At 70.7% G+C, this 57,341-nt stretch carries 52 protein-coding genes and 1 other RNA gene (1 of these 53 running past the window's edge); 34 read left to right on the forward strand and 19 right to left on the reverse strand.

The genetic code is table 11. The features are described from left to right. The 3 genes from ABD844_RS07430 to ABD844_RS07440 form a co-directional block, all read left to right on the forward strand. The coding region (locus tag ABD844_RS07430) for a ComF family protein (protein ID WP_344874314.1) at positions 1-398 on the forward strand (398 nt) is incomplete at its 5' end. A gap of 627 nt (positions 399-1,025) precedes the next feature. Beyond that, positions 1,026-1,694 (forward strand): ribosome hibernation-promoting factor, HPF/YfiA family, encoded by a 669-nt coding sequence (hpf, locus tag ABD844_RS07435; protein ID WP_344874316.1) that lies wholly within the window; start codon positions 1,026-1,028, stop codon positions 1,692-1,694. A 171-nt stretch (positions 1,695-1,865) separates the two neighbouring features. Next, positions 1,866-2,564, forward strand: a complete 699-nt coding sequence (locus ABD844_RS07440; RefSeq protein ID WP_425568516.1) for a response regulator — start codon at positions 1,866-1,868, stop codon at positions 2,562-2,564. A gap of 271 nt (positions 2,565-2,835) precedes the next feature. Here the strand turns inward: ABD844_RS07440 and ABD844_RS07445 are convergent, their stop codons facing one another. Beyond that, positions 2,836-4,041 carry a winged helix-turn-helix domain-containing protein gene (locus tag ABD844_RS07445; protein WP_344874318.1) on the reverse strand — a complete coding sequence of 402 codons (1,206 nt, stop codon included), beginning with the start codon at positions 4,039-4,041 and terminating at the stop codon, positions 2,836-2,838. Between the two features lie 381 nt (positions 4,042-4,422). Then, positions 4,423-4,683 carry an HGxxPAAW family protein gene (locus tag ABD844_RS07450; RefSeq protein ID WP_344874320.1) on the reverse strand — a complete coding sequence of 87 codons (261 nt, stop codon included), beginning with the start codon at positions 4,681-4,683 and terminating at the stop codon, positions 4,423-4,425. A 222-nt stretch (positions 4,684-4,905) separates the two neighbouring features. On the opposite strand from ABD844_RS07450, the gene secA reads away from it, so the two are divergent. After that, positions 4,906-7,695 carry a preprotein translocase subunit SecA gene (secA, locus tag ABD844_RS07455; protein ID WP_344874322.1) on the forward strand — a complete coding sequence of 930 codons (2,790 nt, stop codon included), beginning with the start codon at positions 4,906-4,908 and terminating at the stop codon, positions 7,693-7,695. Between the two features lie 86 nt (positions 7,696-7,781). On the opposite strand, the gene ABD844_RS07460 is transcribed toward secA, so the two are convergent. The 3 genes from ABD844_RS07460 to ABD844_RS07470 all read right to left on the reverse strand — a co-directional run bounded on the left by ABD844_RS07460 (position 7,782) and on the right by ABD844_RS07470 (position 10,693). Beyond that, positions 7,782-8,228 carry an Rv3235 family protein gene (locus tag ABD844_RS07460; RefSeq protein WP_344874324.1) on the reverse strand — a complete coding sequence of 149 codons (447 nt, stop codon included), beginning with the start codon at positions 8,226-8,228 and terminating at the stop codon, positions 7,782-7,784. Positions 8,229-8,500: 272 nt separating this feature from the next. Beyond that, positions 8,501-9,814, reverse strand: a complete 1,314-nt coding sequence (locus tag ABD844_RS07465; RefSeq protein ID WP_344874326.1) for a PTS transporter subunit EIIC — start codon at positions 9,812-9,814, stop codon at positions 8,501-8,503. A gap of 138 nt (positions 9,815-9,952) precedes the next feature. Beyond that, entirely contained in the window at positions 9,953-10,693 is a 741-nt protein-coding gene (locus ABD844_RS07470) for a GntR family transcriptional regulator (RefSeq protein WP_344874328.1), read from the reverse strand. Positions 10,694-10,818: 125 nt separating this feature from the next. On the opposite strand from ABD844_RS07470, the gene ABD844_RS07475 reads away from it, so the two are divergent. From ABD844_RS07475 to nagZ, 6 genes are all read left to right on the forward strand, one after another. Further along, positions 10,819-11,853: an SIS domain-containing protein gene (locus ABD844_RS07475; RefSeq protein WP_344874330.1), complete on the forward strand. Its 1,035-nt coding sequence runs from the start codon at positions 10,819-10,821 to the stop codon at positions 11,851-11,853. A gap of 38 nt (positions 11,854-11,891) precedes the next feature. Next, complete coding sequence (locus tag ABD844_RS07480) at positions 11,892-12,128, forward strand: PTS sugar transporter subunit IIB (protein WP_344874332.1); 237 nt, start codon at positions 11,892-11,894, stop codon at positions 12,126-12,128. A gap of 10 nt (positions 12,129-12,138) precedes the next feature. After that, positions 12,139-12,585, forward strand: a complete 447-nt coding sequence (locus ABD844_RS07485; RefSeq protein ID WP_344874334.1) for a PTS sugar transporter subunit IIA — start codon at positions 12,139-12,141, stop codon at positions 12,583-12,585. Between the two features lie 158 nt (positions 12,586-12,743). Then, positions 12,744-13,004, forward strand: a complete 261-nt coding sequence (locus tag ABD844_RS07490) for an HPr family phosphocarrier protein (RefSeq protein ID WP_344874336.1) — start codon at positions 12,744-12,746, stop codon at positions 13,002-13,004. After that, the gene (gene ptsP / locus ABD844_RS07495; protein WP_344874338.1) at positions 13,001-14,668 is read left to right on the forward strand and encodes a phosphoenolpyruvate--protein phosphotransferase; all 1,668 of its coding nucleotides are present in this window, start codon (positions 13,001-13,003) and stop codon (positions 14,666-14,668) included. The genes ABD844_RS07490 and ptsP overlap by 4 nt, the downstream gene beginning before the upstream one ends. A gap of 62 nt (positions 14,669-14,730) precedes the next feature. After that, on the forward strand, positions 14,731-16,098 hold the full coding sequence (gene nagZ, locus ABD844_RS07500; RefSeq protein WP_344874339.1) for a beta-N-acetylhexosaminidase: 1,368 nt from the start codon (positions 14,731-14,733) through the stop codon (positions 16,096-16,098). Positions 16,099-16,115: 17 nt separating this feature from the next. On the opposite strand, the gene ABD844_RS07505 is transcribed toward nagZ, so the two are convergent. Continuing rightward, on the reverse strand, positions 16,116-16,910 hold the full coding sequence (locus tag ABD844_RS07505) for a F0F1 ATP synthase subunit A (RefSeq protein WP_344874341.1): 795 nt from the start codon (positions 16,908-16,910) through the stop codon (positions 16,116-16,118). 141 nt (positions 16,911-17,051) lie between these two features. Here ABD844_RS07505 and ABD844_RS07510 point away from each other — a divergent pair, with 141 nt between their 5' ends. The 5 genes from ABD844_RS07510 to ABD844_RS07530 all read left to right on the forward strand — a co-directional run bounded on the left by ABD844_RS07510 (position 17,052) and on the right by ABD844_RS07530 (position 20,413). After that, complete coding sequence (locus ABD844_RS07510) at positions 17,052-17,705, forward strand: HAD family hydrolase (RefSeq protein ID WP_344874343.1); 654 nt, start codon at positions 17,052-17,054, stop codon at positions 17,703-17,705. 106 nt (positions 17,706-17,811) lie between these two features. Further along, positions 17,812-18,321: a DUF6912 family protein gene (locus ABD844_RS07515; protein ID WP_344874345.1), complete on the forward strand. Its 510-nt coding sequence runs from the start codon at positions 17,812-17,814 to the stop codon at positions 18,319-18,321. Positions 18,322-18,469: 148 nt separating this feature from the next. Next, a complete protein-coding gene (locus tag ABD844_RS07520) occupies positions 18,470-18,880 on the forward strand; it encodes a DUF2690 domain-containing protein (RefSeq protein ID WP_344874347.1) in 411 nt (136 codons plus the stop codon). A gap of 79 nt (positions 18,881-18,959) precedes the next feature. Continuing rightward, a complete protein-coding gene (locus tag ABD844_RS07525) occupies positions 18,960-19,586 on the forward strand; it encodes an HAD family hydrolase (protein WP_344874349.1) in 627 nt (208 codons plus the stop codon). Between the two features lie 119 nt (positions 19,587-19,705). Continuing rightward, entirely contained in the window at positions 19,706-20,413 is a 708-nt protein-coding gene (locus ABD844_RS07530) for an HAD family hydrolase (RefSeq protein ID WP_344874351.1), read from the forward strand. Positions 20,414-20,513: 100 nt separating this feature from the next. Here ABD844_RS07530 and ABD844_RS07535 read toward each other — a convergent pair whose 3' ends face one another. Beyond that, complete coding sequence (locus ABD844_RS07535) at positions 20,514-22,100, reverse strand: penicillin-binding transpeptidase domain-containing protein (RefSeq protein WP_344874353.1); 1,587 nt, start codon at positions 22,098-22,100, stop codon at positions 20,514-20,516. A gap of 87 nt (positions 22,101-22,187) precedes the next feature. Here ABD844_RS07535 and ABD844_RS07540 point away from each other — a divergent pair, with 87 nt between their 5' ends. The 3 genes from ABD844_RS07540 to ABD844_RS07550 are packed head-to-tail and all read left to right on the forward strand — an operon-like array spanning position 22,188 to position 25,960. Continuing rightward, the gene (locus ABD844_RS07540; protein WP_344874355.1) at positions 22,188-23,105 is read left to right on the forward strand and encodes a LysR family transcriptional regulator; all 918 of its coding nucleotides are present in this window, start codon (positions 22,188-22,190) and stop codon (positions 23,103-23,105) included. Beyond that, a complete protein-coding gene (locus tag ABD844_RS07545; RefSeq protein WP_344874357.1) occupies positions 23,102-23,959 on the forward strand; it encodes a serine hydrolase in 858 nt (285 codons plus the stop codon). The genes ABD844_RS07540 and ABD844_RS07545 overlap by 4 nt, the downstream gene beginning before the upstream one ends. Before the next feature lie 57 nt (positions 23,960-24,016). After that, a complete protein-coding gene (locus tag ABD844_RS07550) occupies positions 24,017-25,960 on the forward strand; it encodes an acetoacetate--CoA ligase (RefSeq protein ID WP_344874358.1) in 1,944 nt (647 codons plus the stop codon). On the opposite strand, the gene ABD844_RS07555 is transcribed toward ABD844_RS07550, so the two are convergent. Beyond that, on the reverse strand, positions 25,950-27,608 hold the full coding sequence (locus tag ABD844_RS07555) for an alcohol dehydrogenase catalytic domain-containing protein (RefSeq protein ID WP_344874360.1): 1,659 nt from the start codon (positions 27,606-27,608) through the stop codon (positions 25,950-25,952). The two genes, ABD844_RS07550 and ABD844_RS07555, sit on opposite strands and share 11 nt — an antisense overlap. Before the next feature lie 107 nt (positions 27,609-27,715). Between ABD844_RS07555 and ABD844_RS07560 the strand changes: the two genes are divergently transcribed. After that, entirely contained in the window at positions 27,716-28,675 is a 960-nt protein-coding gene (locus ABD844_RS07560; RefSeq protein WP_344874362.1) for an AraC family transcriptional regulator, read from the forward strand. Positions 28,676-28,684: 9 nt separating this feature from the next. On the opposite strand, the gene ABD844_RS07565 is transcribed toward ABD844_RS07560, so the two are convergent. Further along, positions 28,685-29,344: a response regulator transcription factor gene (locus ABD844_RS07565; RefSeq protein ID WP_344874364.1), complete on the reverse strand. Its 660-nt coding sequence runs from the start codon at positions 29,342-29,344 to the stop codon at positions 28,685-28,687. Further along, positions 29,341-30,615: a sensor histidine kinase gene (locus ABD844_RS07570; RefSeq protein WP_344874366.1), complete on the reverse strand. Its 1,275-nt coding sequence runs from the start codon at positions 30,613-30,615 to the stop codon at positions 29,341-29,343. Before ABD844_RS07570 ends, ABD844_RS07565 begins: the two co-directional genes overlap by 4 nt. A 137-nt stretch (positions 30,616-30,752) precedes the next feature. Between ABD844_RS07570 and ABD844_RS07575 the strand changes: the two genes are divergently transcribed. Genes ABD844_RS07575 through ABD844_RS07585 form a run of 3 tightly spaced genes read left to right on the forward strand, consistent with a single transcriptional unit; the run spans position 30,753 to position 33,981 of the window. After that, positions 30,753-31,670 (forward strand): ABC transporter ATP-binding protein, encoded by a 918-nt coding sequence (locus ABD844_RS07575; protein WP_344874368.1) that lies wholly within the window; start codon positions 30,753-30,755, stop codon positions 31,668-31,670. Beyond that, on the forward strand, positions 31,667-33,208 hold the full coding sequence (locus ABD844_RS07580; RefSeq protein ID WP_344874370.1) for a DUF1349 domain-containing protein: 1,542 nt from the start codon (positions 31,667-31,669) through the stop codon (positions 33,206-33,208). The genes ABD844_RS07575 and ABD844_RS07580 overlap by 4 nt, the downstream gene beginning before the upstream one ends. Next, the gene (locus ABD844_RS07585) at positions 33,205-33,981 is read left to right on the forward strand and encodes an ABC transporter permease (protein ID WP_344874372.1); all 777 of its coding nucleotides are present in this window, start codon (positions 33,205-33,207) and stop codon (positions 33,979-33,981) included. The genes ABD844_RS07580 and ABD844_RS07585 overlap by 4 nt, the downstream gene beginning before the upstream one ends. A 108-nt stretch (positions 33,982-34,089) precedes the next feature. Here the strand turns inward: ABD844_RS07585 and ABD844_RS07590 are convergent, their stop codons facing one another. Beyond that, positions 34,090-34,734 (reverse strand): GNAT family N-acetyltransferase, encoded by a 645-nt coding sequence (locus ABD844_RS07590; protein WP_344874374.1) that lies wholly within the window; start codon positions 34,732-34,734, stop codon positions 34,090-34,092. A 154-nt stretch (positions 34,735-34,888) separates the two neighbouring features. On the opposite strand from ABD844_RS07590, the gene ABD844_RS07595 reads away from it, so the two are divergent. Further along, a complete protein-coding gene (locus ABD844_RS07595) occupies positions 34,889-35,689 on the forward strand; it encodes a L,D-transpeptidase family protein (protein ID WP_344874376.1) in 801 nt (266 codons plus the stop codon). Position 35,690: 1 nt separating this feature from the next. On the opposite strand, the gene ABD844_RS07600 is transcribed toward ABD844_RS07595, so the two are convergent. From ABD844_RS07600 to ABD844_RS07620, 5 genes are all read right to left on the reverse strand, one after another. Further along, entirely contained in the window at positions 35,691-37,004 is a 1,314-nt protein-coding gene (locus ABD844_RS07600; protein ID WP_344874378.1) for an FAD-binding oxidoreductase, read from the reverse strand. A 118-nt stretch (positions 37,005-37,122) separates the two neighbouring features. After that, positions 37,123-38,748, reverse strand: a complete 1,626-nt coding sequence (locus ABD844_RS07605; RefSeq protein ID WP_425568517.1) for an NADH-ubiquinone oxidoreductase-F iron-sulfur binding region domain-containing protein — start codon at positions 38,746-38,748, stop codon at positions 37,123-37,125. A 46-nt stretch (positions 38,749-38,794) separates the two neighbouring features. Beyond that, entirely contained in the window at positions 38,795-39,646 is an 852-nt protein-coding gene (locus tag ABD844_RS07610; protein WP_344874380.1) for a ferric reductase-like transmembrane domain-containing protein, read from the reverse strand. 80 nt (positions 39,647-39,726) lie between these two features. Beyond that, positions 39,727-41,232: a DUF1996 domain-containing protein gene (locus ABD844_RS07615; protein WP_344874382.1), complete on the reverse strand. Its 1,506-nt coding sequence runs from the start codon at positions 41,230-41,232 to the stop codon at positions 39,727-39,729. Beyond that, a complete protein-coding gene (locus tag ABD844_RS07620) occupies positions 41,229-41,873 on the reverse strand; it encodes a DUF4142 domain-containing protein (RefSeq protein WP_344874384.1) in 645 nt (214 codons plus the stop codon). Before ABD844_RS07620 ends, ABD844_RS07615 begins: the two co-directional genes overlap by 4 nt. Before the next feature lie 108 nt (positions 41,874-41,981). Between ABD844_RS07620 and ABD844_RS07625 the strand changes: the two genes are divergently transcribed. From ABD844_RS07625 to ABD844_RS07640, 4 genes are all read left to right on the forward strand, one after another. Further along, positions 41,982-42,536, forward strand: a complete 555-nt coding sequence (locus tag ABD844_RS07625; RefSeq protein WP_344874386.1) for a sigma-70 family RNA polymerase sigma factor — start codon at positions 41,982-41,984, stop codon at positions 42,534-42,536. Next, a complete protein-coding gene (locus tag ABD844_RS07630) occupies positions 42,536-42,736 on the forward strand; it encodes a zf-HC2 domain-containing protein (RefSeq protein WP_344874388.1) in 201 nt (66 codons plus the stop codon). The genes ABD844_RS07625 and ABD844_RS07630 overlap by 1 nt, the downstream gene beginning before the upstream one ends. Positions 42,737-42,822: 86 nt before the next feature. After that, a complete protein-coding gene (locus ABD844_RS07635) occupies positions 42,823-43,626 on the forward strand; it encodes a tryptophan 2,3-dioxygenase (RefSeq protein ID WP_344874390.1) in 804 nt (267 codons plus the stop codon). 38 nt (positions 43,627-43,664) lie between these two features. After that, positions 43,665-48,542 (forward strand): NAD-glutamate dehydrogenase, encoded by a 4,878-nt coding sequence (locus tag ABD844_RS07640; RefSeq protein WP_344874391.1) that lies wholly within the window; start codon positions 43,665-43,667, stop codon positions 48,540-48,542. A gap of 205 nt (positions 48,543-48,747) precedes the next feature. Here the strand turns inward: ABD844_RS07640 and ABD844_RS07645 are convergent, their stop codons facing one another. From ABD844_RS07645 to ABD844_RS07655, 3 genes are read right to left on the reverse strand one after another with little or no spacing between them, the layout of a single operon-like run. Beyond that, on the reverse strand, positions 48,748-49,230 hold the full coding sequence (locus ABD844_RS07645) for a Clp protease N-terminal domain-containing protein (protein ID WP_344874393.1): 483 nt from the start codon (positions 49,228-49,230) through the stop codon (positions 48,748-48,750). Further along, positions 49,227-49,460, reverse strand: coding sequence for a hypothetical protein (locus ABD844_RS07650; RefSeq protein WP_344874395.1), 234 nt, complete (start codon positions 49,458-49,460; stop codon positions 49,227-49,229). The genes ABD844_RS07645 and ABD844_RS07650 overlap by 4 nt, the downstream gene beginning before the upstream one ends. A 48-nt stretch (positions 49,461-49,508) precedes the next feature. Further along, entirely contained in the window at positions 49,509-50,543 is a 1,035-nt protein-coding gene (locus tag ABD844_RS07655) for a DUF8094 domain-containing protein (protein ID WP_344874397.1), read from the reverse strand. Between the two features lie 47 nt (positions 50,544-50,590). Between ABD844_RS07655 and prfB the strand changes: the two genes are divergently transcribed. From prfB to ABD844_RS07690, 7 genes are all read left to right on the forward strand, one after another. Next, the gene (gene prfB / locus ABD844_RS07660) at positions 50,591-51,706 is read left to right on the forward strand and encodes a peptide chain release factor 2 (RefSeq protein ID WP_344874399.1); all 1,116 of its coding nucleotides are present in this window, start codon (positions 50,591-50,593) and stop codon (positions 51,704-51,706) included. Positions 51,707-52,083: 377 nt separating this feature from the next. Next, complete coding sequence (gene ftsE, locus ABD844_RS07665; protein WP_020541427.1) at positions 52,084-52,773, forward strand: cell division ATP-binding protein FtsE; 690 nt, start codon at positions 52,084-52,086, stop codon at positions 52,771-52,773. A gap of 20 nt (positions 52,774-52,793) precedes the next feature. Further along, positions 52,794-53,696, forward strand: a complete 903-nt coding sequence (gene ftsX / locus ABD844_RS07670) for a permease-like cell division protein FtsX (protein WP_344874401.1) — start codon at positions 52,794-52,796, stop codon at positions 53,694-53,696. A gap of 47 nt (positions 53,697-53,743) precedes the next feature. Then, positions 53,744-54,211, forward strand: a complete 468-nt coding sequence (gene smpB, locus ABD844_RS07675; RefSeq protein ID WP_344874403.1) for an SsrA-binding protein SmpB — start codon at positions 53,744-53,746, stop codon at positions 54,209-54,211. Positions 54,212-54,230: 19 nt separating this feature from the next. Then, positions 54,231-56,087, forward strand: a complete 1,857-nt coding sequence (locus ABD844_RS07680; RefSeq protein ID WP_344874405.1) for a penicillin-binding transpeptidase domain-containing protein — start codon at positions 54,231-54,233, stop codon at positions 56,085-56,087. A 323-nt stretch (positions 56,088-56,410) separates the two neighbouring features. Beyond that, positions 56,411-56,794: a transfer-messenger RNA gene (ssrA, locus tag ABD844_RS07685) on the forward strand. Between the two features lie 360 nt (positions 56,795-57,154). Further along, positions 57,155-57,341: the start of a hypothetical protein gene (locus tag ABD844_RS07690; RefSeq protein WP_344874407.1), read on the forward strand. The gene runs 695 nt beyond the window's last position; 187 of the gene's 882 nt are visible here — the first part of the coding sequence; its start codon is at positions 57,155-57,157; the stop codon falls past the right edge of the window.

Here is a 57,341-nt window from a genome sequence, read left to right on the forward strand (position 1 = left end):
CCGACGGCTGGGCGCGGTCGGGGTTCGCGGTGGTGCCGGTGCCGAGCACGCGGCGCAGCGCGCGGCAGCGGGGGCACGACCCCGTGGGGCTGCTGGCGGCACTGGTGTCCGGGCGGCTGCGGGCCGCCGGGCTGGCGGCGGAGGTGTGGACGGGGCTGGGGCAGTCGAGGCGGGTGGCCGACCAGGCGGGCCTGAGCCGCTCTGAGCGGTGCGCCAACCTCGCCGGGTCACTCCAGGTCGCCCGCGCGGCGAAAGGGCCTCCAGAGGGCTGTGCGCTGCTGGTGGACGACATCGTCACGACCGGCTCGACCCTCGCGGAGGCCGCCAGAGCGCTGCGCTCGGCCGGGGTGCGGGTGCCGCTGGCGGTGACCGCGGGCGCGACACGCCGAAGATCTTGAAAGTCATTACGGTGACGGTAGGTAAGGAAGATCCACATCGTGATACTCACCCGGGGGTCACATGTCACTTCCCTTGTGGCGGCGGCCTGGCTGCTCAGCGTACGGAGGTCCGGCACGCATATGGGTTGCCGATTGGTTAAACAGGGCATGGGAAGGCGCTTACCAACCCTGGGGAAATCACGGAAAGTGATCCTTTGGTCGGTCCCTCGGCTGACATTCGCCCTGGATGCGGATAGCGTTCTGACATGGCACCCGTTCGGGTCCGTGGTTGCGCAGGGTCGGTGTCCCCGGCTCTGCTAGCCGATGCCAGCCGCAGGCAAAACGGTCCACGTAAGGCGACTCTTTGTCGACCGATCACGGTGCGGCTTAGGGGTAAGTCCTGCCTTCCCGGGGGTCCGGATGTCCCCCGTCAGGAGAGAAGGGCAGTAGTGGCGACAGAGCTGCGAAACCCTCAGCAGGCGGATGTGGGGTCGAAGACCAGGTCGGCCGGGCGGGTGCCAGTCAAATTCCCGGTGACGCGGTGTCGGAAGAGGGTAACGGTGGCAGAAAGGCAGACAGAAGACCCCGTCCGACGCGCACGTCGTCGGGCGCTCTTGCTCAGTCGTTAGACCGAAGGGGGGCTGTTGCATGGACATCATCGTCAAGGGCCGGCACACAGGAGTGAGTGATCGGTTCCGAGACCAAGTGACGACCAAGCTGGCCAGGATCGAACGTCTGGACAACAAACTCATCCGAGTCGACGTGGAGGTGTCGAAAGAACGTAACCCGCGCCTCGCCGACCAGCGCGAGCGCGTCGAGCTCACCATTCACTCGCGAGGGCCGGCCATCCGCGCCGAGGCCTCGGCCGACGACCGATTCGCAGCCCTCGATCTCGCCCTCGACAAGCTGGAAGGCCGCCTCAGGCGGCTGGCGGACCGGCGCAAGGTCCATCACGGCAACCATGCCCCGCCCTCCGTGGCAGAGATCACCGCGACGCTGTCCGAGCCCGCCGATCTGGCGCCCCTCACGCAGACCTCCGTCCCCAAGCAGGCCGAACCCGACGAGGACGAGCTGCGGCAGAAGAGCGACCAGCTCTACGACGACATCGTCCCGATCGAGATGGACGGCGAAGGGCCGCTCATCGTGCGGGAGAAGTTCCACCGAGCCGAACCCATGACCATCGATCAGGCTCTGCTCGAGATGGAGCTGGTCGGGCACGACTTCTATCTGTTCCGTGACAAGGAGAGCGGCCAGCCGTGCGTCGTCTACAACAGACGCGGCTACAACTACGGCGTGCTACGGCTCGTAGAGCCCTGATCGCGCGCTAAAAGATCTTCTCGACCACCCGAGAACCGCGGGTACATGCCATCATGGCGGTTCGACGGCTCTGGCCCCCCGACGAGGAGGAGACGTGAGCGAGCTCAGTCAGGCGCAGGTGAGCGAGCGAAACGAGGGAAAGTCAGGCGCGAGGCGGATCGAGGAGGCCTCGTGACCGAGTCCGGCGAGGCCCGCCCGGAGGCGAGCGAGCCGATCCGTGTGATGATCGTCGACGATCACGAGCTGATCAGACGGAGCCTGGCGCTGGCGCTGGCTGCCGAGCCCGACATCGAGGTGGTAGGCGAGGCGAGCGACGGGCAGGAGGCGGTCGAACTGGCCGATCGCCTCATGCCCGACGTCGCGCTCATGGACGTGCGCATGCCCCGGCAGGACGGCATCGAGGCGACGAAGGGCATCAAGGCCTCGGTCCCGAGCACCCGCATCATCATGCTGACGGTGAGCGACGAGGAAGAAGACCTCTTCGAGGCCATCAAGGCGGGAGCCACCGGCTACCTGCTCAAGGACGTCCAGATCAACGACGTCCCCGCCGCGGTGCGCGGCGTGCACGAAGGCCAGTCGTTAATCAACCCGGCGATGGCGGCCAAGCTCATCAGCGAGTTCGCCAACATGAGCCGCAAGGAGGCCGAGCGTCCGCCCCAGCTTCCCGTCCCCCGTCTGACGGACCGGGAGATGGAGGTGCTGCGTCTGGTGGCCAAGGGCATGAACAACCGGGAGATCGCCAAGCAGCTCTTCATCTCCGAGAACACGGTGAAGAACCACGTGCGCAACATCCTCGACAAGCTCCAGCTCCATTCGAGGATGGAAGCCGTGGTGTACGCGGTGCGCGAGCGCATGCTCGAAATCACCTGACCCGCCCCCGATCCACTGGCCCGCCCCTGACCCGCCCCCGATCTACCGGCCCGCCCCTGACCCGCTCTCGCTGCTCCACCGGCCCGCCCCTGGTCTGGCATCCGCCGTGGCGTCCGGGTCGATGCGGAGTCGCCCAGACCGGGCGTTCGATGCGGAGTCGCCCGGACCGGGCGTGCCTGGTCGAGTCGCCCAGGGCGGGGGTGCGACTCGGGGTCGCTCAGCTCGCGGGGCGCGCCGGGTGAGACCGGGTGAGACCGTGGCGGCGGGCGGCTCAGGGGGTGTCGGGGCGGCGCGCGTTCAGGATCGGGAGCAGCTCGGGCGGGTCGGCGCGCTCGACGCGTACGGCGTCGCAGCCCACCCACTCGGCCGCCGACCACAGCGCATCGCGCAGCGCGTCGGCCCACTTGGCGGCCGACAGCCCCGGCTCCAGGCTGAGCTGCCTGGCCACCAGCGTCGAGCCCTCGCGCGCCGGGTCGACCCGCCCGATGAGCTGACCCCCGGCCAGCACCGGCATCGTGAAGTAGCCGTGCACGCGCTTGTGCTTGGGCACGTAGAGCTCAAGGGTGTACTTGAAGCCGAACACCCGCTCGGTGCGCCCCCGGTGCCAGATGAGCGAGTCGAACGGCGACACCAGTGTGGTGCGGTGGCGGCCGCGCGGCTCGGATGCCAGGGCGGCGGGGTCGGCCCACGCGCTGGCCGCCTCGCCCCTCTTGCGGGGCCAGCCGGAGACGGTCACGGGCGCCAGCCCCGCCGCGCCGCTGAGCAGGACCTCGTCGAGGATCTCCGCGTAGCGGCCCTTGAGCCGCAGGAAGTCGAGCAGGTCGGTGCGGCTGGCCACGCCGAGGGACCGCCCGGCGATCGAGGCCAGGCGCGTGACGCACTCCTCGTCGGACGGCTCCTCGCCCAGCAGACCGGCCGGGACCGCGCGCTCGGCCAGGTCGTAGACGCGCCGCCAGCCGACCCGGCGGCTGCACACCAGCTCACCGATGTCGAGCAGCCACTCCAGCCCGATCTTGGAGTCGGACCAGTCCCACCACGGGCCGCCGTTCTTGGCGCCGCCCACGTCGGAGGTGGTCAGCGGGCCCGACTCGCGGACCTGGTCGAGCAGCTTCTCCACGCCGTCGGGCACCTCGTGCCACCGGTGGCGCCGGTCGCGGAACGCCCGGCGGCGGAACGCGTAGAGCGGCCAGTGCTCGATCGGCAGGATGCAGGCGGCGTGGCACCAGTATTCGAAGCTCTTGGCCGGGTTGTGCCAGTAGGCGCGCTCGACCTGGGGACGGCCAACCGCGCCGAGGCGAGCGTAGGCGACCAGCTCGTGCGAGCGGGCCAGGACCGAGATCGTGTCGAGCTGCACGGCGCCCAGCCTGCGCAACATGGCGTGCGCTCCGCCCTTGCGCGAGTCGGCGCCGATCAGGCCCTGCGAGCGCAGGATGATCCGGCGCGCCTCGTCGGGGGTCAGGTGGGTCGCGACGGTCATGTCTGCGAATGCGTACGGCGATGCATGCGAGCAATCTAGCGGCGGCCACCGACAGAATCGCCCGCCCGCCGAACGGCTCCGGGAAATCCGCGACACTCGGGAGACACGACATGACACGACATGCGAGAGAGACATGCGAGAGACACGACACGCGGGAGAATCGCGACAACCGTCACCGGCGCAACCCGAGCCACAATGCGATGGGCAAGATCAATAAGCGCGAGAGATCAATTGCGACGCGCGGGACCGTAACGTCACGACACGCGCGGGATCCGCGACGAGGTCACGCGGGATCGATGCGGGATCAGCATGGAAACGGCATGGATACGGCATGGAAACGGCGGGTCACCCAGGGGTGGGCGCCCGCCGGTGGAGCGTGTTTCAGCGGTGATCCTCAGCGTGCATGCCCACGCGGGGAGCGTCGATCACGACGTCGGTGAAGATGTCGAAGACGAGGGCGAGGATGCCGCCGACGACGAACACCCCGGTGCCGATCCACACGAGCGTCCAGTTGTCGGCCGTCAACCCGAAGCCGGCCACGACGGTTCCCACCAGCATCACCGTCACCGCGAGCCACGAGGACGGACGCCCGCCGTGGCTGCCGAGATTCTCCGTATGCTCCGACTTCTTCCCCTCAACCATGACTAATCCTTCCTTTGCCGGATATCCCGCATTTGGTGCGAGCCGGCTCTCAACCGGCATACCCTCTGCCTTGACCCATTCTCCCAGACAGGTTCGGCGCCCTCGTCGTCACGGTGGCTGTGTCTGGTTGCGGAACCGCCTACGATGGCTACGGGGAAGTTTGTCTCGGCCTCTCCTCCTGGCGGCGCCGCCGGGGTAGACCTGCGAGGAGCTTTACATAAAGTGGCAGCCATTCTCGACAAGATCCTACGTGCCGGCGAAGGCAAGATCCTGCGCAAGCTCAAGCGGATCGCAGACCAGGTCAACTCCATCGAGGACGACTTCACGAGCCTGTCCGACGCGGAGTTGCGTGCGCTGACGGACGAATTCAAGCAGCGCCATGCTGACGGCGAAACCCTCGACGATCTGCTTCCCGAGGCGTTCGCGGCCGTGCGCGAGGCGTCCCGCCGCGTGCTCGGCCAGCGGCCCTACGACGTGCAGATCATGGGCGGCGCCAACCTCCACCTGGGCAACATCTCGGAGATGAAGACCGGTGAGGGCAAGACGCTGACCTGCACGCTGCCGTCCTACCTCAACGCGATCGCCGGCAAGGGCGTGCACGTCGTCACCGTCAACGACTACCTCGCCAAGCGCGACGCCGAGACCATGGGGCGCATCCACCGCTTCCTCGGCATGGAGGTCGGCTGCATCGTCGCCGGCCAGCAGCCCGACGAGCGCGCCAAGCAATACCAGGCCGACATCACCTACGGCACCAACAACGAGTTCGGCTTCGACTACCTGCGCGACAACATGGCCTGGTCGCTCGAGGAGTGCGTGCAGCGCGGCCACTTCTTCGCGATCGTCGACGAGGTCGACTCGATCCTCATCGACGAGGCCCGCACGCCGCTGATCATCTCCGGCCCCGGCGAGCAGTCGGGCAAGTGGTACACCGAGTTCGCCAAGATCGTGCCCCGCCTGCGCAGGGGCGTCGAGGCGAAGAACCCGGGCGAGGAGAGCACCGGCGACTACATCGTCGACGAGAAGAAGCGCACGGTCGGCATCCTGGAGTCGGGCGTCGAGAAGGTCGAGGACTGGCTCGGCATCGACAACCTGTACAAGCCGGAGCACACCCACCTCGTGGGCTTCCTGAACAACGCGCTCAAGGCGAAAGAGCTGTTCAAGAAGGACAAAGACTACATCGTCGCCGACGGCGAGGTCCTGATCGTCGACGAGTTCACCGGCCGCATCCTGCACGGCCGCCGCTACAACGAGGGCATGCACCAGGCCATCGAGGCCAAGGAGAGCGTGAAGATCAAGGACGAGAACCAAACCCTCGCCACGGTCACCCTCCAGAACTACTTCCGCCTCTACGGCAAGCTGTCCGGGATGACCGGCACGGCGGTGACCGAGGCCAACGAGTTCAACAAGACGTACAAGCTCAACGTGGTCCCGATCCCGACCAACCGGCCGATGATCCGCAAAGACCAGGCCGACGTGGTCTACAAGACCGAGGACGCCAAGTTCGACGCGGTGGTCGAGGACATCAAGGAGCGCTACGAGGCCGGGCAGCCGGTGCTCGTCGGCACCACCTCGGTGGCCAAGTCCGAGCGGCTGTCCAAGGCGCTCAAGCGGCGCGGCGTGCCGCACGAGGTGCTCAACGCGAAGAACCACGAGCGTGAGGCGTCGATCATCGCCGAGGCGGGCCGCAAGGGCGCCGTCACCGTCGCCACCAACATGGCCGGTCGAGGCACCGACATCATGCTCGGCGGCAACTCCGAGTTCCGCGCCGACCAGGAGCTGCGCCAGCGCGGCCTCGACCCGGTCGAGACCCCGGAGGAATACGAGAAGGCCTACCCCGAGGCGCTGGAGAAGGCCAGGGCGGCGGCCAAGGCCGAGCACGACGAGGTCACCACGCTCGGCGGCCTCTACGTCCTGGGCACCGAGCGGCACGAGTCGCGCCGCATCGACAACCAGTTGCGCGGTCGTTCCGGCCGTCAGGGCGACCCCGGCGAGTCGCGCTTCTACCTGTCGCTCGGCGACGACCTGATGCGCCTGTTCAACTCGGCCAGGGTCGAGATGATCATGACGCGGCTCAACATCCCCGACGACCAGCCGATCGAGTCCGGCATCGTCTCCAAGGCCATCGCCTCCGCCCAGCACCAGGTCGAGCAGCAGAACTTCGAGATCCGCAAGGAAGTTCTGAAGTACGACGAGGTGATGAACCGCCAGCGCAAGGTCATCTACGCCGAGCGCCTGCGCGTCCTGGAGGGCGCCGACCTGCACGAGCAGGTGCGCGGCTTCGTCGGCGAGGTGATCGGCGGCTACGTCCAGGGCGCCACGTCCGAGGGCTTCGCCGAGGAGTGGGACCTCGACAAGCTGTGGAAGGCGTTCGGCGAGCTCTACCCGGTGTCGGTCAGGATCGAAGACCTCATCGAGGAGGCCGGCAACCGCGAGGAGCTGACCGCCGAGCTGATCAGCGAGAAGGTCAAGGCCGACGCGCTGGCCGCGTACGACCGGCGCGAGGCGGAGTTCGGCCCGGAGACCATGCGCGACCTGGAGCGCCGGGTGATCCTCTCGGTGCTCGACCGCAAGTGGCGCGAGCACCTCTACGAGATGGACTACCTGCGCGAGGGCATCGGCATGCGGGCCTACGCGCAGAAGGACCCGCAGATCGAGTACCAGCGCGAGGGCTTCGAGATGTTCGCCGGGATGCTCGAGGGCATCAAGGAGGACTCCGTCGGCTTCCTGTTCAACCTCGAGGTCGAGGTGCAGGAAAACCCGATCGTCGAGGAGGAGGACGCGGCCATCGCGGAGACCCGCTCGATCATCGCGCGCGGGCTGCGCGGGCCGGAGCGGCCGACCGAGCTCGAATACTCGGCGCCCGGTGAGCAGGGCGAGGTCGAGCACACCCGGGTGCGTACGACCCCGGCGGAGCGGGCGGCGTACGGGAACGTGGAGCGCAACGCGCCTTGCCCGTGTGGGTCGGGCAAGAAGTACAAGCGCTGCCACGGAGACCCGAAGAACGCGGCCTGACGCCCTTCTCGGTTCTTGCCGAAGACCCCCGCTTTCCCCCTTTCCCGGGGAGGTGGGGGTCTTTCTTTGCCGCCGGATCCCGCCGGTCACGCCGTTTCGAAATCGGTGCACAGCCATTGCACGCCGCGGCGTTCCAGGCGTACGGCTAGGACGTGGTCGCGGTCGCCGCAATGGACCAGGGCGCACATTTCTATGACGCCGTCGCGGGGCTCCTTTATGTGGACGCCGCCCGCGAACGGCGGCCGGCTGGCGTGGATCATCCGGCCCGCGCGTACGAGGTCGCGGTAGGCGCGGTCGGTGAGCCGGTCGGCCACGGTCTCGGGCGGACGGCGCCCCGCCAGCACCTCCGCCAGGGCCTGGACGAGGTGGCGCAGCTTGCGCTCGTCGGGCAGGGCGCCCGCCGGGCCCCACACGAGGGAGCCCGGGGCCAGGGCCAGGGCGCCGTGGGTGCGCGGGCTCTCCGCCGCCGCCCGGATCTCGGGGTGGGGAGGCTCGGGGGCGGGGGTAACGTCGACGCGGGGTGCTCGGGGCACGTCGAATCTCCAATTCGAGGGTGGAAAAAAGAATCGCTATAAGGAGTTTTCGGTCTGGCGTAGAAATACAAAGCGCGCCAACTTCTTGACCGTGGGCCGGGGTTTGCCCGTTTATGCGGCGGGGTTTGACCGAAGTTGGATGGGGTTCGGGGATGTTATGGGCGCGGTCAGGAGGCTTACGGGCTGTCCCAAACCTTGGGGGACAGGCGGTCATCAGCTTTGGGTAACGCCGCTTTCCTGATCGGCGGGTCAGGCCGGGGCCGGGCGCGTGGTCAGGTTTCGCCCGAGTCGACGTCGGGCTCCGGTTCGCGGCCGGGCGTCATGATGTCGAGCCTGCGGATCAGGAACGTGAACACGACGTAGTAGACCACTCCGTAGATCACGCCCAGGATCAGGATGCCGGGCAGGTTCTGGGTGTTGGACTTGCTGGCGTTCAGGAGCAGGTCGAGCAGCCCTGCGGAGAAGCCGAAGCCGAGCTGGCCGCCGATCAGCGTGGTCAGGGCCATCGCCAGGCCCGTCAGCAGCGCGTGCACCACCAGCAGCAGCGGCGCCACGAAGATGAAGGCGAACTCGATCGGCTCGGTCACCCCCGTGACGAACGACGCCAGCGCCGCCGACAGCATGATGCCGCCCACGGTCGCGCGCCGGGGCTTGGGCACCGCCCGCCACATGGCCAGCGCGGCGGCCGGCAGGGCGAACATCATGATCGGGAAGAACCCGGCCATGAACTGGCCGGCGTGCGGGGCGCCGCCGAAGTAGCAGTTCCAGTCGCCGCCCAGCACCCGGCCGCCGACCTCGCACTGCGGCACCACGTACCAGACCACGGAGTTGGCGAAGTGGTGCAGGCCGAGCGGGATGAGCAGGCGGTTGATCACGCCGTAGATGCCGGTGCCGATCGGGCCGAGGGCGGCCAGGGCCTCGCCGGCGTGCCGGATCCACTCGCCGATCACCGGCCAGAGCCAGCCGAACGCCACGCCGATGAGCAGGGCCACGATGGAGGTGATGATGGGGACGAAACGCCGTCCGCCGAAGAACGCCAGCCACGACGGCAGCTTGATCCGGTAGAACCGCTGCCACAGGAGCGCGGTGACCAGACCGATGACGATGCCGCCGAGGACCTTGGTGGGGTTCTGCATCCCGTAGTTGATGATCTCTTTGACGCCCTCGGTCTGCTGTTCCTTGATGACGATGGTGTCCCTGATGTTCGAGCCGAAGAACATCACCTTCGTCACCCGGTCGAAGACCAGGTAGCCGACGACGGCGGCCAGCGCCGTGGAGCCGTCGGACTTGCGGGCGAAGCCGATGGCCACGCCCACGGCGAACAGCATCGGCAGGTTCTCGAACAACGCGGCCCCGGCGGCGGCCATCACCTCGGCCACCTGGTTCATCCAGGCCATCCCGGCCACGTCCGCGAGTCCGCCCGGCGCCGCGCCGTTCGAGCCGAGCATGTCCGGCTGGCCGAAGCGCAGCAGCAGGGCGGCCGCCGGCAGAGCGGCGATGGGCAGCATCAGGGAGCGGCCCAGCCGCTGGAGCACGGACATCACACGAGCGAGCGGCGAAGGGCGGGCGGCGGCGGTCTCGTTCACCGGGCGTTCCTCCGGGGCGTGTTGGTGCCGGGGCGTGCTGCTGGCGGGGTTCCTTCGAGGCGTGTCGGTGCCAGGGGATGGGCCGCTGGGGACCTCTGAGAGAGTCTGCCGTCCTGAAGGGGCCCGCAGGAGGCCGGGTCAGCCTCGTCTGGCGGGCATTTCGAGGAGCGTGCGGAGCTGGTAGCGGTCGGCGCGGTAGGTGGACACGCCCAGCTCTGCACAGACCCCGCCGGAGAAGGACCTGCGCTGCAACAGCAGCACGGCCCCGCCGCGAGGCAGCTTCAGCAGATCGGCGTCGCTGGGGTCGGCCAGGCCGCCGTCGATGGTCAGCTCGCCGGCGTCCATGACGAGCCCGTAGCGGCTCTCCAGCAGCTCGTACAGTGATTTTTCCGACAAATCATAGTCGGCCAGGTCCGGGGCGAGCTTGACCGGGATGTGGGCCCGTTCGATGGACAGCGGCTCGCCGTCGGCCGTGCGCAGCCGTTCGATGAAGTGCACCTCCTCGCCCGGCTGGATCCCCAGCTCCTTGGCCAGGTGGGCGCTGGCGCGCACGATCCGGCGGTCGAGGTCGCGCGAGCCCGGGATCATGCCGCGGGCCCGCATGTCGTCGGTGAACGACGTGAGCTGCAGGGCCAGCTCGATCTTGGGCCGGGCGACGAACGTCCCCTTGCCCGGTACGCGGTGCAGGCGGCCCTCGGACACGAGGTGGTCCACGGCCTGCCGTACGGTCATCCTGGACAGGCCGAAGCGCTGGCACAGCTCGCGCTCGGACGGGATGGCCGCCCCGATGCTGAGCTCGTCGCTGTCGATGAGGTCCAGCAGGATCTCGCGAAGCTGGAAGTATTTGGGCACCGGGCTGTCCGGATCGATGTGCGCCACGGATCCTCCCCTCGTCTCTACCTGGGCAATGAGTTATGGTTCGTACTGGTCTAGTCCGGACTAGACCACATGGCGTGAAAGACGGTCAAGTCCGAGCCCGGATTGAGTGAAGAGATGAGCCCAAGATGACCACGAAGATGCGCAGCGAGATCGCCGAGCAGCCGACCGCGTTGCGGGCCACGCTGGACTCCCTGCTCCCACAGGTCGGCGAGATCAGGGCGATCGGCGAGCAGACTCGCCAACTGCTGTTCATCGCCCGCGGCACCTCCGACAACGCAGCAGTGTACGGGCGTTACCTGGTCGAATCGCACGCCGGACGGCTGGCGGCACTGGCCGCGCCCTCGATCGCGACGACGTACAAGCGCCGTCTCGACCTTGACGGAGTGCTCGCCGTGGCCATCTCGCAGTCGGGCCGGACCGAGGAGATCGTCGAGACGCTCGCCTGGGCGAAGGACTGCGGGGCCAGGACCGTCGGCATCACCAACGGCGGCCCGGACAGCCCGCTGGCGCAGGCGGCCGACGTCGCCCTGTGCACGGTGGCGGGCGAGGAGAAGGCCGTCCCGGCGACGAAGACGTACACGACGCAGCTCGCCGCGCTGGCGGTGCTCGCGATCGGGCTGGGCGCGGACGTGGACGTGGCCGAGCTGCAGCGGGTGCCCGAGGCAGTGGAGAAGCTGATCGCGGAGCCGGGAGACCTGGAGGCCGTGGTCGAGGGGCTGCTCGACAAGCCGGGTGTGGTCGTCTCCGGGCGCGGCCTGGTGTTCTCGACGGCGCTGGAGACCGCGCTCAAGCTCAAGGAAGCCTGCTACCTGCACGCCATGGGCCTGTCGTACGCCGACCTGCTGCACGGCCCCATCGCCGTCGTGGACGCCGACACGCCCGCGCTGCTCGTGGCCTCGGAGAACAGCCCCACCCTGCAGGGCACCGTCGCGCTGGCCGAGCGGGTGGTCGCGGCGGGGGCGGCGGCGTACACGATCGGCGGCGGCGCCGCACTGGCCAGGGCGGGCACGGCCGCGCTGAACGGCCCCGACCTGCCCGAATGGGTGGCCCCGATGGGCCTGATCGTGCCCGGCCAGCTCCTCACTGAGACGCTGGCCCGCAGGCTCGGCATCGACCCCGACGCGCCGCGCGGTCTGAACAAGGTCACCCAGACCGACTGATCTAGCCTGGTCGGAGTGCGAACCCGAGGGAGGACCGGATGGCGGCGGACGTGAACGCGATCATCGCCGCGCTGGGCGGCGCCAAGAACATCATCGACATCGAACCCTGCATCACGCGGCTGCGTACGGAGGTGCGCGACGCGTCCAAGATCGATCAAACGGCGCTCAGGGCGGCCGGCGCGCATGGCGTGATGGCCACGGGGAACGTGGTCCAGGTGGTCGTCGGGCCGGAGGCGGACACCATAGCCAGCGACATCGAGGACATCATCGGCTGAGGGCGAGGCCATGACGACTGTTCTCGCCCCAATGGAGGGGGAGGCCGTGGGGCTGGCCGCCGTGCCCGACCCCGTCTTCTCGGCGGGCATGGTCGGGCCGGGAATGGCGATCGACCCGCTGAGAGGGCCGGGGAAGGCCGTGGCCCCCATAGCGGGAAAGATAATGAAGCTGCACCCGCACGCGTACGTCATCGTCGGCGACGACGGCCGGGGCGTGCTGGTGCACCTGGGCATCGACACGGTCCAGCTCAAGGGGCGGGGTTTCCAGCTCCTCGCGACGGAGGGCGACCGGGTCAGCGCCGGGCAGCCGGTCGTGGCCTGGGACCCCGCGGTCGTCGAGGCGGGCGGGCGCTCGCCGGTCTGCCCGGTCGTCGCGCTCGACGCCCTCTCCGCGGACGTGACGCGGGTGGTCGAGGGCGCGGTGCAGGCGGGGGACGAGCTGTTCACATGGGAATAGTGGTCATCCCGGCCGGATTGGACGGGGCGCCGGTCGTGGTCGGCGAATCGGCCGGACCCGCGACAATGGTCACGGTCGCCCTGTTCGGGGGCGATCGTCAGTCGTTGGCGTACGGAGGTCCGGCTGGTCTGGACCGGCAGACAAGGAGGAGCGGCAAGATGGGTGAGCGCAAGGTCACCGTGGCGGCGGAGGTGGGCCTGCACGCCCGGCCCGCGGCGACGTTCGTCCAGCGGGCCAAGCTGGCGCCGATGGACATCACGGTGGAGAAGCCCTACGGCGGTGGCCCGGTCAACGGCAAGAGCATTCTCGCGATCATGGCCCTCGACGTCAGGCAGGGCGAGACCGTGGTGATCTCCGCGGACGGCGACGGCTCGGAAGAGGTGCTCGACGAGCTGGCCGCGATCGCCGGCGCGCCATGAACCTGCGGGGGGTGGGGGTCAGCCCGGGAGTCGGGCACGGACCCTCTTTTGTGCTCACCGTCTCCGTGCCCGAACCCCCCGAGGGCGCCACGTACACCGGTGAGGCGGAGCAGGAGCAGGAGCGCGCGATGGCCGCGCTCAGGCAGGTCGCGGGCGAGCTGGAGGCCCGCGGCAACAGGGCGGGCGGCGAGGCCGAGGAGATACTCAAGGCCCAGGCGCTGATGGCCGAGGACCCCGGGCTGGTCGTGAAGGTGAGGTCGCTGATCGACCGCGGCCTGGCCGCGCCCAGGGCGGTCTTCGAGGCGTTCAACAAGTATCGGGACGTGCTGGCCGGCTCCGGCGGCTACCTGGGCGAGCGGGCCGCCGATCTGGACGACATCAGAGACCGCGTGATCGCGCTGCTCTACGGGCAGGCCATGCCGGGGTTGCCGGCGGCGCCCGAGCAGCCGTACGTGCTGGTCGCCAGGGATCTCGCGCCCGCCGACACCGCCCTGCTGTCCAAGGACGACGTCGTTGCGTTCGTCACCGAGGAGGGCGGCCCGACCAGCCACACCGCCATCATGGCCAGGGCGATGGGCGTGCCCGCCGTCGTGGCCTGTCAGGGCGCGACCGGCATCCCGCCGGGCGTCGAGGTGATGGTGGACGGCACCTCAGGCGACGTACGCGTGCGACCCCCCGAGTCCGACGTGGCCGACGCGGTCGGCGCCGCCTCGGCCAGGCTGGCCGCGCTCGCGTCGTGGACCGGCCCCGGCGTGACCGCCGACGGGCATCCGGTGCCGCTGCTGGCCAACATCGGCGGCCCCGCCGAACTCGTCGCCGCCGTGGCCGCAGGAGCCGAGGGCATCGGGCTCTACCGGACCGAGTTCCTCTTCCTCGGCCGGGCCGAGCCGCCCTCCGCCGAGGAGCAGCGGCGCGCGTACCAGGCGGCGCTGGACGCGTTCCCCGAGGGCAAGGTGGTGGTGCGGACGCTGGACGGCGGCGCGGACAAACCGCTGGCGTTCCTGCCCACGGCCGCCGAGCCGAACCCGGCGCTGGGCGAGCGCGGGCTGCGCAGGTTCAGGAGGTCGCCGGCGGTGATGGACGTCCAGTTGGGCGCGCTGGCCGCGCTGGCCTCGGACCGGCTGAGCGTGATGGCGCCGATGGTGGCCACGTGCGAGGAGGCCGCCTGGTTCGCCAGGGAGTGCGGGGAGAAGGGGCTGATGGACGTCGGCGTGATGATCGAGATCCCGTCGGCCGCGCTGCGCGCCGCGGACGTGCTGGCCAGGGTGGACTTCGTCTCCGTCGGCACCAACGACCTCAGCCAGTACGCCTTCGCCGCCGACCGGCAGCTCGGGGCCGTCAGCGCGCTGCACGACCCCTGGCAGCCGGGGCTGCTCGACCTGGTCGCCCTGGTCGGTGACGCGGCGGCGCAGGCGGGCAAGCCCTGCGGGGTCTGCGGTGAGTCGGCCGCGGACGCGGCGCTGGCCTGCGTGCTGGTCGGTCTCGGGGCCTCGACGCTGTCCATGGCGCCGTCCGCGCTGGCCGCCGTACGGGCCGGGCTGGCCGCGCACACGCTGGAACAGTGCCGGACGGCGGCGCGGGTCGCGCGGGCCCAGTCGGGGGCGGACGAGGCGCGTGCGGCGGCCCGCGTTCACCTGCCGGGACTGGCCGGTCTGGGGCTGTAGCCGGGATCGGATTCGGCAATTGGGGGGCCCAGGCGCGTCGTCGTATGGATACCTTGGTGGGCATGCTTCGACGGTTCGGAACGACAGGGCTCCTGATGATCGCGCTCACGGCGTGCGGCGGTGGCGGCTCTGCGGGGGCGACGCCGACCGGAGGCAAGGCCGCCTCGCCCGCGCAGTCGGGTCCCGCCGAAACCGGGCCCGCGGAGAGCGGCTCCTCGGAGACGGGTTCCTCTGAGACCGGGTCCTCTGAAACCGGGTCCACGGAGACGGGGCCCAAGAGCGCGGGCTCCACGCAGAGCGCGGTCCAGCGGGTGTTGTCCAGGATGAGCGTCGAGGAGAAGGTCGGCCAGCTCTTCATGCCCGTCCTGTACGGCACCGCCGCCGACACGGTCTCCGGCGAGAACCAGGCCCGCTACGCCGCCCAGACCCCGGCCAAGGTGATCGGCAAATACCACCTGGGCGGCGTGATCCTCTTCCCGCACAACGTCAAGAGCGTCGGCCAGGTCGTCGGGCTCACCAACGGCATGCAGCGGGCCTCCAAGGACGTCCCCTTATTGATCGGCACCGACCAGGAGAACGGCCTGGTGTCCAGGATGTCCGCCCTCATGACCGACTTCCCCGGCGCGTCCGAGATCGGTGCCACGAAGGACACCGGCCTGTCGCGGGCCGTGGCCGAGGCGACCGGTGCGGAGCTGCGCGCGCTCGGCGTCAACATCGACTTCGCCCCCGTCGCCGACGTGAACGTCAACCCGCGCAACCCCGTCATCGGCCGCCGGGCGTTCGGCAACGACCCGCAGCGGGTGGCGAAGATGGTCGAGGCGGCCGTCAAGGGCTTCGACGACGCGAAGGTCGCCGCCACCGTCAAGCACTTCCCCGGGCACGGTGACACGTCCGTCGACAGCCACACGGGGCTGCCGGTGATCAAGCACACGAAGGCCCAGTGGGAGCGGATCGACGCACCGCCGTTCAGGGCCGCCATCGAGGCGGGGGTGGACGCGGTGATGAGCGCCCACCTCGTCTTCCCCAAGCTCGACCCCTCGGGCGACCCCGCGACGCTGTCCAAGCCCATCCTGACCGGCCTGCTCAGGGAGAAGCTCGGCTTCCAGGGCGTGGTCTCCACCGACGCGCTCAACATGGCCGGGGTCAGGAAGAAGTACAACGACGGGGAGGTCGCGGTACGCGCCGTCCTGGCCGGGGCCGACCTGCTGCTCATGCCGAACGACCTGCCCAAGGCGTACCGGGCGGTGCTGGGGGCGGTGGAGTCGGGCCGCATCTCGAAGCAGCGCCTCGACCAGTCGGTCACCCGGCTGCTCACGCTCAAGCAGAACCGGGGCCTGCTGACCGAGGCGCCCGTGGCCTCGGCGGCCGAGGCGGCCGACGTGCTGCGCTCACCGGAGCACCGCAGGCTGGCCGCCCGCGCCGGGGGTTAGCTCTGCTGCGCGGGGGGTCAGTGCGCGCCGCGCAGCCCGCCGGCGATGAACATCCCGGCCAGCATGGCGAACAGGAACGCCTGAAGGAACTGGACGAAGATCTCGAACGCGGTCATCACGATCGCCATCAGCACGCCGAGCACGCCCAGCCCCGCACCCAGCGGGGTGAGCCGCTCGAACAGGAACCAGAAGCCCACCGAGCTGAAGAAGGCCACGAGGACGTGACCGGCGAACATGTTCGCGAACAGCCGGATGAAGTGGGTGAACAACGAGGTGATGAAGACCTCGGCGAGGATCATCGGGGCGTAGAGCCCGTAGGCCCAGCCGGGTAGGCCCGGCAGGTGCACGATGCCCCGCAGATAGCCGCGTACGCCGTGGTGACGGACGCCGAGGTAGAGCTTGATGCCGTACACGCTGAGCGCCAGCACCAGCGGGAAGGCGATGTGGGCCGCCACGGGGAACTGGATGAACGGGAAGGTGCCCATCAGGTTCCAGACGAGCACGGTGCAGAAGATCGTCAGGAGCAGGCCCATCCAGCGGTCGGCGTCCTTGCCGAGGCTGGGTCTGGCGATCTGGTCGCGTACGAAGAGGTAGACGTACTCGCCGATGCTCTGCCAGCCCCGTGGCACGATCTTCGGCCTGGCGAACGCGGCCCAGCACACGGCGATGACGATGACCGAGCTGAGCAGGGCGAGCAGGACCGGTTTGGTGAGCCAGTAAGGCCCGCCGGGAATGAGGGGAGCGAATTGGAAGAGTTCGAGGCCCGGGGCGGTCCACTCTTCGGGGGAGGTGATCAGGATCGTCGTCCGCACGGCGGTCCCTTCTGGGTAGCGATTCACCCTGGAAAAGCACCATAGCCGGGCATTTCGGACATCCGTTTACGTGGTTTATATCCGGCAATTTGCGGGCGTGTCACGGCAAAAGCCGCTTCCGTGACGTTCTACTCTGGAGCGATGGTTACGGGTGTGCTCATCGACTGGGGCGGGGTGCTGACGACCAGCCTCTCCGACTCCATCGGGCGCTGGATCGCCGCAGACAGGATCGACGCCGACCGCTACTACGCCGTCATGGGCGAGCTGATCGACCACGCCTACCGGGGAGGCGACGGCGAGAGCTCCATCCACGCCCTGGAAAGGGGCGAGCTCGACGGGGCCGACTTCGAGCGCGACCTCGCCGCCCGGCTGCTGACCCTGGACGGGGCGCCGCCGGTGGCCGAGGGGCTGCTGGAGCGCATGTTCGCGGGCTTCGAGCGGGTCGACACCATGTACGACATGCTGCGCGACGTACGGGCCGGCGGCGTGAAGACCTGCCTGCTGTCCAACTCCTGGTCCAACACCTACCCCAGGGACGGCTGGGACGAGCTGTTCGACGCGGTGGTGATCTCCGGCGAGGTCGGCATGCGCAAGCCCGAGGAGCGCATCTACCTGCACGCGCTCGACCTGCTCGGGCTCTCCGGCGAGGAGTGCGTGTTCATCGACGACATCGAGGCCAACATCGACGCCGCCCGCGCGCTCGGCATCACCGGCATCCACCATCGCGACGCGGACACGACGCTCGCCCAGCTCGAACCCGTCCTGCGGCTCACCCTGCGCGGAACGGGCCTGTAACAGCCCGGTCGCCCCGCTCATGACCAGGGACTATGAGTAAGGTGGGCGATCAGGTGAGGCAGGTTTCTCCCCTGGCAGAGCCCTGGCACGTTTGGAAAGGTTCGTCATGCGCGTCTACTTGCCGTGCACTCTTCCGGCCCTGGCCTCGGCCGTCGAGGCAGGGGAGCTGGGCCCCGCCCCGCTGACCGGCTACGCGGTGACCCCCGCGCTGATCGAGTGGTACGCCTCGGGCGACACCGAGGAGCTCGAATACGTCGCGCTCACCGAGGCGGCTCGCGCCTCCCTGCGGATGCTGGCCGCGGGCCGCGCCGACGGCGTCGAGGCCGCCGCCCGGCGCGTCGTCGTCGCGGCCGAGGTGCCGGAGCGGTCGGCCACCGCGGGCGTCGACCTGGCCGAACGCGCCAGGGTGCACATCGCGGAGCCGATCCCGATGGCCAAGGTGGCCTCGGTGCACATCGACGACCAGTACGCGATCCCCGACATCGAGGCCGCGGTCGCCGCGCTGCCCGCCGCCGACGAGGGTGACGCCGATGCCCGGTTCACCGTCGACGGCGCCGAGGCCCACGAGCTGATGTGGTTCGCGACCCAGGAGATCCCCGATCTGTTCGGTTCGTGATGATCTACACCGATAACGGTACGATCACGCAAATCGCGCTTCCTCGGCTGCGTGGGGCCGTGCGTCGCTAGGTTCCGACTGCACAATTCATGACTGAAGGAGTCGGTTCCACGTGAAGCGTTTAGTCTTGGCCGTTGCCATCGGGGCCTTGGCCATCTTCGCTGGCTCTCCCGCGTACGCTCAGGCCGCCCCGAGCCGGTACGACCACAAGGACCCCTACCGGTCGGGCTGTGGCAACGCGGCCCGCGTCGTCAAGAGCGCCAACATCAACGGCAGGGTGGACGGCGTCGTGGGCACGATCAAGCTCATGTGGTCCGGCAAGTGCCAGACCAACTGGACCGAGGTCAAGGTCGCCACGTCCATGCGCGGCATCGTCCACATCTACACCGCGGACGGCAGGAACGGCTCGTTCCGGTTCAAGGCCGGCAACGGCGGCCGGCACTGGGGCGACATGCTCGGAGCCAAGAACATGTGCGCCTGGGGCGGCGTCTCGGTGCAGTGGGGCACCGGCGCCGGCGGCCAGAACGGCCAGGGCACCACGGCCAAGGCCTGCGACTGACGCCGCGGGGGCCGTGGCCGTCCGGTCGCGGCCCCCCGTTCATCGAGATGTCACACCGGCCGATTAGGCTTGGCTCGACATGACAAAGCACATCATCTGGGATTGGAACGGCACGCTCTTCCACGACATCGACGCCGTGGTCGGAGCCACCAACGAGATCTTCAAGCCGTACGAGCTTCCCGAGCTGACCGCGGACGGTTTCCGCGCGGTCTACACCCGCCCCATCTGGGTCGCCTACGAGCGCCTGCTCGGCCGCGCACTCGGCGAGGGCGAGTGGCAGCTCCTCGACGACGGGTTCCACGAGCACTACTACCGGCTGAGCGAGGTGTGCCTGCTGGCGCCCGACGCCGAGCGCGCGCTCACCGACTGGACGGGCACCCAGTCGCTCTGCTCGATGGCGCCGCACACGCACCTGGTGCCGAAGGTCGACTCGTTCGGCATCACGCGGCACTTCACCCGGGTCGACGGGCTGGTCGGCGCCACCGGCGGCGAGAAGGCCACGCACATGAGCGCGCACATCGCGGCCATCGGCGTCGACCCCGGCGAGATCCTGGTGATCGGCGACAGCGTGGACGACGGGCTCGCGGCCCGGCACGTGGGCGCCAAGGCGGTGCTCTACACGGGTGGCATGACCACCAGGGCGGAGCTGGAGGAGACAGGGCTGCCGGTGGTCGACCGGCTGGCCGACGCCCTCGACCACGCCTGATCGTCCCCTGGTCCTCTTCGCGTGCCTGATCATGCTTAAATCGCTCAGGCACGCACCCCGACAGCGGCGGCGGCCGTACCCTTGCAGGGATCCCTCAGGAGGCTGCCATCAACCGCCTTGTGCTCTGGAACGTCGATCTGACCCTGGTCGACGTGACCATCGTGACCAGAGACGCCTACGCCGAGGCGTTCCGCGCAGTGACCGGGCGTCCGCTGGTCAAGCTCGTGCCCCCGCAGGGGCGGCCCGACTCCGAGATCGTCTTCGAGACGCTCGCCGTCAACGGCATCGTGGCCGAGGACGACCATCTGCCCAGGTTCCTGTCGGCGCTGGCCACGGCCTTCGCCGACCGGCGCGGGCGGCTGGCGAAGGAGGGGCGGATGATGCCGGGGGCCAAAGACGCGCTGAAGGCGGTGTCCCGGCTCGACGGCGTGGTGCAGACCGTGCTGACCGGGACGATCAAGAGCAACGCGGTGCACAAGCTGAAGGCGTTCGGCCTCGACAAGCACGTCGACTTCGAGCTCGGCGGCTATGGCGAGGAGGTCTACCCCAAGGCGACGTTGCTGCAGGTGGCGCAGTCGCGGGCCAAGCAGCGGCTGGGCACGGCCTTCACCGCGGCCAACACCGTCGTGATCGGCGACTCCACGCGCGACGTGCAGGCCGCCAAGATCGGCGGGGCGGCGATGATCGGGGTGGCCTCCGGGCGCTCCATGGCCTCGGAGCTGCGGGAGGCGGGGGCCGACCTGGTGCTGCCCGACCTGTCCAACGCCTCGGAGGTGGTGGCGGCGGTCGCGGGCCTGACCACGCCCCTCGATCGCAAGGCCGGCTGATCACCCCGACCCGCCGCACTCCGGCCGGGGTCACCCCGCCCCGGCCCGTCTCACCCCCGCTGGGGCCACCCGTCGGGGCCTGCCGTGGTCCCGCTGGGGCTCAGGAGAGGGCCTGGAGGAAGCGGGCGGCTATGGGGGCCGCCACGGCCGAACCGGCGCCGCCGCCCTCCACGATGACCGAGAAGGCCAGGTCACCCTTGTAGCCGATGAACCACGAGTGCGCGGGCGGCTCCTTGCCCGAGCCGTACTCCGCCGTGCCCGTCTTCCCCGCGGTGCCGGCCGGGAAGTTCACCCCGTGGGCCGTGCCGTCCGTGACGACGGCGGGCATGAGCCGGCGCAGGGCCTTCACCACGCCCTCCTCCAGCGGGCGCGGGTTGTCGGGCTGCCGGTTCGGGATCAGCTCGTCCTTGACCAGGTGGGGCGGGATCCACGCGCCGGAGGCGATGGCGGCGGCGACGGAGGCCATGTTGAGCGGGCTGGCCAGCACCCGGCCCTGCCCGATCGAGGCGGAGGCGAGGTCGGTGTCGTCCTTGGGGTCGGGGAACTCGGCGCGCACGGCCGGGACGCCGGGCGTGATCGCGGTGCCGAAGCCGAAGCTCCTGGCCACCTCGCCGAGCCGGCCGCCGTTCAGCTTGGCCACGCTCATCTCACCGAACGTGGTGTTGCACGAGTGCGCGAACGCGTCCCGGAACGACAGCGTCCCGAAGTCCTCGAAGCCCGCGTTGTGGAACGGGAACCCGCCGATGTTCTTCTCGGCCGGGCACGCGACCCGCTGGTCCGGCGCGACGCCGTCGGCGACCAGCGCGGAGGCGGTCACCACCTTGAACGTCGAGCCCGGCGGGTACTTGCCGAGCAGCGCCCGGTTGAACCCGCCCGGCGCGTTGACCACGGCCAGGATCTCGCCGGTCGAGGCCCGCAGCGCCACCAGGGAGACCGGCTTGTCCACGCCCTTGACCGCCTGCGCGCCCGCCTGGTGCACCTTGAGGTCGATCGTGGTCTGGACGGGCTCGACGCCGCCCGCAGGGTCGACGGTCTGCACGAGCCGGTCGCCCCGGTAGAGCCCGATGCCGGTACGGGTCTGCACGTCGAAGCGGTCGGGAAAGGTCTCCTTCATGCCCTCGACGAGCTGCTGCACCGAGCCGGGCGCGTCGGGGGTGTTGACCTGGGTGCCGTCGGCGGCCAGCACCTTCACCGGCGCGGTCTGCTCGGAGAAGATCCGCAGCGACAGGCCCTTCTTCAGCAGCGGGTGCATCGTCGCGGGGGTCCAGTCGACCTTCCAGGCGCCGCCGCGTTCGACGAGCTGGAGCCGGCCGCCGTCGTTCCAGTCGTGCCGCCCGCGCAGCTTCATCTGGAAGGACACCTTCCCGTCACTCGGCGCCCCCCCGAAGATCACTTCAGGGCGCCACCGGTAGAAGCTCGCCTCGGTGGCCTTGAGGTCGGAGAGGAAGCGGCGGTGCCGGCTCTCGAAGTCGGCGGGCGGGTCCACGACCAGGGCGCGCATCGCCGCGTAGTCCTGGGCGGACCAGGCCGCGAGGTACTTGTCGGCCGTCTCCTCGACCGAGCCGTCAGTACGCAGCGCCCAGGCGACGCCCCCCGCAGCGACGACCGGGACCAGGATCGCGGCCAGGATCCAGGGCCATCGCCTGCGACGACGCCTGCCGCAAATTCTCCCCGTTTGTGGTGCCATGCCGCAGAGGACACCAGAGCCGTGGCTCGTGTGTCCAATATTGATATGAGCGAGATCAAGATACATATCTGGATATAGTGGCTGGTCATGGACCTGGTCCGGCACCTTCGCTACTTCATCGTGGTCGCGGAGGAACTGCACTTCGGCAACGCGGCGATCCGGCTCGGCATGGCCCAGCCGCCGCTCAGCCAGCGCATCAAACGGCTGGAGGAGGAGCTGGGCGTGCGCCTGTTCGACCGCTCCGCCCGCCAGGTGCGCCTGACCGAGGCGGGCCGGCTGCTGCTGAGCGAGTCCCGCGAGATCGTGGCCAGGGTGGAGCGGCTGCACGAGATGGCCAGGCAGGGCCGGGGCGCGGTGCTGAAGGTGGGGGTCCCGCCCGACCTGGCCGCCGCCGTGCTCGCCGCCCTGGTCGCGGGCTTCCGCCAGACCCTCCCCGAGGTACGCCTCGCCCCCGCCGAGATCTGGACCGCCGACCAGGTGACGGCGCTGGCCGACGGCACCATCGACGTCGGGCTCGTCCGCCATCCGATCACCGCGCCCGGCCTGCGCTTCGGCCAGGTGCTCGTACAGGCCCAGGGCGTGCTGCTGGCCGCCGTCGACCCGCTGGCGAGCGTCGGCGAGGTGCACCTGGCCGACCTGGCGGGGCGCGACCTGATGATGCCGCCCAAGGAGGGCGAGCCGGGCTGGCACGCCGAGGTGCTGGCCGAGTGCCGCCGTGACGGGTTCGTCCCCGCGCAGGTGCACGAGGGCGTCGGGCTCGGGCTGGTGCTGGCGGGGGCGGCGGTGGTGTTCGGGCCGAGGACGGAGCTGCCGGGGCTGGTGTGGCGCCCGCTGCTAGGCTCGCCGATCACCAGCCGTGTCTCCACCGCCTGGCGTACGGAGACGGTTGCCGCCACGGAGTTCTCTGCCGTGGCCGTACGGACGTTGAAGGAGAGCGCCGGGATGACCGACGAAGGCGCCGCACCGGTGCGGCGGGTCAGCCGCAGGCCGGGGATGCTGGCATGAGCGAGCCCGCCTTCGACGTTCTGTTCCGGACGGCCGGGGTGACCGGCTGGCTCTACGCGGCCGACATCGACACCGGCCAGGAGGTCGGCCACGGCGCCGACGAGCCGCTGCCCACGGCCTCGATGTTCAAGGTGCCGCTGCTGGTCGAGCTGTGCCGGCAGGCCGACACGGGGGGGCTCGACCCCATGGGCCGGGTGACCGTGCCGGCCGCCGGGCGGATCGCCGGGCCGACGGGGATCTCGGGGATGCTCGACGACGTGACGATCTCGCTGCGCGACCTGGCGTACCTGATGATCGCGGTCAGCGACAACACCTCCGCGGACACGCTGCTGGAGCTGGTCGGGTGCGACGCGGTCAACTGCATGCTCGACTCGTTCGGGCTGGCGGGCACGCGGGTCGTGCAGGGGGCGGGCGAGGGCAACGAGAGCATGCGCGCCGACACCGGGCACGCGTGGCCGTACCTCGATCCCGCCGACATCGCCCGGCTGAGCGTGCTCGACCCCGCGCGGACCAACCGCAGCACCCCGCGCGAGATGGTCCGGCTGTTCGAGCTGATCTGGCGGGACCAGGCGGCCTCCGTGGAGTCGTGCGCGTGGATGCGGGCCGTGCTCAACATGCAGGTGTGGCCGCACCGGCTGGCCAGCGGCTTCCCGTACGACGACGTGGCCGTGAGCGGCAAGACCGGCACGTACCCGACCCTGCGCTGCGAGTCGGGGGTCGTCGAGTACCCCGACGGCGGCCGGTACGCGGTGTCGGTCTTCACCCGCTCGTTCAGCACCGCGCTCATCCAGCCGCGCGCCGACGCGGTGATCGGCACGGCCGCGCGTATGGCGGTGGACCACCTACGGAGGTAACAAGTTATGGGGAAGGCCGGGTATGACATTCCCCCGGACGGGCGACAGGATGGGCACATGGTTGCTGAGGGCGAGCTTCTCTGGGAGCCGGGCGTAGAGACCGTCGAGTCGGCCAGGCTGACCCACTACCTGCGCTGGCTGGGCCGCTCCACCGGCTACGACGACGCCTGGCGGTGGTCGGTCGACCAGCCGGCGGAGTTCTGGACGTCGATCTGGGACTACTTCGACGTGCTTGGAGACCGGGGCGACGGGCCCGTGCTGTCGGGGACGATGCCCGGCGCCACCTGGTTCGCCGGCGGCGCGCTCAACTACGCAGAGAACGCGTTGCGGCGCACCGAGGGCACGGCCCTGGTCTTCGTCTCCGAGGACGGCGGCCGTCAGGAGCTGAGCTGGGCCGAGCTGCGCTCCGAGGTCGCCCGCGTGCGCGCCGGGTTGCGCCGGCTCGGCGTCGGGCGCGGCGACCGGGTCGCCGGCTACCTGCCCAACGTCCCGCAGGCCGTGATCGCCTGCCTGGCCACGGCCTCGCTGGGCGCGATCTGGTCGGCCGGCTCGCCCGACTTCGGGGTGCCGAGCATCGTCGACCGGTTCAGGCAGATCGCGCCCAAGGTGCTCATCGCCGTCGACGGCTACCGTTACAACGGCAAGACCTACGACCGGTCGGCCGCCGTCAACGAGATCGCCGCCGAGCTGCCCTCGCTGCGCGCCACTGTGTGGATCCCGTACCTGGGGGAGGGGCCCGGTGAGATCCCGCCCGGTGAGATCCCCCACGGTGAGATCCCGCACGGTGAGGTGATCGGCTGGGAGGCGCTGCGGGCCGAGGAGGGGCCGCTGGAGTTCGAGCGGGTGCCCTTCGACCACCCGCTGTGGATCCTCTACTCCAGCGGCACGACGGGGCTGCCCAAGCCGATCGTGCACGGGCACGGCGGCGTGGTGCTCGAACATCTCAAGTCGCTCGCCTTCCACCAGGACCTGGGCGAGGGCGATGTGTTCTTCTGGTACACCACCACGGGCTGGATGATGTGGAACTACCTCATCGGCGCCCTGCTGGTGGGCGCCACCCCCGTGCTGTACGACGGCTCGGCCACCCACCCCTCGCCCGCCGCGCTGTGGGAGATCGCGGCCAAGGAGGGCGTGACGTACTTCGGGGTGGGGGCGCCGTACATCATGGCGTCGTCGAAGGCGGGCGTCCATCCCGCGGGGCTCGACCGGCTGCGCGGGGTCGGCTCGACCGGGTCGCCGCTGCCGCCCGAGGGGTTCGCCTGGGTGGCCGCCGAGCTGCCGGGGATCCCGCTCGGGTCGTTCTCCGGCGGCACCGACGTGTGCACGGGGTTCGTAGGGGCCACCATGCTCCATCCGATCCGGGCGGGGATCATCCCGTGCCGGTCGCTGGGGGCGAAGGTGGAGTCGTACGATCCGGCGGGCAAGCCGGTCGTCGGCGAGGTGGGGGAGCTGGTCGTCACCGAGCCGATGCCGTCGATGCCGGTCATGTTCTGGAACGACCCCGACGGCGCGCGCTACACCGAGAGCTACTTCGACGTCTACCCCGGCGTGTGGCGGCACGGCGACTGGATCAAGATCAACGAGGACGGGAGCTGCGTGATCTACGGCCGCTCCGACTCCACGCTCAACCGGGGCGGCGTCCGGATGGGCACCAGCGAGTTCTACCGGGTCGTCGAACGCTTCGAGCAGATCGCCGACAGCCTCGTCATCGACACCGGGCAACTCGGGCAGGAGGGGCGGCTGCTGCTGTACGTGACCCTCGCCGAGGGCGCCGAGCTGACCGAGCCGCTGGAGCGGGCGCTGCGCGACGCCCTGCGCAAGGAGCTGTCGCCCCGCCACGTCCCCAACGAGATCCGGGCCGTGCCGGGCATCCCGCGTACGCTCTCCGGCAAGAAGCTGGAGGTCCCCGTACGCAAGATCCTGCTCGGCACGCCCGTGGCGGAGGCGGCCAACCTCGACGCCATGGCCAACCCCGAGGTGCTGCGCCACTTCACGCCCTGAGCGTGATCTTCCCCCGGGTTCGCCCCGCCTCGGCCCGCCGGTGGACGCGGGGCAGCTCCGACAGCGGGTGCGTCTCGGCCACCTCGACCAGCAGCCTGCCCTCGTCGATCAGCGCCGCGATGCGGGCCAGTTGTCCAGGGTCGTCGCGGGCCACGAAGTGCGTGCCGCCCTCGATCGGGGTGGCGACCGAGACCGTCGTCCCGGCCAGACCGGCCAGGTCGCGGGCGGTGTCGCCGGGGAGCCCGACCAGGTTCAGCAGCACGTCCATGTCGCGGGGGAGCGGCTCGGCGGTGTAGTCGACCACCGCGTCGGCGCCGAGCCGTCGTACGGCGTCGGCGCTGCGCGGGCTCGCCGTGGCGGTCACGTGCGCACTGGCCAGCTTGGCGAACTGCACGGCGAACAGCCCCACGCCGCCGCCCGCGCCGTTGACCAGCACGCGCTGCCCGGGAGCGACGCGGGCGTGCTCGTGGACGGCCTGCCAGGCGGTGAGCCCGGCCACGGGCACGGCGGCGGCGTCCGCGAGCGGGATGCTCCGGGGCGCGCTGACCAGGGCGGACGCCGGGGCGATCGCGTACTCGGCGGCCGCCCCGCTTGTCATGCCGAACACGCGGTCTCCTGGCGCCAGACCGGTGACGTCCTGGCCGGTCTCGACGACCGTGCCGGAGACGTCCCAGCCGAGCGTGTGCGGCAGGGTGGCCTGGAAGACCTCGGGCAGCAGCCCCGCGCGCAGGCCGATCTCGGAGGGGTTGAACGCGGTCGCGGCCACCTCGACCAGCACCTCTCCGGGGCCCGGCCGGGGCACGGGCACCTCGTCGAGCCGGATCACCGAGGCGTCGCCGAACGCGTGGATCCGAGCCGCCCGCATCCTGCCCACCGCGTACGGGACGCGGAAGGCGTCGGCGTGCTCCGCCACCCACGTGTGGAACGGCGTCGCCGGGGCCCCGGTGACCTCCTCGACCGTCGAGGTGACCGGCACCGGCTCGCTCACCAGCGCCGCCTGCGCCGCCAGCACCTCCGCCACCGCCTCGGCGGGCCACCCCTCGGCCGCCAGCCCGGCGCGGGCCTCCTCCAAAGGAACCTCCACCCAGCGGGCCGGGATCCCGGTGACCTCGGAGACGATCCGCACCTGGTCCGCCTGGGAGATCGTCTCGGGCCCCGTCAGATGGTGGGCCAGGCCGTGGTGCCCCTCGTCCAGCAGCGCGCGTACGGCCACGGCGGCGAGGTCCCGCTCGTGCACCGGCGGCATGGCGGCCGCCCCGTACGCTCCGCGCACCGCCCCGGCCCGCACCTGCCGGGCCCACCGCAGCGCGTTGGCCGCGAAGGCGTGCGGACGCAGGAACGTCCACTCCACGGCGCTCTCCTCGATCAGCCGCTCGATCTCGCGCTCGTGCCCGCGCCGCGCGGCGGAGGACAGGTAGACCACCCGCCGCCCGGCCAGAGCCGCCACCACCGCCCGCGCGCCCTCGGCCGTCGCGAACGGCCACACCAGCAGGGCCGCCGTCACCCCGTCCAGCGGCAGCGACCCCGGGTCACGCAGGTCGCCCGTGCTCCTGCTCAGCGCCACGACCTCGGCCCCGGCCTCCCGCAGCAACGCCACCGCGTGCCGCCCGACCGTGCCGGTCGCCCCGCTCACCAGAACTCGTCCCATCCCGGCTCTCCTTTCGTCGGTTGAAACCGTAGGAGTTCGGAATGAGATGGCCAATGCGTGGAAATCTTCCATTCATACGCCAACGTCTTCTTGGCTAGAGTTCCGGTATGGACGTACTCAGCGATGTGATCGCCGTGATGCGCACAGGGCGGCCCCGTTCCGCCCGGGTCGAGTGGCGCGCGCCCTGGGGGCAGCGGTTCCCCGCGGCACCCGGCTCGGCCGGGTTCCAGGTGCTCCTGCGGGGGTCGTGCTGGCTGCTGCCGCCGCAAGGCACGCCGACCGCGTTGTCCGCGGGTGACGTGGTCTTCTTCCCGCACGGGCACGGCTACGCGCTGGCCGACCACCCGGCCACGCCGGTGGCCGAGCCGGAGTGCGACCCGGCCGACCACGCCGACCTGTTCGCCTCCGCCTCGGTCGGCGGCGAGGGCCCGGCCACGGTGCTGCTGTGCGGCGGATACCGGCTCGACCCGAGCCGGGCGCACCCGCTGCTGCGCGACCTGCCCGAGCTGATCCACCTGCCCGCGGGGCCCGGCCTGCACCCCGAGGTGCGCGCCGCCGTCGACCTCCTGGGCGCCGAGATCGCCCAGCCGGGGCTGGGCGCCGACACGGTCGTGTCGTCCCTGCTCGACACGTTGCTGCTGTACATCCTGCGAAGCTGGCTGAGGGCCGCGCACGGCCGCTGCGAGGTGTCCGGCTGGGCCGCGGCGCTGGCCGACCCCGAGATCAGCGCGGCGCTCGACGCCATGCACCGCGACCCGTCCCACCCGTGGTCCGTGGCCGACCTGGGCGCGCGGGTGGGGCTGTCGCGGGCGGCGTTCGCGCGCCGGTTCGCCGCTCTGGTGGGGCAGCCGCCGCTGGCGTACCTCACCTGGTGGCGGCTGGCCGGCGCGGGGCGGCTGCTGCGCGACACCGACGCGCCGCTGAGCGAGATCGCCGCCCGGGTGGGCTACGGGTCGGAGTTCGCCTTCGCCAACGCGTTCAAGCGGCAGTACGGCCTGGCCCCTGGCAGATACCGCCGCGACGGGTGCCAGGCGGCGCCCCTTCCCCGGCCGGCCGCCGGGGGGTGAGCGATCCGCTCAGCCGCGCTCGCCGGGCACGACCAGCCCCGACTCGTACGCGGCCACCACGGCCTGGGTGCGGTCACGCAGGCCCAGCTTGTTCAGCACCCGGCTCACGTGGGTCTTGACCGTCTCCTCCGTGACCAGCAGCCGGGCGGCGATCTCGGGGTTCGACAGGCCCTCGGCGACCAGCCGCAGCACCTGCGTCTCGCGCGGGGTGAGCGCGGCCAGCGGCGTGGCCGCAGCCCGCGACCTCGGCGTGAGCCGGGCGAACTCGCTGATGAGGCGGCGGGTGACGGCCGGGGCCAGCAGCGCCTCCCCGGCGGCGACCACGCGCACGGCGTCGAAGAGGCGCTCGGCGGTGACGTCTTTGAGCAGGAAGCCGCTGGCGCCGGCGCGCAGGGCGTCGTAGACGTACTCGTCGAGGTCGAACGTCGTCAGGATGAGCACCTTGGGCCCCTCGGCCCCCGCCAGCAGCCGGGTGGCCTCGATGCCGCTCATGACCGGCATGCGCACGTCCATGAGCACGACGTCGGGCGACACCTCGCGGCACACCCGGACGGCCGCGGCCCCGTCGGGCGCGGTGCCGGCCACCTCGAAGTCGGGCTGGGTGTCGAGCAGCTCGGCGAACCCGGTGCGCACGACCAGGTGGTCATCGGCGATGACGATCCGGATCACGCGGCGTCCCTCCCCGGCAGCGCGGCCTCGACCAGGAACCCGCCGCCGGGCGCGGGGCCCGTACGCAGCTCACCGCCGACCGCCGCGGCCCGCTCCCGCATCCCGGACAGCCCGTGCCCGGCTGCTCCAGGGCCGGGCCCAGGCCCGTTGTCGCGCACGCGCAGGCGCAGGTCGTCGCCGGTGTAGTCGAGCTCCACGTCGACCGCCGCGCCCGGCGCGTGCCGCCGCGCGTTGGTGAGCGCCTCCTGAACGATCCGGTACGCCGCCAGCTCCACCCCCGGATCGAGCTCCACGGGCTCGCCCCGCAGGATCAGCCGCGTGCCGCTCCCCGACGCCGCCCGCGACTCGTCGAGCAGCTCGTTCAGCTCGTCGAGGCGCAACCCCGGCTGGGGCCGCCAGGTGGTCTCCGTCTCGGCGTCCTCGCGCAGCACCCCGAGCAGCCGCCGCATCTCCGTCAGCGCCGACCTGGCGGTGTCGCCGATCGCCAGCAGCCGCTCGGCTCCCGCCGCGGGCATGCCGGGCACGGCCAGCCTGGCCGTCTCGGCCTGCACGGCGACCATGGAGATGTGGTGGGCCACCACGTCGTGCAGCTCGCGGGCGATGCGCGCCCGCTCACCCCGGGCGGTGTGCTCCATCAGGCTGTCGGCGACGACCTGGCGGGCCGCCGTGTCGGCCCTGGCCCGGGTGCGCTCGCCGCGGGCGAGCCCGGCCAGCGCCGCCGCGGGGACCAGGCAGCCCAGCAGCAGCGCGAGCAGGCGTACGCCGTCCGCCCGGTCGGCCGCCTCCAGCGCCACGGCCAGCACCGGGAACGGCACGGTGATCAGCACCGCCCGCCACAGCGGGCCGCCGAGCCGGTAACCCGCGACGAGCTGCGCGGCCAGCCCGGCGAACGTGAAGGTGCCGAAGGCCCCGACCGACAGCAGGCTCGCCCCCATGACCAGCGCCCCGGCCACCGCCGGTCGGCCCCACAGCAGGCCCAGCGGCAGCGTGGTGGCCAGCGCGAGCAGCGCGAAGATCACGAAGTCTGGGGCCGCTCCGGTCGCGTCCGGCCCGGCGGGCGGCTCCACCCGCGCTCCCACCGGCACTTCCACTGGCACTCCTGCCTGCGTGCCGATCGGCGTTCCCATCGGCACCGCCACGGTCTCCGACAGGGACCATCCCGGCGCGTGCCGGGCCCGCACGATCGCCTCGGCCACCGCGAGCAGCGACAACAGCGCGACGGCCGCGTACGGGGCCGCCCGGACCCAGCGCCGGTCGTACGCTCGCTCCACGAACCCCATTGTTTCCCGCCATCCCCCTGTCAGGCATCCCCCGTACGAGGGACGGGCCCTGGCTGCCGCGAGCGACCCCCGGGATCGCTCCCCGGCGTGACGACTCGGCCCGGGTCCGCTGCCTAGTCTGCCTGGACATGGAAGCAACCATCGAAGTCAGCGGCCTGCGCAAGCGGTTCGGCCGGACGACGGCGCTGGACGGGATGACGTTCGAGGTGCGGCCCGGCCGGGTGACCGGCTTCGTGGGGCCGAACGGCGCGGGCAAGTCCACGACGATGCGGGTCGTGCTCGGCCTCGACGCGCCCGACGAGGGGCACGCGCTGGTGGGCGGGCGGCCGTACCGGAGCCTGCGCCCCCCGTTGAGCCACGTCGGCGCGCTGCTCGACGCGGCGGCGCTGCAGCCGAGCCGCAGCGGGCGCAACCACCTGCTGTGGCTGGCCCACTCCCAGGGGTTCGGCGCGCGGCGGGTGGACGAGGTGGTCGAGCAGGTCGGGCTGGGCCCGGCCGCTCGGCGCAGGGCGGGCGGCTACTCGCTGGGCATGCGCCAGCGGCTCGGGATCGCCGCCGCGCTGCTGGGCGACCCGCCGGTGCTCATGCTGGACGAGCCGTTCAACGGGCTCGACCCCGAGGGCATGGTGTGGATCCGCGGGCTGCTGCGCTCGCTGGCCGGGGAAGGGCGGGCCGTGCTGGTCTCCAGCCACCTGATGAGCGAGTTGCAGGACACCGCCGGCCACCTCGTGGTGGTGGGCCGGGGCCGGGTGATGGCGGACGTCGGCGTGGCCGAGCTGATCGCCTCGGCCTCCCGCGACCGGGTGACACTGCGTACGCAGGCGCGCTCGCACGCCATGACGGTGCTGGCCGGCGCCGGGGCCACGGTGGCGGCGGGCGAGCAGGACTCGCTCGTCGTGTCCGGGCTGCCGTCCGAGGAGATCGTGCGGCTGCTCGGGGCGCGCTCGGTGCCCTTCTCCGAGGTCAGCGCGCACCGGGCGACGCTGGAGGAGGCGTACATGGAGCTGACCAGGGACGCGGTGGAGTTCAGGGGGGCGGCGCGATGACCGGCGGGCGCGACGGCTTTCCCCAGTTGGTACGCGCGGAGTGGACCAAGCTCAGGACCGTACGCGGCTGGGTGGCGGGCCTGGTGGCGGCCGCACTGGCCATCGTGCTGTTCGGCCTGCTCTCCGCCACGGCCAGCCACTCCTCGTGCAGTGAGGGCCCGGTCGAGGTGCCCTGCCCCACGCCCCCGCTGGGGCCGGGCGGCGTGGCGGTCGAGGACCGGTTCTACTTCGTCAGCCAGGAGCTGGACGGCGACGGCGCCATCACCGCCCGCGTCACGTCCATGAGCGGCCAGATCCGCCTGCCCGACGTCACCCCCGGCGTCAGGAACGTCGTCCCCGGCGTCGTGCCGTGGGCCAAGGCGGGCGTCATGGTCAAGGCCGGCGCCGAGCAGGGGGCCTCGTACGCGGCGGTGATGGTCACCGGCGACCACGGAGTGCGCATGCAGCACGACTTCACCGAGGACGTGGCCGGATCGCCAGGGGGAGTGTCCCCGGCGGAGCCGCGCTGGCTGCGCCTGACCCGCGCCGGCGACACGCTCACCGGCGAGGAGTCGCGCGACGGGAAGCGGTGGACCGGGGTCGGCACCGCCCACCTGGCCGGGCTGCCCGCGCGCGTGCGCATCGGCCTGTTCGCCGCCTCGCCCGGCGACGTGACCCTGGTCAGGAACACGCTCGGCGGGTCCGCCTCGGCCTCCCGCTTCACCGAGATGACCGCGGTCATGGACGAGGTCGCCGTACGGGGCGCGACCGCAGGCGGCGACTGGCGGCGCGACGACGTCGGCGTGTCCCTGAAGCTCGACGGCACCCCGCACCACCCCGGCGGCCTCGTGCGGAACGGCGGCACGTTCACCGTCACCGGCACCGGCGACATCGCGCCCGACAGCCATCAGGGCACCGTCGAACGCACGCTGGCCGGCGCGCTGGTCGCGCTCATCGTGGTGATCGTGGTGGCGGTGCTGTTCGTCACGGCCGAGTACCGCAGGGGGCTGATCCGCACCACGCTGCTCGCCACACCCCGGCGCGGGCGGGTGCTGGCGGCCAAGGCCGTGGTGGTGGGCGTGGCCACGTTCGTCCCGGCGCTGGTGGCCGCGGCGGTGACGCTGCCGATCGGCCGGGACGTCCTGAGCGGCAACGGGATCTTCACCCTGCCGGTCGGGACGCTCACCGAGCTGCGGGTGATCGCGGGTGTCGCGGGGCTGCTCGCCGTGGCCGCGGTGTTCGCGCTCGCGCTGGGCGCGCTCTTCCGGCGCAGCGCGACGGCGCTCATCGTGGCGATCGTGGCGCTGGTGGTGCCGTACGTGCTGGCGACCGCGTCCATCCTGCCCGACGAGGCGGCGCGGTGGCTGCTGCGGCTCACCCCGGCCGCGGGGTTCGCGATCCAGCAGAGCGTGCCCGCGTACGAGCAGGTGATCTCGCACTATGCGCCGGCCTCCGGCTACTTCCCGCTGCCGCCGTGGGGCGGGTTCGCCGTGACCTGCGCGTACGCGGCCCTGGCCCTCGGCCTGGCCGTGCGCCGGCTGAACAGGGAGGACGTGTGAGGCGGGAACTGCGCGCGGAGTGGACGAAGCTGCGCACGGCGTCCGGGCCCGGCCCGCTGCTGCTCGGGGCCGTGGTGCTGACCGTGCTGGGCAGCGCGCTCGCGGCCTGGGCCATCCGCTGCCCGGCGGCCGGCTGCGGCGAGGACGCCACCAGGACCGGCCTCTTCGGGGTGCACCTCGGCCAAGGGCTGATCGCGCTGCTGGCCGTGGTGGCGGTCTGCGGGGAGTACGGCACGGGGATGATCCGTACCAGCCTGACCGCGACGCCGCGCCGGATCACCCTGCTGGTCGCCAAGGCGGGCCTGCTGGCCGGGCTGACCGCGGCGGCCGGGGCCGTGGCCGTGCTCGGATCGGTGCTGGCGGCGCGGATCCTGCTGCCGGGCAGCGGCTTCACACCGGAGCACGGCTATCCGCCGCTGTCGCTCACCGACGGGCCGACGCTGCGGGCGGCGGCCGGGTCGGTGCTCTACCTGGTGCTGGTCGCGCTGCTGAGCGTGGGCGTGGCCACCGCCGTACGCGACTCGGCGGTGGCGGCCGGCACCGTGCTCGGGCTGCTCCACCTCTTCCCCGCGGTCATCCTCATGGTCAGGGACGAGGACCTGCAACTGCTGCTGTGGCGGCTCTCGCCGGTGAACGCCGGGCTGGCCGTCCAGGCCACCACAAGCCTGCCCGCCATGCCGATCGGGCCGTGGGCGGGGCTGGGGGTGGTCGCGGGCTGGGCGGCGGCGGCCCTCACGACCGGCGCCCTGCTCCTGCGCCGACGCGACGCCTGACACCCCCGCTCACCCCTCCACGCCGAACCCCCTCTGGACCGAACCCCCGCCACGCCGCGCCCGTCCGCGCCAGCGCCCTTCCGCGCCAGACCTCTACAGGCCAGACCCCTACAGGCCGGACTTCTCCAGGCCGAACAGGGGCAGGCACCGGTCCAGACGGTGGATCTCGAAGCCGGGCAGCTCCCGCCAGTCCTCCCGGGCCAGGCGGAAGCGCCGGCTGACGGCCGGCTTCCCCTGGCGGTCGTGCAGGCTGAAGCCGTCGTCCCGGTAGCCGAGCTTGCGCGTCACGGCCAGCGAGGCGTGGTTGTCCTCGAACGCGCCCGTCGCCGCGTGCTGGGCGCCCAGGCCGGCGAAGGCGAGGTGCAGCACGGCCTGGCGCATCTCGGTGCCGATGCCCTGGCCCTGGAAGCGCCGGCCCAGCCAGGAGCCGGTCCTGACCTCGCGGGTGACCGGGAAGTTCGTGGCCATGATGCCCTGGGTGCCGACGACGGTGCCCTCGTACACGACGACGAAGTCGATCGACCAGTCGTCCGCGGTGAACGCGCCCCAGGAGCGGAAGTGGTACTGCACGGTGCTCCTGGCCCGCTCGGCGGGCTCCGCACCGGACCAGGGGACGTAGAACGGCATGAGCCCGGGGTCGTGGACGCCCTCGGCGGCGCGGTCCGCCAGCTCGTCGAGGTCGTCGAGGGTGGGATAGCGCACCTCGAGGCGCGGGGTCGTGACGGAGAGCTCGAAGAGCGGCCAGTTACGCATGCCGCCCTATGTTCCCAGGTGAGAGGAACGCACGCGATCCATTTTTGCCCGATTGGCGACCTTAAAGTGCATTTAACGGGATCCGGATATTAGCCGGGACTTTTGAATGACAAAACCATGAATTCTCGACTGTCGGGGTAGGCGTTGATTTGTGATGATAAAGCTGCAGAGAATCGCCGCTCTCGCCGTCGGCTGCGCCCTTCCCTTCGCTGCCGTGTCCCCCGTCGCCGCCAAAGCGCCGCCTCCTGGAGCGGACGCCGACACGACCGAGACGACGGACGCGGACGCGGACGCGGCTGACGCTGAGGCCGAGACCGAGACCGAGACCGAGGAGGACACGGCCGCGGATCTCGTGCTGCGGCCCGGCGACAGGGGTGCGGTGGTCAAAGCCCTGCAGCGGCGGCTGCACGCCGGGCACTACTACTACGGCAAGATCCACGGCGTGTACGACGAGCAGACCAAGTTCGCCGTCTGGGCCCTGCAGAAGAGCAGGCGGATGATCCCCAAGGGAGAGGTCGGCCCGAAGGTGTGGAAGGCGCTGGAGCGGCCCATGCGCCGACGCCCGCTGGTCCCCGGCGGCGCCGCCGACCGGGTCGAGATCAGCCTGCGCGAGCAGCTCCTGACCGTCTACCGCAAACGCAGGCCGGTGCTGTACTCGCACATCTCCACCGGTGCCGAGGTGCGTTACTGCGAGGGTGGCCGCTGCGGCACCGCCATCACCCCGGTCGGCGACTTCCGCGTGCAGAGCCGCGCGCCGGGCTGGACCACGGGGCGGCTCGGCTCGATGTTCAACTCGCTGTACTTCACCGGGGCGATCGCCATGCACGGCTCCACCAAGGTGCCGCTGCATCCGGCCTCGCACGGATGCGTACGCCTCCCGCTGGAGACCTCCAAGCGCCTGTACGAGATCGTGAAGGTCGGCGAGCCCGTCTACGTCCGGGGCCAGATCCGCTGAGCTACACGCCCTGCGGCAGCCGGAACAGGCGGCCAGGGTCGTAGGTGGACTTCACCTCGGCCAGCCGGGCGGCGTTCGCCCCGTAGTACGCACTCCGCCAATTCTTCAAATCCGCCTCGATATAGTTCACGTAACCATGATTCCCGAAATATCGGGACATGTTGGTGTGTAAATCCCGCAGCCAACTCCGGCTCGTGCCTTCCGCGTAATACTGCACGCTGAAAAGCGCGGCCCGATGCGGGAACGCCGTCGCCGTCGGCGCCACCCTGCCGATCGCCCCTCCCATGGCGTCCAGCAGCACCGAGTGCCCGCCGCTGCGCGCGACCCCGTTCACCAGCGCCCGCACGCCGTCCGCCGGCAGCTCGCGGTACGCCAGGTGCGACTTCGCCCCGAACGCCTCCCGCGGCATCCGCCGGCACCGGTCCACCGACATCGACGAGCACCCGCCCATGATCTTCATCGCGTCCAGATGGGACGTCGTGCGCACCGAGCGCGACGACGGCCGGCCGACGCGTTCGGCGAGCCGGTCCAGCAGCCGGTTCAGCGCCGAGGCCGGTCCTGTGTAGGCGCCGACGACCGCCACGTCCAGTCCGCGGGCCGAGCGCGTCAGGTGCAGCGCCGACCACAGCTCGTCCGGGGCCGACGGCGCCCACGACTGCCACGCCCGCACCGCCGCCCCCGCCTTCGACCACGGCCAGTGCAGGAAGAACACCGTCAGCCGGGAGGCGGCGAACGTCCGGAACGTGAAGGACACCGCCACGCCGAAGTTGCCGCCGCCACCGCCCCTGCAGGCCCAGTAGAGCCCAGCGTGGTGGTCGGCGTCGCAGGTCAGCACCCGTCCGTCGGCCGTGACCAGGCGTACGGACTCCAGGGCGTCGCACGTCAGCCCGTGCTTCCTGGACACCACGCCGATGCCGCCGCCGAGCGCGAGCCCCGCGATGCCGACGGTCGGGCAGGTGCCCGCGGGAATGCTCACCCCGCGCCGGGAGAGCCGGTCGTAGACGTCGATGAGCTTGGCGCCCGCGCCGACCGTGGCCTGGCCGTCGGCGTAGGAGACCGCGTTCATCCTGGACACGTCGATCACCAGCCCGGTGCCGGTCGACCAGCCCGCGTACGAGTGGCCCCCGGAGCGGCTGGTGACCGGTACGCCGTTGGCCCGAGCGAACCCCAGGCACGCCGACACGTCGCCCGCGCTCTCGCAGTACGCCACCGCCTGCGGCCTGACCTGGTCGTAGGCCGGGTTGAACAGGCGGCGGGCCGTGGTGTACCCGGCGTCGCCCGGCAGCACGAGCGTGCCCGCCAGCTCTCGGCGCAACCTGCCCCAGTCGGGCGGCGGCGCGCCCGACCCGGCGGCCAGGCCGAGCGACCCCGGAAGAGGACCGGAAAGAGACCCAGAAAGAGGCCCAGGAATATGCGTCACTTGTCGTCGTCGCTCAGCGGGCCGTCTCTCCCACTCCGGAGATCCGCGGGGCACCGCCGCCCACCCGGGTGAGCCGCGGCACGCTCTCCCCGCCGCGCCTGAGCACGCCGTTCTTGACCAGCCGCAACGGCGAGCCCACGGGTGCGGGCGCGTCACTCGTGGTCTGCGCCAGCCGCAGGGCCAGCGCCGGGCACATGTCCACCGCCCGCCGCGCCTCCCTGGCCATGAAGCCGGGGACCTTCCTGAACGACGGGAACCCGTAGTCGTCCAGGTCCACGAACTCCGGCAGCAGGTGCGCGCACAGCCCGTGCCCCTGGCAGCGGGACCAGTCGACCTCCAGCCGGTACTCGGGCTCGGCCGCGCGCTCGGGCATCGGCAGCACGCCGCGTACCGGCCGGCCGCAGGAGCCGTGCTCCAGGTGGGTGGCGATCTCGGTCTCGAACGCGTCCAGCGCCGACAGCACGAACCTGGCCGTGCCGTCGGGGTGGAAGCAGGCCCCACGGCGCTCGACGACGCGTACGGAGCGGCGTACCGCGTCGACCGAGCCCGTGCCCTCGGCCAGGGCGCAGATGGCGCGCGCCACGTCCGGCAGGCCGAGCCGGCAGGGGCCACACTGACCGGCCGACTCGGCCGCCAGGTACGAGGCCACCCTGGCGGCCTCGCCCAGCGGGCACGTGGACTCGCCGAGCGGCACGATGATCCCGGCGCCCAGCGTGGCTCCGGCCAGTTTCATGCCCTCGCGCGAGATCACCGCCGTCCGGACGGCCTCCGGCGACAGCCACGCGCCGTGGTAGCCGCCGACGAGCACCCCGTCGCCGGGCCCCGCCTCGCACAGCGCGAGGACGTCGGCCAGCGGGGTGCCGGTGGGCGTCTCGATGACCGCGCCGTGCGCCGCGCCGCCGCTGACGGTGAGCAGGATCGTGCCGGGCTCCTTGCCGGTGCCGACCTCGGCGTACTTCTCCGGGCCGTACTCGGCCAGGAGGGCGAACTGCGCGTACGTCTCCGTGTTGGACAGCAGGGTCGGCAGCCCGTCCACGCCGCTGACCGCGGCCCGCCGTTTCCTGCCCGGCGGGATGCCCTCCTCCCCGTTGACCGCGCGGACGAGCGCGCCGCCCTCGCCGGAGATGAACCGTTCCTCGACCCCGACCACCCGGATCGGGACGCGGCTCTCGGCGCCGCCCGAGACGTTGGCCGCCCGGCGCTCGGCCACGGCCGCGGCGACGGACGCCTCGGCGACCTCGCCGCCGGCCGTGGCGACGACCACCTCGCGGGCGCCCAGCGCCTCGGCCGCCAGCACCGCGCCGTCCAGCACCAGGTGCGGATTGCGGGTGAGCAGCATGGCGTCCTTGGAGCTGGCCGGCTCTCCCTCGGCGCCGTTGACCAGGACGACGCTCTCGCCTCCAGAACCGGCCGTGTCGGCCACGGCCCGCAGCTTGCGGGCGAACGGGAACGCCGCGCCGCCCCGTCCGCGCATGTCCACCTCGTTGGCGTACGAGATGAGCTCGCCCAGCTCCAGCGGCTCCATGACGCCGTGGAGCGTGCGGTGGGCGGGCAGGTCCAGGCGCCGGCAGTGGTCGAGCCCGGCGGTCAGCCGGGCCGGACCCATGCGGAGCACCCGTGGCACTCGAGCTGGAATCACACCTTCTCCTGGGGAACCGCGAGCTCCTGTGGGACGGGGGACGGGCTCATCCCGCCTCCCGGAATCTGCGCCGCGCCTCGGCGAGGCTCACGGGCGCGTCGACCCCGCCCGCGGCCCTCGCCCTGGCGGCACCGGCCGCCGCGGCTGCCGGTACGCGGACCTTGGCCGGGCGCTCCGCCGGTACGCCCACGGCGGCGGCGGACGTCACGGCGGGCCCCTCGACCCGGTCGAGCACGACGAGCGGCCGGCGCAGCGTGGCCAGCACGCGTACGACCAGCGCACCGCCCACCGCCGCCATGCAGGCCACGTAGGACCAGGCCACCCAACCGGCCGGCGGACGCCCGGCGGTCAGCCCGTGCATGATCGCGACCGGCCAGGCCACGTACGCGGCGGAATGCAGGATCCGCCAGAGCCACGGCCTGCTCCTGGTCGCGAACCGCCCCCTGACCATCCCCGTCGCCACGGCCACGACCATCAGGTCGAAGGCCAGGGCCCCGAGTCCCACGTAGATCCCGGCGACCGGCACGACCGCCGCGCCCGGCGGCACGTGCCCCAGACTGATCATGAGCGTGATGTGCGTGAGCAGGAACGCCAGCCCGACGAGCGCGGTGGCCCGGTGCGCGAACTGGGCCCTGACCCGGTTGGCCGGCGACAGGAAGACGCGTTCGGTGGTGAGCAGGCCGAGCGCGACGGTCGCGGTCAGCAGCACCAGGGCGAACACGCCCGCGTAGAACTCGAGGAAGCCGATCCCTTGGCCGAGCAGCGCGATCCCGCGTTCCGTCCTGGTCAGCGCGAAGGCCGACAGCAGGACGGCCGCGACGGAGGCGCTCGCCCCCAGCCGGACGTTCCTGGTGTCCAGCAGGGCGGGGGCGTGCCTGGGGTGTCGTCTGTGGAGCATGTGTTTCCCTCCAAGGTCGGGTGAGGGTGCGACTCGGAAGGCTGGACGGCCCGCGCGGCCCCCGCTGATCAGCGCGCTGATCAGCACCGGCGGCCCCGGTTGATGCATGAGACGACGAACTGCATCAGCCGGTCCGGCATCACGTTGGCGAAGTCGCCGTGGTCGGTGATGGGGTTGTGCTTCTGTTCGGGGAAGGCGTCCACGGCGTACGAGGGACCCTGCGGCACGTTGTACGCGAGGGTCATCCGCAGCGCGGGGATCGCCCTGGTGCCCTGGGGACAGGCGCCGCTCTGGTCGGGGAAGACCACGTGTGTGCGGTGATTGGCGCTGTCGGTGTTCTGGCCGTCCCAGCAGCTAGGGAAGTCCAGAATACGAAGGACCTGACTGCCGCGCGGGCAAAGCGTGTATTTATCGGGACTTATGCGATTTTGGAATCCCGAGCAGCTCCACCCGGCGCGGGCGTTGGCGGCGCCGTTCGTGGCCGCCTTGGCGTCACCGGTGATGAGCCTGAGGAACCTCGGCATCGCGACCACCCTGGCGGCGGCGTTCCCGCGGAACTGGAGCGTCACGGCGCGGGCCCGCAGCACCTGGCCGACGTTGCCGTCCGGGTCATCGATGTTCGCGTCCGACCTGCGGTCCCTGAGCACCGGCCAGAAGTACGTGGACCTGTCGCTCTGGCGGCAGGTCGTGCCCGCCGCCGCGAGGCTCTCGTCGGTCGAGAACGCGTCCGTCGAGAGGTTGCCCACGTAGTCGTGCAGGTGGTGCGCCCCGTTGCTCACGCCGGGCGCGACGATGAAGTTGTCGGGGTTGTGGTGGCCGTTGCGGTTCGTGCCGCACTGCGAGACGAACGTGCCCCGTGAGCCGTTCCCGCCGGGCCGCGCGTCGGACTGGCGCTGCGCCACCTGGCGGATGTCCACGAAGTCCTCGGGGAACGGGCCCAGGTCCGCGCACTCCTCCTCGTCGCCGCCGGTCGCGGTGGGGGAGGGTGAGGCGGTCGCGGTCGCGGTGGGGGAGGCGGTGCCCGTCGGCTCCTCGGTGGGCCCGTCGCCGGGGTCCTGGGTCTGGCTGGGGACCGGGGTGGCGGTCCTGGTGGGCTGGTTGCCGCCGGGGCGGCGCGACTGAGCGGAGGGCTCCTCCTCGGGCTGAGCCGCGGGAGCGTCCGCCTCGGGCGCCTGCGTGTCCGGGGCCTGCGTGTTCGGGGCCCGCGTCTGCGGGGCCTCGGCGTCCGGCGACCGGATCGGGTCCACCGCCACGCCGCCGCCCTGGGGCGCCTGCTGGTCCTGCTGGGGGTCCTGCTGGGGGTCCTGGCCCTGCTGACTCTGGTCCTGGTCCTGCTGGCCACCAGGGTTCTGCTGGCCCTGATCCTGTTGGCCTTGGTCCTGCTGGCCGCCTTGGTCCTGCCGGCCCTGGTCTGGCTGATCGTTCTGCGGTTGGGACTGGCGGGGCTGGGGGGACCGGGTGGCTTCCGCGGGGTCACAGTGGTCGGCGAGGACCGGGCCCACGCCGATGACGGCCGCCGACACCAGGCCGGTCGCCGCCACGGCCAGCGCGGACACGGCCGCGGCCATGCGTCTGGATCTCCTCATGAATGTCTCCTCTTCTCAACCGCCAGTGCGACGGGTGGAGCAGGTGAGGGCGTCGGGGGTTCGGGCAACTGGCCGTGGTCGACCAGGCCGGTGGATTCCAGGTACGCCATGTGGCGCATCACGTAGTTGATGCCTTCCTGCGCGAACTTCCTGATCTCGGAGTTCCGCGTCCCGGACCGCACGCCCGCCACGACGGTGAAGACCTTTCCGTGCGCGGCACGCAACAGGTTCGCGAAGTCCTTGTCGAAGGCCGGCCCGCTCTCGGCCGCGAGTTGCGCCATCCAGCGCTGCTGGTCGGGGTTGGGCTCGTCGGGGAGCGCCACGCCCAGCTTCTTCGCGGTCTGGCGGGTGATCAGGTCGAGGTCCCTGTGCTCCTCCATGATCAGCTTTCCGACTTCCTTGACGCGCTGGGACTCGGCGCGGGTCTGGGCGTACTCGCCGACGGGCATTTCCCACAGGCCCGCCTGGCGTACCTTGACGAGCAGATCGCGGTCGGCGGCCGTGAGCGGCCCCGTCGAGGTCTGCGTCCACTGGGCGGCCGCGGGATCGATGGCCGGCGGCATGACCAGCGCGATCGTCACGGCGGCGGCTACGACGAAGCCGCCGAGCATGAACAACTCGCCGCGCAAAAGCCTGTGCATGGTCGGAGGTACGCGGCCGTCTCCCCCCGGGTTCACCTATGGCCGGAGATAGTTAGAAATGACTGGAGTTATCGGAGTGGCTACCGCTTGGATAACGAAGGTGTAAAGATGTGCCCCGTGCTAGGTCACCTCGACGGCAGGTTCGAGAGTGCGGATGCCGAGGCGGAGTACCGCATCGCGGTGCTTTACCAGGAGTTCGGCGGCCCTCTGCTGCGCCACGTACGCAAATCAACAGGTAACGACCTTCAGTGGGCTGAAGACGTTGTGCAGGAGACGATAGTCAGGGCCTGGCGAAACTCGGCAAGACTGCAATGGGAACCGAGCCTTATTTGGGCGTGGCTGCTTACCGTGGCCCGCCGCATAGTCATCGATGGTCGTCGGCGGAAGAGCGTCCGGCCTCAGGAGGTCGAGCCGCCGGAAGCCGACATGATGTCGGTCCCGGACGGGTCGGAGCGAGCGTTATCGGCGATGGTCGTCGCGGACGCGCTCCGATCGCTGTCCGAAGAACACCGCGAAGTCATTGAGCAGACCTACCTCAGAGACCGTACGATAAGTGAAGCGGCGGAGATTCTGGGGATCCCTCCGGGCACGGTCAAGTCCCGGCTCTACTACGGGATCCGCGCACTCCGCGAACTGCTGCGGGACAAGGGGGTAGCCGGCTGATGCACGACGGGGTGGCCGCCTACGCCCTCGGCGTCCTCGACGAAGAGGAGCACGAGGCCTTCGAACGCCACCTCGACGACTGTGAGCAGTGCCAGGCGGAGCTGATCGAGTTCACCGAGCTGCCCGACCGGCTCGACGAGCTCAAGAACGACCCCTCCTCGACGTCAGGCGACGATCCACCGATGTCGATGTCACGTTGACGTCTATCCCCTTTTCGGGTGATATCGGTATCGCGAGGCGTTGCGCCCGGTCCCGAATGGCCGGGCGGTCAAGGGGGAGGTGTTCGGTGGGCGTCGATGGTGATGCGCCCGGCCCCCCGAGCCGTCGGTTCGGCGAGGAGGGTGGTCGGCTCTCGTACGGTGGCTATCTGCGGCTGCCGGAGCTGCTCGACCAGCAGCGGCCGGAGTCGGAGGCTCCCGACGAGCTGCTTTTCATCACGATTCACCAGGTCTACGAGCTGTGGTTCAAGCTGCTGCTCCACGAGTTGGAGGCCGCCCGCGAGGCCATGTTCGCGGGGGAGCTGTGGCGGGCCAGGCATCTGTTCCGGCGGGTGCACGTGGTAGAGCGGGTGCTGATCGGGCAGGTCGACGTGCTGGAGACGATGACGCCCCAGGACTTCCTGGCCTTCCGCGCGAAGCTGGAGCCCGCCAGCGGGTTCCAGTCGGTTCAGTTCCGCGAGCTGGAGTTCCTGTCGGGGCTGAAGGACGAGCGCTATCTCGGCACCTTCAGGCACGCGGGGGAGGCGGAGCTCGCCCGGCTGCGCCGCCGGCTCGCCGAGCCCACGCTGTGGGATGCTTATGTGGCTGCCCTCTCCCAGCGTGGCCTGCCGGTCTCCGACGACGAGATCATGGGCTCGCTGCTGGCCGTGGCGAGAGACCGCGGGTCTTACGACGACCTGTGGCAACTGGCCGAAGACCTGCTGACGCACGACGAGACCGCCGCGTTGTGGCGGATGCGGCACGTCCAGATGGTCGAACGCCAGATCGGCACCAAGTCGGGCACAGGCGGCTCGACCGGTGCCCCCTACCTTCGCGGTAGGACACGCCTGCACTACTTTCCGCTGCTTTGGGAACTTAGAGCCTGGCTATGAACAAATATGGCAAACCCTCACAAAGGAGTGAGAGCGAAATGCCGCTCGACGAGGCCAAGGATGAGCTGCTCCAGCGAGCCGCGGACAGATGCGCGGCCGGCAACGAGCATGTGAGCGCCGACGAGGCGCTGTCCTTCCTGCGGCTCTACTATCGACATGTCGCGCCGGAGGACTTGCTCGACCGCAACCCCGTTGACGTCTATGGCCCCGCGATGTCCCAGAGAAAGCTCGCCGAGGTGCGGCCGCAGGGCCGGGCGGTGGTCAGGGCCTACACCCCGACGCTGGAGGAGAACGGCTGGGACCCCGGCCACTCCGTGGTCGAGGTGGTCACCGACGACATGCCGTTCCTGGTCGACTCGGTCACCATGGAGCTCGACCGGCACGACCTCGGCATCCACTTGGTGGTCCACCCGCAGATGCGGGTGCGCCGCGACATGACCGGCCGGATGCTCGGCCGCGGCCAGGAGGACGTGACCGGCCAGGTGCTGGTCGAGTCGTGGATCCACATCGAGATCGACCGCCAGTCCGACCCCACGACGCTCAAGGGCATCGAGACCGACCTGCAGCGGGTGCTCAGCGACGTACGCTACGCGGTCGAAGACTTCGCCAAGATGCACGCCCTGGCCGTGCAGACCGCGGAAGACCTCAGCATGAACCCGCCGCCGCTGGAGCCCGCGGAGGTCGAGGACAGCCTCGACCTGCTGCGCTGGCTCGCCGACGGGCACTTCACCTTCCTCGGCTACCGGGAGTACCGCCTGGAGGACACCGCCGAGGGCGCGACGCTGCGCGCGCTGCCCGGCGCGGCGCTCGGCATCCTGCGCGACGACAAGGTCGGCTCGGAGAGCTTCGCCGCGCTGCCCGCCGAGATGCGGGCCAAGGCGCACGAGAAGCAGCTCATGATCATCACCAAGGCCAACTCCAGGGCCACCGTGCACCGGGCCACCTACCTCGACTACATCGGGGTCAAGCTGTTCTCCCCCGAGGGCGAGGTGATCGGGGAGCGTCGCTTTCTCGGCCTGTTCACCCACGTGGCCTACAACGAGTCGATCTCCCGTATCCCCGTGCTGCGGCGCAAGCTCGCCGGGGTGCTCGACAAGGCCGGGCTGGCCCCCGACAGCCACGACGGCAAGGACCTCATCGAGATCCTGGAGACGTTCCCGCGCGACGAGCTGTTCCAGACCTCGGTCGACCAGCTCGAACCGATCGCCCTGGGCGTGCTGCGGCTGCGCGAGCGCAAGCAGGTCAAGCTGTTCCTGCGGCGCGACGACTACGGCCGCTACATCTCGTGCCTGATCTACCTGCCGCGCGACCGCTACACCACCAAGGTGCGGCTGAAGATGCAGGAGGTGCTGCTCAAGGCCCTGGGCGGCAAGTCGCTCGACTACAGCGCGATGATCGGCGAGTCGGTGCTCGCCCGGCTGCACGTGGTCGTGCGCGGCGAGCGCGGCAGGCCGCTCCCGCCCCCGGGCGTGGACGTGGAGGAGCTGGAGGCGCGTCTGGCCGCCATCACCCGCTCCTGGGAGGACGATCTGGCCACCGCGCTGGGCGAGATGACCTCCGAGGCGGAGGCGCCCCCGTTGACCAGGCGCTACGCCTCGGCCTTCCCCGAGGGCTACAAGGCCGACTTCCCGCCCCAGGTGGCCGTGGTCGACCTGCGGCGGCTGGAGGAGCTGGCCGAGGCGGGCGGCGACGGGGACCGGGTCGGGATCAACCTGTACGAGCCGTACGACGCGACCGACGGGGAGCGGCGGCTGAAGATCTACAAAGTCGGCTCGCCCATCTCCCTGTCGCAGGCGCTGCCGCTGATCCAGCGGCTCGGCGTCGAGGTCGTGGACGAACGCCCCTACGAGATCGACCGGGACAACGACCCCGCCACCAAGAACGCCTGGATCTACGACTTCGGGCTCCGCCACGCCCCCACCGACGAGGTGGACAGGAACGACTTCAAGCGGCTCTTCCAGGACGGGCTCACCGCCCTGTGGCAGGGGCGGGTGCAGGCCGACGACTTCAACGCGCTGATACTGAAGGCCGGGCTGACCTGGGAACAGGTCGAGATCCTGCGCGTCTACGCCAAATACCTGCGCCAGACCGGGAGCACGTTCTCGCAGCCGTACATGGAGCGGGTGCTCAGGGACAACGTGCGGGTGGCGCGGCTGCTGGTGCGCCTGTTCGAGGCCAAGCTCGACCCGCGGCGGGCCGAGGACGTGCGGGTCGACCTCGTCGAGGCGCTCACCGAGGAGATACTCGGGGCGCTGGACGAGGTGGTCTCGCTCGACGAGGACCGGATCCTGCGGGCGTACCTGGAGATGATCCAGGCGACCTTGCGCACCAACTACTTCCAGACGGTCGACGGCGCGCGCAAGCCGTACATCTCGCTGAAGTTCGACCCCGAGGCCATCAGCGTGCTGCCCCTGCCGCGGCCGAAGTTCGAGATCTTCGTGTACTCGCCGCGGGTCGAGGGCGTGCACCTCCGGTTCGGGAAGGTGGCACGGGGCGGGCTGCGGTGGTCGGACCGCATGGAGGACTTCCGTACGGAGATCCTCGGGCTGGTGAAGGCGCAGATGGTGAAGAACACCGTCATCGTGCCGACCGGCTCCAAGGGCGGGTTCGTCGTCAAGCGCCCGCCGAGGTCCGGCAGGCGGGAGGACCTCCTCGCCGAGGGCGTGGCCTGCTACCGGATGTTCATCTCCGGCCTGCTCGACGTCACCGACAACCTCGTGGACGGCAAGGTCGTGCCCCCGCCCGACGTGGTCAGGAACGACGGCGACGACACCTACCTCGTGGTCGCCGCCGACAAGGGCACCGCCACCTTCTCCGACATCGCCAACAGCGTGGCCAAGGAGTACGGCTTCTGGCTGGGCGACGCCTTCGCCTCCGGCGGCTCGATCGGCTACGACCACAAGGCCATGGGCATCACCGCCCGCGGCGCGTGGGAGTCGGTCAAGTACCACTTCCGCACCATGGGCGTCGACGTCCAGAACGCCGACTTCACGGTGGCCGGGATCGGCGACATGTCGGGCGACGTGTTCGGCAACGGCATGCTGCTGTCGCGGCACATCCGGCTGGTGGCCGCGTTCGACCACCGGCACATCTTCGTCGACCCGGCGCCCGACGCCGCCCGCACGTTCGCCGAGCGGCGCCGCCTGTTCGAGCTGCCGCGCAGCTCCTGGGAGGACTACGACGCCGAGCTGATCTCGCCCGGCGGCGGCGTCTTCCCGCGTACGGCCAAGTCCATCCACATCACGCCCCAGATGCGCGCGGCGCTCGGCATCACGGCGCACGTCAACTCGATGGCGCCGAACGACCTGATCAGCGCCATCCTGCGGGCCCCTGTCGACCTGCTGTGGAACGGCGGCATCGGCACCTACGTCAAGGGCGGCTCCGAGTCCAACGCCGACGTGGGCGACAAGGCCAACGACGCACTCCGGGTCGACGCCGCCGCGCTGCGCTGCAAGGTCGTCGGCGAGGGCGGCAACCTCGGGCTCACGCAGCTCGCCAGGATCGAGTTCGCGCTCAACGGCGGGCTGGTCAACACCGACTTCATCGACAACTCGGCCGGCGTGGACACCTCCGACCACGAGGTGAACATCAAGATCCTGCTCGATCAGGTCGTACGCGACGGTGAGCTGACCGACAAGCAGCGCAACCAGGTCTTCACCTCTATGACCGACGAGGTCGCCGACCTGGTGCTGCGCGACAACTACGCGCAGAACGTGGTGCTCGCCGTCGCCCGCGACCAGGCCGTCGACATGCTCCACATCCACGCCCGCTACCTGCGCAAGCTGGAGCGCGACGGGCTGGTCAACCGGGAGCTGGAGTTCCTGCCCTCGGACAAGACGCTGGCCGAGCGGCGCCAGGCCAAGCTGGGGCTGACCGCGCCGGAGTTCTCGGTGCTGCTGGCCTACACCAAGCTGGTGGTCGACGCCGAGCTGCTGGGCTCCGACCTGCCCGACGACCCCTACCTGGCCTCGTGGCTGGTGTCGTACTTCCCGTCGGCGCTGCGGGAGCGGTTCCGCACGTACATGGACGAGCACCCGCTGCGCCGCGAGATCATCACCACCTGCGTGGTGAACGAGCTGGTCAACTCGGCGGGCACCACGTTCATGTACCGCTTCGGGGAGGACACGGGGGCCTCGACGCCCGACATCGTGCGGGCGTACCTGGTGGCGCGGGAGGTCTTCGACCTGTCGAGCTTCTACCGGGCCGTGGAGTCGCTGGAGGACCAGGTCGACACCGCCACCCAGATCGCCATGCTCCTGGAGGCCCGCAAGCTGGCCGAGCGCGGCACCCGGTGGCTGCTGATCAACCGCCGGCCGCCGCTGGACCTGGCCGGGTCGGTCAGCTTCTTCCTGAAGGGGGTCAACGGGCTGCCCGCCTACGTCCCGAAGCTGCTGACCGGGCCCGACCTGAGCGCGTACGAGGAGCGCCGCGACTCGTTCGTGGCCCGCGGGGTGCCGGTGGAGCTGGCCGAGCGGGTGTCCGGGATGGTGCCGGCGTACTCGACGCTGGATCTGGTGGAGATCGCGTCCCTGGCGGAGCGGCCGGTCAGCGAGGTGGCGGAGGTCTACTTCGACCTGGCCGACCGGCTGCAGATCGCCCGGCTGCGCGAACGCGTCATCGCGCTGCCCCGTGACAACCGGTGGAACTCGATGGCCCGCTCCGCGCTGCGCGACGACCTGTACGCCGCGCACGCCTCGCTCACCCGCGACGTGCTGGCGCACAGCAAGCCGGGGCTGTCTCCGGAGGAGCGGCTGGCGCGCTGGTCGGAGGCCAACTCGGCGGCGGTCGCGCGGGCCAGGCAGACGTTGTCGGAGATCTGGGAGAGCGACCACTTCGACCTGGCCACGCTGTCGGTGGCGCTGAGGGCCATCCGGACGCTCGTGGCGTCCAGCAACCTCCCCCACACGGAGGCGTAGCCGTTCGGGCCGTGGGCGGGCCTTCCAGGCCCGTCCACCGCCCTCCGGCGCCGCGCCCGGCAGCTCACGCGGACCTCACAGGCCCGTACGGGGCGGCCGCGCGGCCTCTTCACCGGGCGAGCCCGCGGGTCACCAGGGCAAGTTCCCACGTCACCAGGCGCGGCGGTTCACCAGGGCGAGTGCCCAGGTCACCAGGCGCGGCGGTTCACCAGGGCGAGGCGTCGGCGGCCCGGTGGACGGCGGTCATCAGCTCCGCCCGGTCCACGCCCGCCAGGGCGAGGGCGCGCGGGACGGTGCCGACCTCCGCCTCCAGGACCCCGAGCAGCACATGGGCGGGCCGCAGGTCGCGCTTGCGGCCGACGCGGGCGAAGCCCCGTTCGAGCGCGAGCCGGACCGAGGCCCCCATGCCGGGCCGCCGGTCGGGGTCGGGGGCCGGGCTCGGGAGGGACAGGGCGCCGGGCGAGACCCCGACGGCGTTCAGGCTGTGCTCGAACTCCCGGTCGAGTGCCGCGCGGAGCGCCGCGCGGTCGAGCCCGGCCGTCGCCAGGGCGGTGCGGGCCGCCGTGTCGCCATGGGCGGCGATGCCCAGCAGCAGGTGGTGCGCCTCGACCGCCGCCGACCCGTCGGCCCTGGCCTCGCCCGCGCCCACCTCCATGACCTCGTTGATGTAGTGGTCGATCGCGCTCACTGTCGCCTCCTCAGCGTGACCCCGGCCGAGATCAGCCGCTTGGCGTGTTTCTTGTGGACCGCCTGGCGCGTGACCCCGAGGGCCTCGGCGACCTGGGGCCAGCTCCAGCCCGCCCGCATCGCCTGCTCGACCGCCGCGTTCTCCAGTTGGTCGGCCAGCCGCCGCAGGGCCGCCACCGCCGCGAGCGCGTCGGCGGGTTCCTGGGGAACGGGAAGCTCGTCAGCCGACATGTTAGCAACCGTAGTTGACTAATGCCGGATCGGTCAAAGACCCGGCGGCTACTGGCCGGTGGCCCGGGTGAGCGCGCCGTCGTGGGCGATCACGGGCGCCGCGGCGGGGGCGGTGAGCGGGGGGACCGCGGTGGCGTACTGGTGCGTCTCGATGAGCCTGAGGTTGCGCCGCAGCACCGGCGTGCTGATCGCCCACCTGGCCGGCTCGGGGACCGAGATGTAGTCGTCTTCGGCCGTCTTGGTCGTGGTGGAGGTGGTGCGGGACAGCGAGTATTGGATCAGCGCGCCGCCGTCCTCGGTGCGCAGGGCGTAGACGGGGAAGCTCTCGGCGCTGAAGATCGAGTCGTAGCTGAACCCGTCGCTCTTGGCCTGCTCGCGGTGCGCGGCGATCTGCTCGGCCACGTCGGTCGTGTAGGGGCCGGTGGCGAGCAGGCCGGCCGTGACCCCCGCGGTGCCCGTCTCGGCCACGCTGGCGTGCACAGGGCCGATGAACTGCGGGCTGATCGTCACGGTCTTGTCGTCGGACGCCACCACCGAGGCGTAGCCGTCGGCGTCGAGCTTGATCGCGGGCAGCTCCTGCCCCGGCAGAAGCTCGGCCATCGAACTGAGCCGCCAGCGGTCGGACCTGGCGAACGTCAGCAGCGTCGGCCGCCCGTCGCGCGTCGCCAGCGCGCTGAACCACGGCGCCTGCTCCTCCTGCGGGAAGCGCGGCACGAACAACGTCGGCGGGCCCCACTGATAGCGCGGCGGCGCGTAGCCGGTGGACAGGAAGGCCGCCACGGAGAGCTGCCACTGGCCGCCCACCATCTGGTCGAGCGCCATCGCCAGGCGCCCCTCGAGCTCGTCCTGCCCCTCGCGCCCGGCCGACACGCGGAGCAGGTCGTCGGTGACGGTGACCGCGTCGAACGCCTCGGCGGCCTCCGACCGCGTGACGGCCGGCTCGTCGAGGGAGGCCGAAGGGCTCGGCGAGGCCGACGCCGCAGGCGTCGCGGGCGGCGGCTGGGCACCGCCTGAGCAGGCGGTCGCCGCGGCGAGCAGGCCGGCGGCGAGCGCCAGCGCCTTCCGCCGACCGTATGCACGCACCTCGCCATGTTATTCGGGTGCGCGGGGGTCGCGTACCCTTGGGAGACGTGGCAGGCATCGATCCGGCAGAAGAGATCAACGAGCTTCGGGGCACGCTCCGCAGCATCCAGGACGTGCTCGACCTCGACGCGATGCGCAAGCAGATCGCGGAGCTGGAGCAGCAGGTTGCCGCGCCCGACCTGTGGGACGACCCCGACCAGGCCCAGAAGGTCACCAGCAAGCTCTCCCACCTCCAGGGCGAGCTCAACCGTGTCGACGGCGTCGCGCGCCGCCTCGACGACCTCTCGGTCCTCTACGAGCTGGCGGCCGAGGAGGGCGACGACGACACGCGCGCCGAGGCCGACAAGGAGCTCCAGTCACTGAGGTCCGACATCGGCGCGATGGAGGTGCGCACGCTGCTGTCGGGCGAATACGACGCGCGCGAGGCCCTTGTCACGATCAACTCCCAGGCCGGCGGCGTCGACGCGGCCGACTGGGCGGAGATGCTGCTGCGCATGTACCTGCGGTGGGCCGAGCGCAAGGGCTACTCCACCGAGGTCTACGACACCTCCTACGCCGAAGAGGCCGGCATCAAGTCGGCCACGTTCACGATCAAGTCCCCCTACGCCTACGGCACGCTGCGCGGCGAGCACGGCACGCACCGGCTGGTCCGCATCAGCCCGTTCGACAACCAGGGGCGGCGGCAGACCTCGTTCGCCGGGGTCGACATCGTGCCGGTCGTCGAGCAGACCGACCACATCGACATCATCGAAGACGAGATCCGCGTCGACGTCTACCGCTCCAGCGGCCCCGGCGGCCAGGGCGTCAACACCACCGACTCGGCCGTGCGCATCACGCACCTGCCGACCGGCATCGTGGTCTCCTGCCAGAACGAGCGCTCGCAGTTGCAAAATCGGGCCACGGCCATGAACGTGCTGCAGGCCAAGCTGCTCGAGCGCAAGCGGCAGGAGGAGGCCGAGAAGATGTCGGAGCTGCGGGGCGCCACGACCACGTCGTGGGGCACGCAGATCCGCAACTACGTGCTGCACCCGTACCAGATCGTGAAAGACCTGCGTACGGGCACCGAGGCCGGCAACCCGTCAGCCGTGCTCGACGGCGACCTCGACGGGTTCATCGAGGCGGAGATCCGCTGGATGCGTCGCCAGGAGTCAGAGACCGCTTAGGTGCTCGACCGCCAGGGTCAGCACGAGCAGGGCGACGACCAGCAGCGCGATGAGGGCGGGTGACAGCCCGGCGAAGCCGTGGTGCATCCGCTCTCTGTTGGCGCGACAGACCGGGCAACGCCCCTCGATCACGGGGTGGGCACACTGCGCGCATACGAGGTGTTGGCAACTCATGACAGCCCCAAGTCTAGCCGCACAATCGTTTTGTTTCCGTTATGGACGTTTCCATGCCAGTCTTCCCCCTAGACTGTCGTCTGGCCAATCGGAACGTCGATCATTGGTAAAGACCGCGCCTCCGATCGGCCGGTGGCGGGAAGTGGGCATGTGCCACCCTCGCTTCCGTCCTGACCCCTAGACTGGCATGCCGTGATGCTCTCGTGATTCATTTCGATAATGTCACCAAGGTCTACGCGAACCAGAACCGGCCCGCCCTCGACCACGTGTCCGTTGACGTGGACAAGGGTGAGTTCGTGTTCCTCGTCGGTCCTTCAGGATCAGGCAAGTCCACGTTCCTGCGCCTGGTACTGAAGGAGGAGCGGCCGAACTCCGGCGCGATCCACGTCGCCGGCAAGGATCTGGCCCGCCTGTCCAACTTCAAGGTGCCGCACCTGCGCCGCCGCATCGGCTGCGTGTTCCAGGACTTCAGGCTGCTCCCGAACAAGAACGTCTACGAGAACGTGGCGTTCGCCCTCGAGGTCATCGGCAAGCCACGGCGGTTCATCCGCAAGGTGGTGCCCGAGGTCATCGAGCTGGTCGGCCTGGAAGGCAAGGCCCACCGTATGCCCGACGAGCTGTCCGGCGGCGAGCAGCAGCGCGTCGCCATGGCCCGCGCGTTCGTCAACCGGCCGATGATCCTGCTGGCCGACGAGCCCACGGGCAACATCGACCCCGCGACGAGCATCGGCATCATGAAGGTGCTCGACCGCATCAACAGGACTGGCACCACTGTCGTCATGGCCACGCACGACGCCGCCATCGTCGACTCCATGCGTAAGCGTGTCGTGGAGCTGGAGGACGGCAAGATCGTCCGTGACCAGTCGCGTGGCGTTTACGGCCAGGCGTACTGACAGGGAGCTGCAGACAGAACATGCGGGCGAATTTCATCTTCTCCGAGGTCTGGATCGGCCTCCGTCGCAACCTGACCATGACCATCGCCGTGATCATCACCGTGGCGGTCGGCATGGCGATGCTGGGCGTGGGCCTGATGATCAACAGCCAGGTCGGGCTGATGAAGTCCTACTGGAACGACAAGGTCGAGATCTCGGTCTTCCTCTGCAAGAAGGGGAGCGCCATGCCGGCCTGTGACGGCAAGGCGATCACGCCCGCGCAGACCAAGGAGCTCGAAGAGCTGATCAAGGGCACCCCTGGCGTCGCGGAGGTGTTCTTCGAGAACGCGTCGACTGCTTACGAGAACTTCAAGGAGTCGTTCTCGTCGAACCAGGCGCTCGTGAACGCGACGAAGGTCGACGACCTTCCCGAGTCGTTCCGGATCAAGCTCCAGGACCCCAACAACTACCAGTCGGTGATCCAGGCGGTGAAGGGGCAGCCGGGCGTCGCCGAGGTGACGGACCAGAAGCAGCTCATCGCCCCGTTCTTCGACATGCTCGACAAACTGGCGGTCGCCGCGCTCACCGTGGCGATCATCCTGGTGCTCGCGGCGGCCCTGCTGATCGGCAACACGGTGCGGCTGTCGGCGTTCAACCGGCGCAGGGAGACGGGCATCATGCGGCTGGTCGGCGCGTCCAACCTCTACATCCAGCTTCCCTTCGTCATGGAAGGCGTCATCGCCGGTCTCGTGGGCGGGGTCTTCGCGGCGGTCATCCTGATCACGGCGAAGGTCTTCCTGTTCGACGGGCTCGTCGGCTTCCTCGGCACGGCCCAGCTCGGCTGGAACGACGTGGCCCAGACCATCACCATCACGATGATCATCGGTGTCGTGATCTGTATCCTGGCCTCGTTCGTGACGCTGCGTCGCTACCTCAGGGTCTAGCGGTGCGCATGGGTCGGCGTCGTCCCGGTCGCCGGTAAAGTCGAAGCATGCCACGTGAGACCGGGCGGAAGGTCATCGCCCAGAACAAACGTGCTCGGCACGACTACCACGTCGAGGACACTTTCGAGGCGGGTCTCGTGCTGCAGGGCACCGAGGTGAAGTCGCTGCGCGAGGGCCGCGCCTCGCTCGTCGACGGCTACGCCACCGTCGAAGGGGACGAAGCGTGGCTGCTCAACGTGCACATCCCCGAATATTCACAGGGCACGTGGACCAACCACGCGGCCCGGCGCAAGCGCAAGCTGCTGCTGCACCGTAAAGAGATCGACAAGCTCGCCGCCAAGACGAAGGAGGGCGGGCTGACGATCGTGCCGCTGTCCCTCTACTTCAAGGACGGCCGGGCCAAGGTCGAGATCGGCATCGCCCGCGGCAAGAAAGATTGGGACAAACGGCAGTCGCTAGCGGAGCAGCAGGCCAAGCGGGAGATGGCCCGCGCCCTGCGCTACCGCAACCGATGAGACGGCGGCATCTCCACCCATGACACGCGCCCGCCGCACCCTGGCCGCGACCGTCACACTGGCGGTCGCGAGCACCATGCTGACCGGCTGCTTCGAGGAGCCCTCGCCGCACGACGCGCTGCGCGACTTCCTCGTGGGCTGGCAGTCGGAAGACTACGAGCTGGCCGCCGGCCGCACCGACGGCGACGTGGCGACCGTGCGCAAGGCGCTGGCCGACGCCAAGCTCGAGCTGGACGCGGCCTCGTTCCGCTTCAAGGTCACGGGCGTCAGCACGACCGGCGCCGAGTCCAAGGCCACCTTCCACGCCGAGGTGGACCTGGGGGAGAACAACCCCCTGTGGGAGTACGACGGCATGCTGCCGCTGCACCTGGTCGGCGGCGCGTGGAAGGTCCGCTGGTCGCCCTCCGTGCTGCACCCGCAGCTCAAGGAGGGCCAGCGGTTCGCGGTCGACACCGAGCCCAACGCGCGCCAGCCGGTGGTCGACCGGGCCCGCGACGCGCTGCAGAGCGACCGCGACCTCTATGTGGCCGGCGTCTACCCGGCCAAGCTCGGCGACCAGGCCGAGCGCGTGGTCGCGCAGCTCTCCGAGGTCACCGGCTACGCCCAAGACCGGCTGCTGAGCCGCGTCAGGTCGTCGCCACCCGACAAGTTCGTGCAACTGGTGACGTTCGGGCGCTCGCGCTACGAGGCGGTCAAGCCGAAGCTCGACGCCATCGCCGGGATCGAGGTCGACCGGCAGCCGCAGCCGGTCAGCCCCGACCCGCCCCGGCAGATCGTGGGCATGGTCAGCGCGCTCACGCCCGAGACCGAGCAGAAGCTCGGCGGGCCGCAGCGGGCCGGTGACTCGGTGGGCACGAGCGGCCTGCAGCAGGCCTACCAGGACTACCTGACCGGCTCCACCGAGACCAAGGTCGTCACGCTCGACCTCAAGACCGGCGAGCAGGTCGCCGAGCTGAAGAGGTGGGCCGGGCGGCAGAACGTGCCGGTCGAGACCACCATCGACCGGGCCACGCAGGCCGCCGCCGAGCAGGCGGTGGCCGGCACCCCCTCCAGCGCGCTGGTGGCGGTGCAGCGCGACACCGGTGAGATCCTCGCGGTCGGCACCAAGAACCTGCACCAGGAGCGCGACGCGCTGGCCGGTAAGTTCCCGGCCGGCACGGCGTTCTCGATCGTGGCCGCCGACGCGCTGCTCAAGAAGGGCGTGAGCCCCAAGCAGCGGCTGGCCTGCCCGCAGGAGCGCACGGTGGGCGGGGCCAAGTTCGTCCAGGTCGGGCAGGCGGCGGGCGTCACGACGTCGGCCTCGTTCCAGGAGAACTTCGCCAAGGGCTGCGTGACCGCGCTGGCCTCGCTGGCCCGCCGGGTCACGGCCGACGACCTGATCAAGAGCGCCCAGGCGTTCGGGGTGGGGCAGCCGTGGCGGCTGCCGCTGAAGTCGTTCAGCGGCAGCCGTCTGAAGCTCGACAGCGACGCCGACAAGGCCAAGGCCATCGCGGGCCAGAACGTTCAGGTGAGCCCGCTCGGCATGGCCCTGGTGGCCGCGGCGGTCGCCTCGGGCACCTGGCGCCCGCCCGTGCTGGTGACCAACCCCAAGGCGCCCGACCCGGCGGCCGAGCCGACCCCGGCCATCCAGCCGGCCCCGGTGCCGGTCGACCCGGAGGTCCGAGCGACGCTGCAGACGATGATGCGGGCCGGTGCGGCGAGCACGCCCGCCCAGGGGGGCAAGGGCCGGGTCTACGGCATCACGGCCACGGCGGCAGATCAGCAGACCTGGTTCGTCGGCTGGCAGGGCGATGTGGCCATCGCGGTGCTGGCGAAGAACCACGACGCCGGAGCCGTGGCGGGCGACTTCTTCGCGGCCCTCGGTAACTCATCGTGAAAAAGTCGTGACACGGAGCAACCATCCCTCTCTCGTACGGCGTCTTACTGAGTGACTGGGCCCGCTCGGGGGGTTGCGGTCCCAGTCGCCGTGATGAGATCAGGACTTCATCTCGGGGGAAGTCCTGCCGTCCGGACCGGCTCGACCCTGCCGGTCGGCCCCCGGGAGCGTGTGCCTTGAGCCGCGCTCCCGGGGGTTTCGCCATGCCCGGCCACGGGGAATTAAGTTGGCGTTGATGGTGTTGTCGCGTGTACATTCATGTTGCTCGCCGGAGATCGCCAGATCCCAGATCGTGAGATCCACGGCGGGTTGACAACTGCACAGGGGGTGACTGGCTTCGACTTTGACCTTGCAAGCCAGGTGAAGCGGGCCGAGGACTGCGGACATAACCTCGTTAATCCTGTGACCGCAAACAACAAGTGCCAATTCCAAGAGCACTGTGGCTGCCAGGGACTCCCTGGCGCTCGCTGCCTAAGTAGCGAAACCACTGTCAGCCCGGGAGTGCCTTCGGCCCGGTGTCTGGCATCATCAGAAGGCTCCACCGTTCGACCCGGCCACGGGGAAGATCGGGAAACCTAACAGTGGCTGAGCCCGTCGGCGACTCGCCTGCGTGATCGCCGGGGCTGAGAAAAACACAGCAGGCTGCGCCCGGAGAAGCCCTGACCTGGGGTTGAAGGACGCGGGTTCGATTCCCGCCACCTCCACCATTTCATACCGCCTCTTACCTGCGGAAACGCCGTAGGGAAGGGGCGGTTTCGTGTCTGTGGGGCACCAGCGGCTACCGGGGGTGCCAACGGCTGCCGCGAGGGCGGGCCTCCGTCGGAGTCTGCTTGTCGTCCCCTGTCTCTTGAGTCGGCGAGGCGGAAACAGGTCTCCAGGTTCTCGCCGGGGGTCTTGCGGGCTCTTGGGCGGCCCCGTCTGTGGAGAACGGGCCGGTCGCGGAGGGGTGACCCGGGGTCGTGGCGCTACGCGGCGAGAGGAGTCGCGCTCTCACCGTGACCAAAAGACTGCTTTGTATGTGCTTAGGTTGGTTCTTGACAATTCGTGGGCCGGAGTGAGGTTGAAGGGTGTCAAGGTACGACTGGCGTCATTCGGTGTTCGCGCCGCTCGTGGGCCTCGTGGTGTCCGGGGTGCTGATGGTGTCCGGCGCGGTGAAGGGGCTGCTGGAGTTCGTGGGGGCGACCACGGCTCCGGTGGCGGCCGAGCTGATCGTCACGCTCATCATCGCGGTGTTCCTGACCACCATCCTCAGGA

The organism is Nonomuraea antimicrobica (assembly GCF_039536965.1).
Taxonomy (GTDB): domain Bacteria; phylum Actinomycetota; class Actinomycetes; order Streptosporangiales; family Streptosporangiaceae; genus Nonomuraea; species Nonomuraea antimicrobica.

Coding starts and splice junctions, on each gene's coding strand:
- hpf (WP_344874316.1), top strand. CDS start 1,026: ATGGACATCATCGTCAAGGGCCGGCACACAGGAGTGAGTGATCGGTTC.
- ABD844_RS07445 (WP_344874318.1), bottom strand. CDS start 4,041: ATGACCGTCGCGACCCACCTGACCCCCGACGAGGCGCGCCGGATCATC.
- ABD844_RS07450 (WP_344874320.1), bottom strand. CDS start 4,683: ATGGTTGAGGGGAAGAAGTCGGAGCATACGGAGAATCTCGGCAGCCAC.
- ABD844_RS07475 (WP_344874330.1), top strand. CDS start 10,819: ATGACCACGAAGATGCGCAGCGAGATCGCCGAGCAGCCGACCGCGTTG.
- ABD844_RS07480 (WP_344874332.1), top strand. CDS start 11,892: ATGGCGGCGGACGTGAACGCGATCATCGCCGCGCTGGGCGGCGCCAAG.
- ABD844_RS07485 (WP_344874334.1), top strand. CDS start 12,139: ATGACGACTGTTCTCGCCCCAATGGAGGGGGAGGCCGTGGGGCTGGCC.
- ABD844_RS07490 (WP_344874336.1), top strand. CDS start 12,744: ATGGGTGAGCGCAAGGTCACCGTGGCGGCGGAGGTGGGCCTGCACGCC.
- ptsP (WP_344874338.1), top strand. CDS start 13,001: ATGAACCTGCGGGGGGTGGGGGTCAGCCCGGGAGTCGGGCACGGACCC.
- nagZ (WP_344874339.1), top strand. CDS start 14,731: ATGCTTCGACGGTTCGGAACGACAGGGCTCCTGATGATCGCGCTCACG.
- ABD844_RS07510 (WP_344874343.1), top strand. CDS start 17,052: ATGGTTACGGGTGTGCTCATCGACTGGGGCGGGGTGCTGACGACCAGC.
- ABD844_RS07515 (WP_344874345.1), top strand. CDS start 17,812: ATGCGCGTCTACTTGCCGTGCACTCTTCCGGCCCTGGCCTCGGCCGTC.
- ABD844_RS07525 (WP_344874349.1), top strand. CDS start 18,960: ATGACAAAGCACATCATCTGGGATTGGAACGGCACGCTCTTCCACGAC.
- ABD844_RS07535 (WP_344874353.1), bottom strand. CDS start 22,100: ATGGCACCACAAACGGGGAGAATTTGCGGCAGGCGTCGTCGCAGGCGA.
- ABD844_RS07540 (WP_344874355.1), top strand. CDS start 22,188: ATGGACCTGGTCCGGCACCTTCGCTACTTCATCGTGGTCGCGGAGGAA.
- ABD844_RS07545 (WP_344874357.1), top strand. CDS start 23,102: ATGAGCGAGCCCGCCTTCGACGTTCTGTTCCGGACGGCCGGGGTGACC.
- ABD844_RS07550 (WP_344874358.1), top strand. CDS start 24,017: ATGGTTGCTGAGGGCGAGCTTCTCTGGGAGCCGGGCGTAGAGACCGTC.
- ABD844_RS07555 (WP_344874360.1), bottom strand. CDS start 27,608: ATGGGACGAGTTCTGGTGAGCGGGGCGACCGGCACGGTCGGGCGGCAC.
- ABD844_RS07560 (WP_344874362.1), top strand. CDS start 27,716: ATGGACGTACTCAGCGATGTGATCGCCGTGATGCGCACAGGGCGGCCC.
- ABD844_RS07575 (WP_344874368.1), top strand. CDS start 30,753: ATGGAAGCAACCATCGAAGTCAGCGGCCTGCGCAAGCGGTTCGGCCGG.
- ABD844_RS07580 (WP_344874370.1), top strand. CDS start 31,667: ATGACCGGCGGGCGCGACGGCTTTCCCCAGTTGGTACGCGCGGAGTGG.
- ABD844_RS07590 (WP_344874374.1), bottom strand. CDS start 34,734: ATGCGTAACTGGCCGCTCTTCGAGCTCTCCGTCACGACCCCGCGCCTC.
- ABD844_RS07595 (WP_344874376.1), top strand. CDS start 34,889: ATGATAAAGCTGCAGAGAATCGCCGCTCTCGCCGTCGGCTGCGCCCTT.
- ABD844_RS07610 (WP_344874380.1), bottom strand. CDS start 39,646: ATGCTCCACAGACGACACCCCAGGCACGCCCCCGCCCTGCTGGACACC.
- ABD844_RS07615 (WP_344874382.1), bottom strand. CDS start 41,232: ATGAGGAGATCCAGACGCATGGCCGCGGCCGTGTCCGCGCTGGCCGTG.
- ABD844_RS07620 (WP_344874384.1), bottom strand. CDS start 41,873: ATGCACAGGCTTTTGCGCGGCGAGTTGTTCATGCTCGGCGGCTTCGTC.
- ABD844_RS07625 (WP_344874386.1), top strand. CDS start 41,982: ATGTGCCCCGTGCTAGGTCACCTCGACGGCAGGTTCGAGAGTGCGGAT.
- ABD844_RS07630 (WP_344874388.1), top strand. CDS start 42,536: ATGCACGACGGGGTGGCCGCCTACGCCCTCGGCGTCCTCGACGAAGAG.
- ABD844_RS07640 (WP_344874391.1), top strand. CDS start 43,665: ATGCCGCTCGACGAGGCCAAGGATGAGCTGCTCCAGCGAGCCGCGGAC.
- ABD844_RS07650 (WP_344874395.1), bottom strand. CDS start 49,460: ATGTCGGCTGACGAGCTTCCCGTTCCCCAGGAACCCGCCGACGCGCTC.
- ftsX (WP_344874401.1), top strand. CDS start 52,794: ATGCGGGCGAATTTCATCTTCTCCGAGGTCTGGATCGGCCTCCGTCGC.
- smpB (WP_344874403.1), top strand. CDS start 53,744: ATGCCACGTGAGACCGGGCGGAAGGTCATCGCCCAGAACAAACGTGCT.
- ABD844_RS07680 (WP_344874405.1), top strand. CDS start 54,231: ATGACACGCGCCCGCCGCACCCTGGCCGCGACCGTCACACTGGCGGTC.